Source organism: Lysinibacillus mangiferihumi, assembly GCF_003049665.1.
Lineage (GTDB): Bacteria > Bacillota > Bacilli > Bacillales_A > Planococcaceae > Lysinibacillus > Lysinibacillus mangiferihumi.
Genome location: NZ_PYWM01000034.1, coordinates 1 through 47,756, shown reverse-complemented (window position 1 = coordinate 47,756; position 47,756 = coordinate 1). Strand labels below are relative to the sequence as shown.

Below are 47,756 nucleotides of genomic sequence, written 5' to 3'. Positions count from 1 at the left end.
GCTACATCTGAAAATCCTGCTGCAGAAGCCACTGGTACGATAGCAGATGCTACTAATGTTGCCGTTGCTGCCGTCGCTACGAATTTTTTGTATTTCTTTGGTTGGTTAGCCATAGAAAAATTTCCTCACGTAAGATGGGCATTCCGCGGGCAAGCGAGGGTGCGACTTACTTGTGCTAGAGCGAAAAGCACCGCCATAGCGAACAACAACGACATAGTGAAAAGAGTTCAATTGATGGCATTTTTCCACTATGCAAAACAAACGAAACCTTAGCTATTTATTCTTTTGCAGTAAACAATAAATAGAAGCGTGTACTAGTTGTTGGTAGCAGAGGCGGTGACTCCTGCGGCAACGCAAACAGCGTAAGACGCGGGCATTCCGCGCGTTAGCGAGGGTTGCGGCTTATGTGTGTGCCCGCGGAAAGCACCGCCATAGCGGACAACAACGACATAGGAAAAAGTACTAATTGTTTAGAAAAAGTGAAGTTTCGGTTAACAATTACACTATAGTATTGTGTGCTTAGATTCTCTAAAAATTCTATAATTTAACAGTTACTATATAGTAATTCAATAGTGCATTAACAGTTATATGGTTTCATATATATATACTGGGGAAATGAGTTTTACTACTATTGATGGCACGCTTTATGCGTATGGTGTAGGTACAAACCGACAGCCGAGATAGAGAGCTAGTAGACCTTCTTCTGCTAAGAAGAAGGTTTTTATTCAGCAAATACTTAAAGAGGAGCTAACTGATGATGTCTAAAAAGAAATGGAACAAGTCATTTAATGCTTTTCTCGCAACGACATTAGTTGCGAGTGTATCGATGCCAGTAATGCCTAGTCAAGCTGTTGCGGCTGAATTAGCGGCTGATTTAATGATCTCTGAGTATATTGAAGGGTCGAGTAATAATAAGGCGATTGAGCTTTACAATGGAACGGGTTCAACGATTGATTTAAGCCAATACAAACTTGAACTTTATACAAATGGTAGTACAACACCAACGAACAAACAGACGTTAAGTGGCACTTTAGCACATAATGAGACAATCATTCTCTATAATTCTAGTGCAGTGGCAGCGATCAAAGAGAAAGGTGGACTTGCTTCAGCTGTTACCGCGTTTAATGGTAATGATGCGATTGTTTTAAAGAAAGGGGAAGAGGTAGTAGATTCTTTTGGTCAAATGGGGTTTGATCCAGGCAAGTCATGGAATGACAATGGGGTGTCTACTGTTGATACAACATTGGTTAGAAAGAGTTCCATTACGTCAGGCGATAAAAATCCAAGTGACACCTTTGATCCTTCATTAGAATGGCAGCCTTATCCAATCGATACATTTGAACATTTAGGCGGTCATGTAATGGATGGTGGTGAGGTTGGACCTATTATAAAGGCAGAAGCCGTAACAGCTTCTACACCTTCTGGAACGGTTGCGTCAGGCACTGCGATTACATTATCTTCTGCTACTGCTGGTGCAACGATTTATTATACAACGGATGGAACAGAGCCAACATTGCAAAGTGCTAGTTATACGCAACCGATTGTTATTGATAAAACAATGACGATCAAAGCGATAGCAGTTGCACAGGGACTGGAAAATAGTGATGTGCAAACTTTTAATTATACCGTCATTGGACAAGCAGATGTTCAGTCAATCGCTGATGCAAGAACACAAGCCAACGGTACAACAGTAACAATCAAAGGTATTGTGGCAGGAAAGCTGAAAAATACCATCTCTGTTCAGGATGGAACAGGTGGTATTGCTGTACGTCCGACTAGCCTAAATGTAGAAATTGGCGACGAAGTAACGCTAAAAGGGAAGCTTGCGGACTATAGAGGGTTACTGCAATTAGACGGAGCTCAAATTATCGACAAAGTGGCAGGCGTAGGTGCACCAACTGCAAAAGTAGTAACCGGTGCCGAGGTAGCAGAAGTAAATGAATCACAACTTGTTACGATAAAAAATGTTGCGCTGACGAATGTGCAAGCAGGAAGTGGCTGGGCAAACTACACAGCTAGTGATGGTAGCAATTTCTTAGTACGCGATGAAACGAATGCTCTAGGCTTAACGGTCGGCACAACGTATGAATCCATTACGGGCATTATCCAACAATTCGATCAGGATTACCAAGTGATACCACGTTCTATAAACGATATTGTCGTGGATAGCACAGCATTAAAACCAGCGATTGCGTCGCCAAGTAGTGGTACATTTATTAATCAAACAACGGTCACTTTATCAACATCTACAGCTAATGGGGAAATCTATTACACAGTAGATGGTACGAATCCTACTGTATCAGGTATTAAATACGAAAAACCAATCGATATTACGCAAAACACAACATTAAAAACGGTTGTCAAAGCAAGTGATGGCACGTTTAGTGAAGTGATGACCTATGACTATGTTATTACAGATGCGCTGCAAATTCATGATATTCAAGGGGAAGGCCATCGCTCTCCATTTGCTGGCAAAACCGTTGATGGCATTCAAGGGATTGTAACATATTCATTTTCTTTAAATGGTAGTTATTATTATACGATTCAAACACCTGATGAATTGGCGGATGATAATCCGAATACATCGGAAGGTATCTTACTTTATAGCGGAAAGAATGCTTGGCCGATTCAAGTAGGAAATTTAGTATCGGTAACAGGTAAAGTAGATGAATATGCGTATGATGGCTACAGTGATGCGAACCAAACAGATTTAAAAACGACGCAAATCAATGTACGAAATGATCAAGGTGGCAAAGTACAAGTACTTAATGGCAGTGTTGCATTACCAAAAGCCATTCAAATTGATAAATTAAAAATGTCATTTAGTCAAATAGATAGTGACAATCTGCAAGTTTTCAACCCGACAATTGATGCCATTGATTTTTGGGAAAGTATTGAAGCGATGCGAGTGGAAGTAGGCAATGTCAAAGCTGTTGCTCCACAGGAACATGGCGATTTAGTAACGGTTCTTGAAAGTGAGCCAACAAACACGCTGCATGGTGGGGTTTTGTATGAGGAAGGACAAACAAACCCAAATCGTATTCAATTTAGATTGGAACCGAACGGAATAGCTCGTGATTTCGAAGTTGCTACAGGCGATAAGTTTAATGGACCGATTACGGGTATCGTAGGCTATTCTTATCAAAACTTCAAAATTTACGTGCCACTAGATAACATGAAGCAAGCCCATGTAACAGGGACGGCAACACCTGAGACTACCAAAATAGTCAAAGCAGAGGATAAGCTAACAATTGCCTCGTATAATTTAGAAAACTTTTCTAATAACAAAACATCCACATCGGATGATAAGGCGCGAAAATTAGCACGCGCCATTGGTACTGATATGCAAACGCCAGACATTGTAGGGGTTACGGAAGTACAAGATAATAACGGCGAGTCGGCTGGTGATGCCAAAGCAGATCAAAGTTATCAACGCTTAATTGATGCCATTAAAGCTGAAAGTGGTATTGATTATAAGTATGTCAATATTGACCCTGTGAATAATGCAGATGGTGGTGCACCGAACGCGAATATTCGTGTTGGTTTCTTATACAATCCGGCAAGGGTGAACTTGAAAGAAGGAATCCAAGCAGGGGATGCGACTACGGCAGTGGGTTATCAAAACGGTCAATTAACGCTAAACCCAGGTCGAATTGACCCGATGAATGAAGCATTTAATAATAGCCGAAAACCGTTAGCTGCACAATTTGAGTTCCAAGGTGAAGATGTCATTGTGATTGCTAATCACTGGAATTCTAAATCGGGTGACACACCATTATTCGGAGCAACACAACCACCGCAATATAAAAGTGAAGTGCAACGCCAAAAAATCGCAAATATTGTGTATAACTTTGTTGCGGATGTTAAAATCAAAAATCCAGATGCAAACATTGTATCGTTAGGTGATTTTAACGATTACCAATTTGCCAAAGCGCTTAAAATTCATGAAGGTGAATGGATGACCAATATGATCAATAAAGCCGATTCTTCTGACCGTTATACGTATTTGTATCAAGGAAATTCGCAAGTATTAGATCATATTTTAGTTTCTAATAATCTTCAAGATAAAACGATAATTGATATTCTTCATATTAATGCAGACTTTACAGATATGGCAGGCCGCGCAAGTGACCATGACCCTGTCATGGTGCAACTGGATTTGAAAAAAGGTCCTACAGTAGAACCGATTCAACCTGAAATCACATATAACTATGAGAACTTTAAGAAAAATATCTTAGTTATTACAAAACCGAGTGTAGCATTACATTTAGATGCAGCGTCGTATATTACGAAGGGCGTGCACTTAAAAGGGAAGTATGTCGAGCTTCACGGTGAAGGCTTTAACAAGACAGATGTGATTATTACGCCAAATCATCCAGAGTCCATTGTAGACTTAAAGGGCAATACGTTTAAAAAGATTACAATTGAAGGCAAAAATGTAAGTGAAATTAGAGGCGCAGAAAATATTGACTTACAGTTGATTGAATTGAAGAAGGGTGCATCGTTAGAAAACATTAAATTTACAAATTCTAAGGGGCAACCGATTGTCTACCCTCCTGTCCCTGCTGAAAACAAGCAACCAATCATCAAAAAGCCTTTTACAAATCAGACAGTAGCTGTAGGAACGGACATTACCATCGATTTAACAGAGCATTTCGCTGATCCTGATAATGACGAATTGACATTTACAGCTACAAAAGGTTCGATAAAGGGCAAACGCTTAACGTTAACTTTAGAAGCGGGTAGTCATATTGTTGGTGTCACGGCATCTGATGGTACAAAAAGTGTCACGACCAATTTTAGTGTGACTGTCACGGCTAACGACTACTATACTGCTGCCTATAACAAAGAGGGGCAAGCACTCAAAAAGGCGCTGCACGATATTATTGCAAACCAAAAAGTCTTATCCTATGATGCTGCATGGGATGCTTTGAGATACACAGACGAAGATCCGAATAATACAAATCATGTCATGTTATTTTATTCTGGTAAATCTAGTCCAAAAACAAACAACGGCGGCAATGTAGGCAACTGGAACCGAGAGCATACGTGGGCAAAATCACATGGTAATTTCGGAACAAGTCAAGGACCGGGAACTGATATCCATCATTTACGCCCTACCGATGTTCAAGTAAATAGCGCAAGAGGAAATTTAGACTTTGACAATGGCGGTAGTCCAGTCGCTGGCTGTAACGGTTGCTTGAAAGACGCCGATTCCTTCGAACCACCGAATCGTGTCAAAGGGGACGTTGCACGCATTCTGTTTTATATGGCAACGCGTTATGAGCTAGGCGATAAAGTAGACCTTGAATTAAATGACAAAGTCAACAATGGAACAGCTCCGTATCACGGTAAACTTTCGGTTCTTTTACAATGGCATCTACAAGACCCAGTAGATGACTATGAAAAACGACGAAACGAAAGAATCTACGAAATCCAAGGGAACCGCAATCCATTTATCGACCATCCAGAATGGGTAGAAACGATTTATGGCAACAAACCAGCGGTGCAGATGGTGAATTAGCAAAATGCAAAAACCAGCCAGTTTTCAGCGGTGAATCGCTGAAAATTGGCTGGTTTTATTCAATTTTTTGGAATTGGCGTCAAGCAATTGATTAATAAAGTAGTTATTTTGTGGGAAAAGATTCCACTTGTGATAAAATTTATTTCATAACACGTTTTAAGAGTGAATAGAGGTGATAAAAAATAAATACACAAAAAAATGCTTTCATTATAGTAGCGTTTGCAAATATTGCAATTGCATGTCTAAGTCAATTTCTTGGTTCAATGTTAGACGGAAGGTTTGATACGTTAGCCCAATTTTTAGCTTTTCCTTTCGCTATAATTCTTCTGAATGTGGTTTTAGGATTTAAATTTAGAATGAAGTTTTATCAATATTCACTGTTCGCATATTTAGGATTATACGTATCTATCTTTGTCTGGGGCACGATAGTTTTGTTGGAAAGCACGAAAAAAGAGTTGCCTCCGGGCGAGGTTGTCTTAGGTGCAGATCTGATATTTATTATAGTTGTGACAATAGTACAGTCGGTTATTTTCCTTCTATTTAATCTAATTACCTTTATAGTTTATAAAATTCTTTTGTCAAAGAAGTTGTTTAATAGAAGTCTGTTTTGATTTTTAAGTGAATGAGTAGCGATACAAAGAAAAAATATTAGTCAGGTTGTGAAATTGGATGGTTAAAAACAAAGCAATAGCTGCTGTCATTACAATTATTATTGGCGTCTTTATTATTCCATTATCTATTACTTCTACATACAGTATTGCTCATGGAATTTATGGTACTGCATATACGGCACCTTCTATGCTTGTAGCTTTAGGTGTTTCCTTACTTATTGAGAAATATAGTAAAAATAAACATATATTATTGATGTATATTAAACATCTCCTTTGTGCCTTAATTTTTTCACTGTTGTTTACACTCCTTAATTTTGATATAAACACGTATAAAGATACTTTTTACATTAGTTCTTTATTTGGGAGTATTTATATTATAATATTTGTCACATTTGATTATTTGCTGAACAAGTATAGGATTGCTTAGAGTTTTAATTCTGTAACGGTCCTTTTTACGCACGCGTTCCCGTAGAAAAACACCTCCAATTGAAGTGTAGGTATCTGAACCTCATTTCAATCAAAGGTGCTTTTTTATTTGTCTATTCTGTTGGTGTCAGTTCCGTCATCACTATAAATGAAAGGTAACGGTCCTATTTATTGTGCTTCTATTAGTTTCTTTAAATAGCTTCGACGGATAATGAAGAAGCTTCCTATAAATAATAGTAAAAATATACTGATGCCAATTGCCGTCATTTCATAAAATGACGATGACATCATACTGCGCATGAAGAACATTACACAAGCTAATAGAATGCTAGCAAATGTGAAGGGTATAAAAACTAGCATAGCTAATTCCTTTGTCACTACAGAACGTACTTCTTTTACAGAAAGACCGATTTTTCGAATGCCTGTATATTTTGCTTTTTCACCTTCAACTGATGTTTGTAAGTAGAAGTAAAGAATGCTCATAGCCGCACTTAAAAAGATAAGACTAAGCATAAATCCGATAAAGAACATAAGACCAATAGTAACCATCAAAGGCTGGGAGATTTGGGAGATTGATGTCCATTAAAACAAGGTGCGGTTGAAATGCTTGAAAATGATCGAGCACTTTGTCAAAGTCTTGTGTAATAACGCTTTGATAGCCGTATTTATCTAGTTGATTTTTCAATGTTTGAGCAATATCCATATCATCTTCCACAATTAATATTTTATACCTCTCTTATAGCTAGAAGCTTTCTTCTATTTTTATCACTAAATGATTGCAATATACCCGAATGGAAGTCAATTAAAGCAAAAATACGATTTTTCACTTGTAGCCACTTTGTGTACTGAAGATTTTAGTCCATACTAAATATAGAAGTGACAGAAGGGGTGGCTGTAAGATGATTCGTAATCGTCAAATGGAGATATTGCTACATTTATTGAAGGTGAAAAAGACAACGCATGAGATGCTGGCACGTCAGTTTGAAGTAAGTGTAAAAACAGTTCAACGGGATATTGATAAGTTATCGATGATGGGTGTTCCAGTTACTTGTAAGCAGGGGCATAAGGGTGGCGTGTATATTGATGAGCATTATAAATTATCTAGTAGCTTCTTTAATGATGAAGATTTGCAAGTTTTAACAATTGCGTTATCTGTTTATGATAGTCTGTCAATGCAAGCTCATAAGGAGCGGATATTGAAGAAATTGGCACTAATTTCTCCAGAGTTAATTTATTTATACGAACAAGATGCCAAAGATTATTTTATCGTTGATCTTTTCGATGATAAGGTCGATATGACGGAAGCAGTCTACCAACATATAAACCATTGTTTGGATGAGGAATACTGTCTTCGTGTCGTTATTGATGGGAAGCAAATGGACGTAGCACCGATTAGTTATGTTTTAAGAGCGGATGGGTTATATTTATATGCTTTAGAAAAGGATTACGTATTAATAAAGATTGCTTCAATTACTCATTCACATATAACTGATATGGCGTTTGAACGAAATTTTACTCCGTACCAACAAAATCAAACAATTATTTTCAAATAAGACATTAGGTGTCTTATTTGACATGATATCGTTTGTGTTGGAGGGGATGCTAGATGAAATCCAATATATTCGACGACTATTCAATCAGTAAATTAATTGCAACGTTCTCGCTTCCTGCAATCTTGTCCTTAATTCTTGAAATGATGACTTCCGTAGTGGATACGTCTTTTGCAGGGCATATAGGTAGCCAAAGTGAAAGTGCCTTATCCGCGATGGGCTTATTATCTCCACTTCTTGCTACTTTTGTAGCACTGCAGACGCTTTTTGCGACGTCAACGGCAATCATGATTTCAAAGGATTTAGGTAGTGGCGATCAACTTCGATTAAATAAGTATTTTCAGAGTGGGTTTGTGATGACGTGTGTAGTTAGCGTTGTTACGTCTGGCACTACATGGATTTTGATGGAGCCACTTTTAACTATGTTGGGTGCTAAAGGTGAAGTATGGATGCTTGCTAAAGATTATTTAACTATTATTCTACTTAGTAATATTTTGAGTGCTATTGGTTATACATTGACAAGCGTTATTCGAGCATTTGGTTATCCAAAAGCAGAGGCCATTATTATTACCATTGCAGTGGCGATCAATATAGTGTGCAATGCCATTTTAACTTTCGGTTTTCAATTAGGCGTTGTTGGTATTGCTTTAGGCACTTTCATTAGTGAGTTGGTATGCGCTATTATTTCCATTGTTTATCTAGTGAAACATCGCATATGGTTTTCAACGAATAAGATTTCTTTGAAAGAACACGGATGGATGTCTTTTCAATTGTTTAAAATTGGTTTTGCTCAAACGGCTATACAATTATTAGCTGGTGTTTCTGCATTTATAGTGAACCATCAGCTCATATCGATAGGGGGCCATAGTCAAATAGCGATTTGGAATATTGCCAACAAGGTGTATATGCTTGTATTAATGCCGATTATTGGTATCACGCAGGCAGTTCAAACAATTCTTGCTTATTTTGAGGGCAAGGGAGAATTATTGAAAAAAAATATAACTGTAAAAAAAACAATGTTGTATTCTATTGTTTATGGTATTGGCATTACCATAGTTATGTATATGTTCGGTAATGTGATTTTGCATTTGTTTACTTCTGATAAGACGATGTTAATGTCAACACAGCATGTGGTAAAGGTCATTTTTCTAACATTTCCACTATTGGGTATTACGTATACAATTATGACCTTATTGCAGGTTACAGGTAGAGAAATTCATGCCGTACTACTTGGCCTAACAAGACAGGTTATCGTAATTGTGCCGCTCGTTCTGCTCTTGCCAATAATTTTTAGTACAGAAAATGTGTATAATATTAGCCCCGCTTTCTCGATATTTTTGTCTATTCCACTTGCTGATATTTTGACACTTAGCATCGCCATTTTCTTTTATAGAAAAACACTAGAAAAATAGCTGCCAAGTAGTGCCATTGCATTATTCGATAAACTATGACATGCTTAATAGAGAGAGTATAGTACTAGGAGAATGTTGTAGTGATTAAAGAGTGGGATTTCCTACGTGTAGTGGCATGCCTATCCATTTTACTATTACATACATCCTCGTGGGTAATTTTAGAGGTTGGTGTAGAACCCGAGCAACAGGTTTATATGTTTTTGCGGATTGCGCTTTGCTATGCAACGCCGACGTTTATTGTGTTATCGATTATTATATTGTCAAATCGTTATCGTGAACGGCTACCAATTTATTTTTGGTCGAGTCGTCTTCAATATATTTTAGTGCCTTTTTTAGTGTGGGCTTTTGTAGATGCATTATTGGTGGAGTCAATTTATCGTAAAGGTTTGTTATGGGACAAGTATTTCTATAATGTAGTCTATGGTGAGTTTGTTGGCTGGTTTGTTGTGGTTATTTTCCAGTTATATGTAGTATTTGCGTTGATGAAGCGTTTTAAATGGTCGATTACTTGGTTTTTACCGCTCAGTGTGCTGATTACGCTTGTACATCATGCGGTCATTGCCTTGCCTTATCCAATTTTTGATGAGCATGCGAACTTGATACGCTTGCTGTTTACAGGATGGCTTGGTTATTTTGCAGTTGCCTATGCGATGGGGGTATCTTATGAGAGACTAGCTGCATTGGCGAAGAAGTACCGAGGTGCAACGGTTGTTTTCGTTGTGCTTGCTGCACTGTTTTTGACGATTCGTGTGTTACTTGGCTATACAGAGGTGCATTCGAGGCGTCTTGATATAGTCCCACTTGTCTTTAGTGTTGTGCTTTGTGTTATTGCTTGGGGGCAGTCATTGCCAGCTACGAAGTTGATTCGTATTATTAGTCAATATGCGTTTATGATTTACCTTATCCATTGGGAAGTGCTACGTCTATCGACAAGCTGGTTTGTGGCACATTTTGATAGCACATTGATGCGTGTTTCCATGCTTATGTTGTGGACACTTGTTGTTTGCATCGGGCTGACGAAACTATTGTCATTCCTACCGTTCAGTCAATGGATTGTAGGGAAGTTGAAAAAACGTTAAAAAGCAGTGATTTCTAACTAGATAGAAATCACTGCTTTTGTAGTTTTGGAATTCGCGGGTAAATCGGAGCGAATCGCGGGTAAACCGGAGCGAATCGCGGGTAAATCAGAGTAAATCGCGGGTAAACCGTAACGAATCGCGGGTAACCCTAAGCTAACCGCGGATACCTCGTTATCACGTGATTGACCGATAGTTACTCGGGCATCAGTTTTAAATTGCGATCATTATAGGCAAGAATGACATAGTCCGGTTGTATGTTTTGTAAGTAATGAATAATATCTTTCTCTAAATAACGTAAGTCTAAAATGGTAACAGTTTTAAAGTGACTTGCTACATGAAATTGAATAGTGTTAAAGTATGAATCTTTAATGACGACGAGATGTTTGTCGCTGTCATAGTTTTGGTTGACGATTGTAAGTTCAGCAAAGTCGCGACTGTAGGCATCCGCATAGTTCACTATTGCGTCAGGACTCATCTGTTTCGCGCGACCGTACACTGCTTCGTACGGTGCAGTGACGCCACCTTCAATTGTACCGTCGTAGATTGTAAACTGTGTTGCGAACGATGCAGGTTCGTTATAGCAAATTTGTTCATTATTGTCGACGGTCATATAGAGTATTTTATTCCATGAGCCGGCGAACTTATTTGGTAAACAAAATGTATTGGCTTCATCAAAAGGAATGGTTGCTATTGTTTCGCCCAGTCGTTTGTTTAGTGTATGGATAAGCGCTTCGTAGCCTGAATAGGCACCGCGAATTGTCCAGTGATGATCTGTTTTAAAGAAGTTGCGCTCGGCAGAAAAGTTTTCTTGCATTTCATCATAAAGACGAATATTGTCTACGCCTGCAGCGGTAACAAGTTCGTGCAGTTTTACATTGTTTGCAATACCAGCATCTTCTGGCATATAGCTTGGGCTTGGCTCACGTGAATAAGTCGCCTTTGCTGGTAGGGAGTAAAATGTAAACGGTATATGCTTTTCGGCTAGACCTTCGCTTAAGCGTTGTAAATCAGAGGCAAAAGCAGCTAGCTCTTCTTCGGGTTTTACTGCGGCCGGCTTAGAAATAATCCAGCCAGTTTTATCATCAACAGCGTACTTATCATTTAAATACGTTTTGCCCACAACACGTTGAAAGTTTACATAATTGCGCATCCATGTATCACGTGCAGGAAACTGGTCAGAAATATACGACTCTACTTGCTTGGACCATGTCCCTGTTAAAATTTCCTTAGCGCTTGGCGTAATGTTGGCAGATTCTAATGGCCGGTTTTCCATTTCTGATTGCTGCCGATCCACCGTTAATATATGCACGACGAAGCCACCGAAAATAATGCAAAAAAATGTAATTGGTAATAGATACGTTTGAATTTTTCGCATGATGTCCCACCTAAAATCTAAAGTAAATGAATGGATTATGTGTTGCGTTTACTAAAAACATCGTAATAAATAACAAAAGTGCACCATAGTAAATGGATTGTGTAATGCGCAGACCCCAGTCAAATGATAGGGAAGCGGCTGCCTTTTGTTCACTCCATGTTTGGTAAAGCTTATAAATCGGCATGGCAAAAATAATAGCGATGACAAAGTAAAGCGCATAATCTTTTGTCAGTAAAATCGTTTCATAATTGTACAGTGCAGCATCGGAAAGCCCAAACATCGTTTTGATAAATGAAAATGCATATGTAAAATCATTCGCTCTAAAGAACACCCAGCCAATCATTACGATCATTAATATATACATATGTCGGACGATGCGTGGAATACGTGCCAACCATTTTAACAGCACCCATTTTTCCAGGCAAATTAAGATACCATAGTAAAAGCCCCATGCCATAAAGGTCCAACTTGCCCCGTGCCAAAAACCAGTAAGTGTCCACACAACAAGTAAGTTACGATATAGCTTCCATTCATGGCTAACACGACTACCACCAAGTGGGAAGTAGACATAATCTCTAAACCAACTGCTAAGTGAGATATGCCAGCGTCGCCAAAAGTCTGTAACAGATTGTGCTATATATGGATAGTTAAAGTTTTCTTCAAATTTAAAGCCGAAAATTCGTGCTAACCCAATTGCCATATCACTATAGCCTGAGAAGTCAAAATAAATTTGAAGGGAGTACGCTAAAATCCCAATCCAGGCAGTCCCCGTTGTTAAATCCCCACCTGATAAGCTAAAGACGTGATCGGCAACTTCGCCCATCGGATTGGCTATCAGTACTTTTTTCGCCAGCCCTTGTACAAAGCGACGCGTACCAATCATCCAATCTTCTGCTGTGGCAATACGTTTCTTTATTTGTTCAGCTACCGTTTGATAACGAACGATAGGACCTGCAACGAGTTGCGGAAATAATGTAATGAAAAGTGATAAATCTAAAAAATTGCGCTGTGCCTTTACGTCCTTACGATAGACATCGATTACATAACTAAGTGCTTGGAACGTGTAAAATGAAATACCGATTGGCAGGGGTACAGCCTGCCATTCAATAGGTTGCGTCAAATAATTATTGACAATCTCCACGAAAAAGCCAGCATATTTGTAATAGCCTAAGATAGCTAAGTTGCTAACAATGACTAACCAAAGTAATGTTTTGCGCTTAGACTGGGAAGCGGTGTTTTCAATAACGATACCGAGCACATAATTGAGTACGATGGACAGCATCATTAAAAGCACATATTTCGGCTCACCCCAAGCGTAAAAGAACAAGCTTGCCAACAGTAAAATCGTATTGCGTAGCATCTTCGGAGAGATGAAGTACACAACAATCACTAATGGCAAAAAGACATATAAAAAAATAAGACTACTAAATACCATTTCTGTCAAATCCCCATCTCTGTAAAAAATAAAACTTCGTGAATCGCTTGCTAGTAGTATGAAACGCCACAAAGCTTGAGCAAATCGCCACGAAATCCAAGTGAAACGCCACAAAACCCGAGCCAAACGCCACAAACTCCAAGTGAATCGCCACAAAACCCGAGCAAATCGCCACAAAACCTTGTTTTACCGCTATTGGAAGTCTAGTAATGCCCATTTATTTTAATAGCTATCGCTAGATTCTGGTTTCCATAAAATATTAATCCATTTTTCCAAGGGAATTAATGAATAAATTACCTATATTATTGTAACTTAAATTCACGATTTGTTCACTATTCCTTTAAGTGAGATATTTGGCTTAGTTAAAAATTATTGGAAGGGAAAAAGTCTCAATATCTATGGGTAAAATGGTATATTTTTCGAACAAAAGAAACGTTAGTATGCCAATATTCGGATGGAAAATACGAAGTAAATAAACTAATAAATGTATTTGTAACCAATGAAAATAAACTATTACCACATCTTTCATTCCAAATATTGCACATAGAAATGTATGTTCTACTTCTTTTATAATAGAAACGTAGTCACAAAAGTGGCTAATTTATCTAGGAGGTTTTTGCACATGAAACAAAAATATAGTAAATGGGTTGTCGGCGCAGCATCAGCAGCTCTAGTAGCATCAGCAATCGTACCAGTAGCTAGCGCAGCAAGCTTTTCTGATATTGAAAATAGTGATCACAAGGACGCAATCTTAGCATTAGCGGACGCTAAAATCGTAGGAGGTTACACTGACGGTACATTCAAACCAAACGCAGTCGTAACACGCGGTAACGTAACAAAATTCTTAGGTAAATGGTTAGTATCTGAAGGTTATGAAGTGCCAGCTGACTATGCAACAAAAGCTCGTTTCACTGACCTACCAACTACAGCTCCAGACCAAGAATTACTACAATATGCAGCACTTGTTAAAGATGCTGGCGTATTCAAAGGTTCTAACGACCAATTAATGTACACTAAAAACATGTCTCGTGAACAAATGGCAGTAGTATTAGTACGTGCTATCAACACTGTTTACGGTGTAGACTTAGTTGCAGATTACAAAGAATCTGACTTCAAATCTACAATCACTGACTTAGATAACGCTACAGCTAACGAAAACCGTGAAGCAATTATCGCGTTAGAATATGCTGGTCTTACAAACGTTAAAGCGTTCAACCCTAAAAACACTTTAACTCGTGGTCAATTCGCATCATTCTTAAACCGTACAATCACGAACATTGCAGAAGCTCCTTTAACTGTAAAAGAAGCTAAAGTTGTTGACGCAACTACATTAGAAGTAACTCTTTCTGATGATACAAAACATACTGTAAAATTAGAAACTCCACTTCCAGAAAACAAAGAAACTAAAGTAGACTTCGAAATCGAAGGCAAAGCTTATTCAGCTGTAGTTACATATGAAGTAGCTGAAGTTAAATTAGAATCTGTAAAAGCTGTTAATGCTAAAACAATCGAAGTAAAATTCAACAAAGCAGTAGAAGATACTTCTAAAGCTACAATTGAATTATTACGCGGTACATTCAAGCAAAACGTAACTCTTACTTGGGCTGCTGACAAAAAATCAGTTCAATTAGTAGGCGCTACAAACTTCCAAGCTGCAGATTACACTGTAAACATCTCTGGTTTAACTGAAAAAGTATTAACAAGCGACGTTAAAATCGAAGCTCAAAAAGTTACTTCTATCGAAATCTTAGACGAAGTAGCAGTAGTTGATACAGCTATCCAATCTAACGGTACTTTCGCTGCAGGTACAACTGCAACTGTTGGTTACGTAGTTAAAGACCAATACGGTACAGATATTACAAAAACAACTTCTTTAAAAACAAATGATACTGCTAACACAACTGTTGTAGCTGATGCTGCTAAAGGTGTAGTTAAATTATCAGGTGCTGTTGTAGAAGGTAAAAAAATCGGCGATTTAGTACCAGTTGTATTATTTGATACTGCTACAGGTACTTCAGTTTCTAAAACTGTGAAATTATCTGCTGAATCTACAGTTTCTTCTATTGAAGTAGCGGGTGTTTACAACGCTAAAGGTGAAGAAGTAGTTTTAAATGATAACTCTAAAGCTTCTGAAGCATTCATCGTATTAAACCTTAAAGACCAATACGGTAAAGAAATTACAGATGCTGCTAAAGCAAGTGGTTTAGTAATTACAAACACTAACACTACAAACTTAACAATCGATAACAAAGTGACAAAAGTAAAAATTGGCGAAAAAGATAAATTAGTAGTTGCTTTATCATCAATCTTAAAAGCTGGTGATACTGATGTATTATTAATTTCAACAACTAACGGCCAATCTGCTAAATACACTGTGAAAGTTGCAGAAACTACTACAACTAACGCAATCTCTGTTTCTCAACCAGAAATCGCAGTTGCTAACGAAGCTACATTAATTCCTTTAACAGTTACTGATAAAGAAGGCAATGTTATCACTAACAAAAAAATCTTAGCTGATGCTAACAAAGGTATTAAAGTTGGTGGCACACCAGTTACTGAATCTGCTCTTGAAGTAAAAGACGGTCAAGTATACTACAAAACAACATTTGGAGCAGCTGGAACACAAGCATTAGTATTCCAAACTTCAACATTCAAAGTTGCTACTATCACTGTAGATGTTAAAGCTGCAGCAGTACCAACTGTAGTTCGCGGACTTAAAAACCCATTAGTTATTTCAACTGCTCAAACACCAGTTACAATTACTGCAAAAGATCACTTAATCATTGAAGACCAATACGGTCGTGAAATGAAAAACTCTGCAGCTCCTGTAACAGTTACATTAGTTGGTACTTCAGATGTAGTATCAGTAAATGCTAACCAAGTTACACCACTTAAAAATGGTACTGCAACATTAAACGTTGCTCTAGTAACGCCAAATGGTACAATTGATTCTGCTGTAGAAGTAAAAGTACAAGTAACTGATGGTACAGAATACAAAGGTTACGAAATTGCTGAAATTGGTAAAACAAAAGTAGCAACTGATAAAAAAATCACTGTTAACGGTTTATTAAACGGCGGTAAAGTTGCACTTGAGCCAAACGAATATACAGCAACAGTAACTGGCGGTAAATTAACTGCACCACAAGCTGTAACTGCAGGTAAAGTAAATATCGCTGACACAGCTCTAAACACTGATACAACTCCAGCAGCAAACAAAATTGATACAGAATTCACTTTAAAAGTAACAATTAATGCAACTGGTGAAGTATTAGAACAAAAATTCGTTGTTTCAGCTGACGCTGAAAAAACACAAGATTTCTTCTTTACAGCATCAGTAGTATCAACAGATTTAGCTGATTACAACGTAGCTAAAGCTATTACTGAAGCTACATTAGCATCTGGTGCAACTGTAGCAAACTTAAAATCTACTGGAGATGCTCCATTAGTAGTAAACGTTGCAACTGTTGACCAATATGGTAACAAAGAAATCAAAGCACTTGCAGCAGAAACAGTTACAATCGTACCTGAAAAAGTTACTGATGTAACAATTGCTGGTAACGGTACTGCAGCTGCAACAGCTACATTAAAAGCAGGCGTTACAGAAGCTAAAGTAACTTTAAAAATTAAAGTTGGTAACGCAACAAAAGAATTAAAAGCAACAATTGTAACTCCTTAATAAAACGAAGTGTTACTTAAACTAGTTTACTAGTGTTATAACTAGCCTTGTGATTAGATGAAATCTTTTGATTCATCGTAATCGCAAGGCTTTTTTAATGGACAGAACAGCGGGTGTGAATACATTTAACTTGGCTGCAATGCTATAAATATACATAACTATAGAACAATATGAAACTTTTAGTATTATTCCCATGTATTATCATAGTATGATAGTGAAAAGACGTAGGGGGTCGAGTGAATGAAACGAAATAAATTATTTCAAGGAGCAATCGTTGCGGCTTTAGCAACAAGTGCCATAGTAGTAGTGCCGACAGCGCACGCAGCTGAAGGTTTTAGCGATGTGGATATGACGAAAGAATATGGAACTGCGGTGAAAGATTTAGCTACGCGTGGGATTATTAATGGTTATGCAGATGGTACATTTAAGCCGTTTGCAGATGTCACACGTGGACAAGTAGCCAAAATTTTAGCAAATTTATTGGCTTTAGATACGCAAAATGTAATGGACCCTCAATTTACCGATGTTAAGCAAAGTGACGAATACTACGGCGCAATTGCAGCATTAGCAAATGAGGGAATTGCGACAGGCTTTGCCAATGGTAGCTTTGGTGTCAATCAAGCCATCACACGTGAGCAATTAGCGAGCATGTTAACATCTGCCTTCCAATTAAGCAATAATACTGAAGATTGGACACTGCCGTTTACGGATATTGTAAAATATTCTGATGCGTATTATGCAGTAGGTCCATTGTTTGAACACAATATTACAAAGGGTATTACACCTACAACATTCGGTTTAAAAGAAACAGTCAAACGTTCACAACTTGCATTATTTATTCATCGTATAGAGGCGATGCAAGCAAATCGCGTTGTCCAAAATTTCGCTGCGCGTGATTTTGGAGCTACTCAATTAGAAGCCTATTCTTATGATAATATAGCGACTGATGGGGAGCATGAATTTTTCAAAGTTCATCAAACAACGAATGGGTTGACGGTAGAGGCATTGCGTGAAGGATCTGGCTACTTTATGTTAGTTAGCTACAATATTGATAAAGAAGAAAACTATGAGATTATCGACACGCAAAAATATAAAGTAGTCGTTACAGAAGTGGATGGCAAGCTTCAGCTTGATTGCCAACAAACAGATGAAATCACACCGGGTTCAGCATTACTTTTTGAAGAGGATTTAGGCTTTAATCCGTCTCATATTCAGCTAACAACTGCAAATGGTCATGAAGTAAGTGATAAAGTCTACGTCTATCAACCATTCAATTTTGATGGTTGGGAGCCAGAAAGCATTCCAAAAGGCGGCAATTACGAATTGAAGTTATTGCAGGCAGGTGACTACATTGCAACATTGTCGGATGATAAAGGACAATCTGTACGTGTAGGTATTCATGCTGAAACAGATGGTTATGAAATGTATACTTCAGCAGCAGTTGAAGTCAGCAGTGTTTTCATTCCGAAGAGTGAAATAGGCTTTACTGTGAAAGATGTTCACATAGAGCAATTTACAGGAGCATTGTATGATCACAAAATTGTTGATGTGGAAAATGCTGCTGATGGTGTAACAGTTAAAAAAGTTGGCAAAGGTCAAACAATTTTCGCCATTCGCCTAAACGGTACGAATGGTGAAAAGTTATTCGTCCAAGGAATGATGTATGAAGTAAGTGGAATAACGACGATGTATTACGAATTAGCAACACAACAGGATATCGAAAATTCTTGGTAATTCATCAATAAAACATCATGATACGAAAAAGTGAAATTGACAGCAGTCAATTTCACTTTTTTTCATTGGAAAGGTGTTCGTAAATTTTTGCTATTATGAACACCTTTCCCTTTTAATTTAGAAGATTATATATTTGACGTAGTCTTTCCAGCCAATTTCTTTAAAGTTTTGCCACTCAATTTTTTTAACGGGCATTGAGCAGAAAGTGCGTGCTAAAATGTTACGTTTTTCATTCGCTAAAATAGGCGTACCAACATCTATATAGCTTGTGAATATCGTTGAATCTTTCGTTGAAAAAGCAACTTCAATATCTTCAAGACGGATTTTTCCGTCCTCGTCAATAATATAGACGCTCTTAGCACCTTTTACTGATTTGACCCAAGAAGAATTCACTTTATAAGCATCAAAAGCTTCGTTAACGACGATGGAAGCCTGACCTACTGTTGAAAATGGAATATTTTCTAACATATCGTCTTGTTGTAGCATTACTTCATAATTAGTAGGCTTCGGTAGTTTCGCCGTTTTTGCTAATTCTTTTGCCCATATAGCGTCATGATTTGTAGCAATCATTGATTTTTCAAGTACGATACCTGATAGGTCATCTTTGAAATGCTGTAGTTCAAAATCGACCCTTTGCCCAGCCGTAACCTGTTGCCATTCTTCTTCAGATAAGTAGACAAGCATTGCTTTTTCTGTTGAATAAATTTCAAATGTTACTGTACCAGCTTCGTCTGTGACGTTGGCAATAACACCATTAACAGGGCTCACTACGCCTTGGCGTGCTTGAATTTGGGCAATTTGCGCATCCATTACGGCAATTTGACGTGTAGCTTCTGCAATATGGCGATTTAAAATAGCGACAGCTGTAGATGGAGTATTTTGTTGACCTAACTCCAATTTTACTGTGACATTTAATTTATCACTAATTTGATCTGTATTGATGGAACTTTTCGGATTATCGGTACTTCCGAAATCCGATTCTATTTGTGACAAGGCGGATTGCAAGTCACTTAATTCAGTTTCATAAGCATCCCGTTCAGCCTCAAGCTTCGTTAACTCATCGTCAACTTGCTCTGTTTTATAGGTAGCGAGTATATCGCTTGCTTGAATCTGCTGACCACGCTTTACATTTACTGCTGATAAACTTTTCGCATCTGCAGAAACTGTATACGTTTCGGCTGGTGCAACAATGGCATCTTTTTTCACCGTTTCTACACGGTCACCGACAGTAGCTCGTTGAAATTCATAAACAAAATAGGAACGCGCTACTTTACTATTATCCTTGAATACGTAGAAGGCATTTACGCCAACTAAAATCGCCATCACGATCATACTAAGGCATGTCCAAGGTCTGGATTTTATAAAACGCATCATCCTAGCCCCCTTGTAATCCATTCTTGAAGTGGTAATACGCTAATCATCCCAACAAAAACAGCCATTAATACTTGGAGTATAATAATTTTTGCTAACAGCGCTTTACGATCTGCTGCTTCCTCCCATTTAGAAAGGAAAGTAAAGTGCACAATAATCGTCAGCACAGTAGTAACTGTTAGCTGATTAATAATGAATAATACAACATCTTTATCTAGCACTTGCTGTACCACAGGGGCAAGTGATAAGAAGGAGAACGTTGTAGAGTAGCCTACTGCGTAAAACACTGCAAATAAAATAGTCTTTTCAATAAGTATAAATGCCAGTACAAACAGTTGTACTTTCTGAATCCATTTGTAAGGAATGTCCGTTAATAGATGTAATATATATGTAACGCCATAATAGTGGAAGCAAAAATAAATGATTCCCCAAACAATGGCTCCAACCATTGATAGCAAACGGGCTGTATAATATTCATCTTGCTGGTTCGTTGCAAATAATGTTGTTAAACTTTCAGTGCCTAATCCCCAAAACTCACGTATTGCAAAAAGGAGCATGAAAAGAAGGAAAATCGTAAAGGAACGCTTTTTATAGCCTCTTATTTCTCCTGTTTCCAAAGCCTGTGTAAAGTTAAGGGGGTGCGTTAAGCTATGCCAAAACTTGTAGTGATAAAACATATCTAGCTCCCTTTCAAATAAATTAAATATTAAAGATGTAGTATACACCTAGTTACTGGTAAATAACATAGTATAAATGCTAGTTTTTTTAAGGAATTTTCTCAATAAGGTGGGACTTTAACTAGGCTTAATTTTAAACGTCCGATGCGGGATAAATGCGTCTATCACAATTATATAGTATTCTAACAATAACTTCCTTTAAAAAGTCTATTCTATCTAAAAATAGCAATTATCTGTAAGTTAGTAAAGGTTGTATGTGAGTTTACAACAATAGCTTGAAATCAAGTTATTATCACCGATACTAAAGATAGTAGATTCGCAATATATGATACATATCGATTTTCCTATATAACGTAAAAAGAAAGGATGAGCAAGTTGAAGAAACCTTTAAAAGTGGGTGTCTTAACGAGCCTTTTATTAACACCAGCAGCACTTGCTAATGTACAAGAAGCACAAGCACAAACTGTAGCACAAGCTGAACAAGTAGCTTATGTCAACGCAGTAGCAACAACGGAAACTAGAAATAAAACGATTGAACAATTTGGTAAGCTTTCTGAAACATCAACAGCGAATGATATGGTCATTGCAGACGGCGATGTTAAAGTTTTAAGCACGACCGATTTTAATGATAATGAACGAGCTTTTATTAAAGCGAAATATGATTATGTAGTGGCACAACGAGGGTTCGTCAAAAAATTAAATGAACTAGGTAAAAGCATTAATGCAATTACCTATACAAGTAGAACATTTGTTGGCGATGTTGCCGCTGTGCAAGCAGAGTATACTACATTTTTAGGTTCAACTTCAGCAGCCAATTCCTATCTGGCTGTCCAAAATGATTTTAATGTAGCTGTCAATACAGCATTAGCCAGTGATGCCAAAGACATTGTCTCGTCTGTTCGCGGCACATCACTTCAATACGGCTATGACGACACGGAACGTAACAATTATTTTAAAAAGAACGGTGCCGATATCGCCAAGCTTACAAAAATGACTGGCGATGCAACTAAGGCGAAAGAAACAACTGACAAATTAGAAGCTTTTATTAGCGTACTAGGTAACACAACATCAAGCTCCAGTGATATTGCTACAGCAGCCGCTGAAGTAACAACAAGCTATAATGCTCTAACTGCTGACCAAAAGAAAATTGTTACAGCGTATAATCCAAACAGCACAACAGTTACGCCATTTAAAAAATATACAGATGTGCTAGCGAACTTATCTTCTGCAGATAAGATTGTTGCAAGTATTACGCAACTAACTACGAAAAAACCAGAAGACTTTACTACAGCTACAAGTTTTATCAGTACTGTAGCAGCAATTGAAGCATCTTATAACAACTTGGACGCAGAGACAAAACGTTTAGTTTCAAATTATGGCGATTTAAAACCTTATCAAGAGGCGGCCAACGTGTCCAAGCAAATTACAGCATTACGTATTTCCAATACGGACGCGTATCGTATAGCAGTAAAGGCGGCAAGAGCGGAATATGATAAGCTTTCTAATAAAGAATTTGTAAAAAATGCGGAAGATTTACAATTAGCTGAATCTAATATTGCGGCTGCAGAAGTCATTGAGTCATTGATTTCTGAAATTGCGGCTGCGCCAGATAAAATCTCGAAAATAGAAGAAGCGCGTAAAGCGTATAACACGCCTGAAGTACCTGCTGGACAAAAAATTGACGCAGCAAGTGTGAAAAAAATCGTGAAAAACTTGTCTGAGTTAACAACGTGGGAGAGCTCTCATAAAGCAGTTTTAAATGTTATTACGTTAGTAGAAAAACTAAATCCAACGGCGAAGGACTATACAAAAAAAGCGAAGGCTGCTAACACAGCTTACTTAAAGTTAGATCCGACCAAACGCGAGTATGTTAAAAGCTATAAAAACTTAAAAAATCAAGTGGACGCTATGAATCTTATCGATCCTATTATGGGGCTAAATACGTCACGTAAAGATTATAAAGACACGGTTGCTAATTTGCTTGCAGAATATAATAAACTGTCGCCAGAAGCGCAAGCATTAGTGACGAACTACACAGCGTTGTTAACAGCCAACAACTATATCACCACTGCTCAACAGTTTGATGATAAAGTCAATGCATTAGCCAATGAATCAGATGCCACATTTGTTGCAAAAGTAGTGGCATTATCGGCTGAATATAAAGCGATGGACAAAAATGCCAAAAGATTAGTAACACAATATAAAACATTAACAACGTATGAGAAAAATAATGCCAACGTTGTGAAGGTTATTAATTTAATTTCTGCCTTAAACCCAACGAATAAAGACTATACGAAAAAGGTAATAGCAGCACGTAAAGCTTACAATGCATTAGATGCAGCATCTCAAAAGCGCGTGACCAATTATGAACAGTTAACAGCTGTCGAAGATGTAGCATCATTAATCGGGTTAATTGAAACGTTAAAGCCTACAAGTAAGACGTTTTTAAACGATTTAAAAACTGCACGTGCCAATTATGATGCACTACCACCAGACAAACAACAGAAAATCATCAACTATGAAAAGCTGGTGACAGCGGAAACGGAGCTTACTTCCGCAAGTACAGTGATTGCATTAATAGATGCGGCAGTTCCAGAAGCAGAGGATTATTTAACTAAGCTAATGAATGCACGTGTTGCTTACGATAAACTACCAACTGGACAGAAAAAGCTTGTTTCAAATATCAAGACATTAACGGATCGTGAAAGACAAGTGAAGCCAATTTTAAATGTCATGGTGCAAATCGATACGTTAGACCCAAGTGCCAATAATTTTGTTAGCAAGGTCAATGCAGCACGTAAAGCGTATGATAAATTGACGAAAGACCAAAAGGCGTTTGTCAACAATATGGCAACATTACAAAGCTATGAACCATTAGCTAACGTAATCGAATTAATTAGTAAGTTAAAAGCATCGAGCAAGACATTCCAAGAAGATACTGTACATGCGCGTGCATTGTATGAAGCACTCAGCAAAGAAATGCAGCAGTATGTGACGAATTACAAGTTGTTGCAAGCTGCGGAAACAAGCATATTAGGTGCTGGCAATGTCCAACGCATGATTGATGAGTTGCCAAATATTGAACCACAACAATATGTCAAACGTATTGAGGAAATTCGTGCAGCTTATAATGCATTGCCGAAAGATCAGCAATTGGCAGTAGCGAATTACAGAACATTACAAGACCAAGAAAAGTTGATTAAGCCAGTTATTAGTGTTATCAATGAGATTGATAAATTGATGACATCCAAAAATATGGATAGTCAATATCAAAAGATTTTGAAAGCCTATGATAATTTAACGGCTACACAACGTAAATATGTCTATAATGAGCAAGTGCTTCTTTCATTAGATAATGTAATTAACGTCTACAAGAGTATTGCGGCTTTAAAACCGAGCGATAAAATGTACTTTGGGATGATTGAGTCTGTACGTAAAGACTACGATAGCCTTAATACAACAGATAAACAAAGAGTATCGAATTATTCGATTTTACTAGAAGCAGAGAAAAATATGAGTGAAGTAAAAAAAGTGGTGGAGATCATCGCTAGTCTTTCTCCAACATCAAGTACGTATATCCAAGATGTTGAAAATGCAGTAGCTGCGTATAAGGCGCTAGACTCTAAAGTAAGAGGACAAGTGATCAACTACGATAAGTTGAAAGGTGCAGAAAAAGATGTAGCAGCAGTGTTAAAAGTAGTCAATGCGATTGGGGAACTAGATCCCGATTCAAAAACATTTGAAAAGAAAGTGATTGCTGCACAAAAACTATATAGCTCACTATCGTTGGAGCAACAAGATTTAGTTTACAATTATCGCATTTTACAAGAGCATGCGAAGACATTAGGATTGGACTAAATAGATGAAGAGAGGGGTGGGTCCCTCTTTTCGTTATTTTAAATGGTTAAAATACATTTAAAGGGGCAAAGGTTTATGAAAATAAAGCATACTAAATATGCATGGGCATTTGCTACGGCTTTAGCTGTAGCGCCTTGTGTTGCCGTAATTCCTACGGAAGCGGCTTCCATGCCATTTGTAGATATTACAAACAATAATAGTGAAACTGAGCTCTATCATGCAGTAAGCGAGCTATACAATAAAGGCATTGTATTTGGTACAACACCTTCAACCTTTAGTCCCTATCAACAATTAACGCGTGGAGAAGCAGCTTATTTTTTAGCACAAGCACTTCAGTTGCAAACGAACAACGTGGACAATCCAGGTTTTAGCGATGTGCCAACTTCGCATCAGTATTATGGCTATATAGCAGCACTAGCAGCTAATGGTATTATCCAAAAAGGAAATCAATTTAATCCGGATGCTTCTATTAAGCGTAGTCAAATGGCAAAAATGCTGACACTGGGCTTTCATTTACAACAAGCGACATCGTTAACTGCACCTTTTACAGATTTTACAAAAGATGTTGAAACCAATCGATACATTCAAACGTTATTAGATTATGGGATTACGCAAGGTACTAGCGCTACGACATTTTCTCCGTATACAGATGTACGACGTGGTCAAATGGCTTTATTCCTTTATCGCATATTACAAAAAAATAATAATGACCTATACATTATTGGTGTTGAGTAAAAAGAAAAATCACTCTTGGGAAAGAATGTGCCTGTAGAGTGATTTTTTTAAAAATCTTTGTAGGAAAAAACAGGTAATAATGGTATGTTTATTATGTGGTAAATAGGGTAAAGACGATACACTAGCGGATATTCGTTGCTTATATGAAGCGATGAAATATCGGCATGAATGCAAAAATTTTCATACATATTTAAGGAGAAAGCTATGTTAAAAAAAGTACCTAGTATTGTCGGTTTGTCGCTTATTTTGCTGGCTACACCACATGCTGTGCCTCTTCCAAACCTAATAGATGTTGCCTTAGCGGCAGAACCAGTAAAGGATGTTCCATCTACTCATTGGGCGAATCGTTCCATTCAGCACATGTTGGATAAGCAATATATGACAACCTATCAGGATGGGACATTTAAGCCAGAGCAGACTATTACGAGAGCAGAGGCAGCGGCAGCAATTGCCCGTTCGATGCAACTAAAAATGACTGCTCCCTCTGCTCCTAATTTTCGAGATTTATCTCCAGCACATCCTTATTACAAGGAAGTTTGTGCATTGGTGGAATTAGGAATATTACAAGATGGCGATTGTTTTAATCCTGATGCCCCATTGAAGCGCATGCAAATTGCTAAAATGATAACACTTGCTTACAATATTGAGGTCGATTCACAAAATAATAGTAAGTTTAGTGATATTACTGAAGGGCATTGGGCAAAGGATTATATTGAATCACTTGCAGATGTGGGCATTATTAAAGGAATCAATGCAAAACAATTTGCACCGAATCAATTGGTAACACGTGCACAATTTGCCTCCATAGTTGAACGGAGTCTTGATTTTTCGACGACACTAACCAATTTCGAAGCAGCCTATGATTACTTATCGAAGTCTTATATTTCGACCAAAAATTACTCATCTGCCATGTCTAATGATGTGATTAGGTTAGTTAATAACGAAAGACAAAAAAGAAAATTACAGAGTCTTAACTATGATGAAGCATTAACACAAGTGGCTGTTATCAAGGCACAGGACATGATTAATCGTCATTATTTTGAGCACGAATCACCTTACTATGGAATGCCATGGGATTTAGCAACATTATTTGATTATTCATATACGAGCTTAGGTGAAAATATAGGAAGAAATATTCCGACTCCAGAGGCGGCTGTTAAAGCATGGATGGCATCACCAGCACACCGCGATAATATTTTACGTGAAAATTATACAAACACCGGTGTTGCCATCGCAGTGGATGGCAAAGGAAATTTCTATTGGGTACAATTATTTTCTAGTCAATAACTTGATGACAGTGGGGAAATAGGAAAAAGAGGACACTTGGTAGTGACCTCTTAAAGTTAGAGTTTTTATTATGCAGCTAATTGGCTGACTTGAGTTCGGTATTTTACTGGACTCATGCCAGCCAGTTTTGTTTAATACGTTCATTGTTATAGTAGTCGATATATTTGTTCGATTTTCTTCTGCAATTCTTCATACGACATTAATACTTCACCGTAATACATCTCTTGTTTGAATATGCCAAAGACGTTTTCCATCGCCGCATTGTCTGCACACATCGCTTTGCGAGACATACTTTGGGAAATTTTCTTTTGCCCTAATGTTTTCATCCATAAATTATATTGGTAATGCCAGCCTTGATGCGAATGAATCAGATAAAAATTATTGCAGCTCATTGTAGAACAGGTGGCGATCAGATTGTAGAGTTGTATCGTTTCATGTTAGTTTCACTAGCAAGTCAATGCGCTAATATTGACAACGTAGCTTAAACTAAAATAATGAGGTGTAAGATGAAAGTATTTGTAAATTTATTGATTGGATTGCTTTTTGCTTTTACACTAACAGGCTGTATTGGTGAGGACTATGATGTTGGAGTGCCAACTGCTCATTTAAATTTTGATCATTCCTCTGTGCAATTAACAGAAGCAAATATCAGTTGGAAGACAGCAAGTGAAGATGTACAGAAGTCCATCGAAGATATTAAAAAATACGCATCGTCATTGGATGAAATAAAGGTCTTACCAGGTCAAAAAACATCTTTGGATTTTGAGGAGAACGAAAAAAACGGTGGAGATATTTGGACTGACGCACAAGTGTCTGCTTTCTTGTTAAAAGATGACGCGCGAATCGAACTGGAATTTGATGATTTTAGAGAATTTCAATTCCCAACCGACAAAGGAAGCTATGTTCTGGAAGTTAAATTTAGCAGTACGGCAGGCAGTGTACAATATGTAGGGAATGTTCGTATTGAATAAGTCGGTTAGAAGGCTTAAAGAAAAAAGTGTTAGATTGAGCGCTCAATCTAACACTTTTTTGATATGAATATATTGACCACTTTCTGAGGGTTTACGGGTGATTCATGGACTTTTATCGGCAATTTCTCTTGTTTTACGAGCAATTCATGGGTTTTTATCGGCAATTTTCGTCATTGTCTATTGTAACAAAGCGTGGCTTATATTACAGGAATGTTACAAAAAGCCGGAATACCCATTAATTAATACCCATATTTTAACGTTGATAAACCATGAAACGTTGGTATATCAACGTTTTTTTTACTTTCAAAACCGTTACACAATTGAAAAATTAAAACACCATCATTTGTGATAGTCTATGTATAGGCAAAAAAGTTCTTTGAGAGGGGCATAACAAACTTATGAAGAAAAAATGGTTATTACCGATTTTTGCATCTTTTATGTTATTTTCAACAATTCAAATAGATAACGCTGAAGCGGCGACTGCAGATGAAGTCACTGAAACAGCTTCGAAATATTTAGGTATTCCTTACGCTTATGGTGGTACAACTACTAGCGGATTAGATTGCTCAGGCTTTACTTCTAAAGTCTTCAGTGATTTAGGCATTAAATTAAATCGTACTTCAAGCTCACAATATCAACAAGGCACTGAAGTAGCAAAGAGTGATCTTCAAGTTGGCGATTTACTTTTCTTTAACACGAGTGGTAGTGGTATTTCACATGTCGCAATATACATAGGTGACGGTAAAATGATTCACTCTCAAACAGGTAAAGGTGTAAGCTATTCGGATGTAAACGATCCATATTACTGGAGCTCTCGTTATATTGGTGCAAAACGTGTAGCACAATTTGACACTGAACAACAAGCTGAAGTAACGAAAGTAGCAGCAGCTGAAGTGAAAGAAGCTGCAATTGATTTTACAGTATATGCTTCACGTGCTGAAGTTGCTGTTCAAATTGCAAAAGCTCTTAACTTAGATACTTCTGATAAAAATACGTCATTTGCAGACGTAAAACCTACTTATGCACATGCTGGGGCAATTGCTGCTGTAGCGAAATTAGGCATTTTTTCTGGTGATGACAACGGCAAATTTAATCCATCTTCTCCAATGACTCGTGCACAAATTGCAAAAGTTTTAGTAGTTGCTTTTGGTCTTGAGCATCAAGGTGATGTGATGACATTTGCAGATGTTCCTGAAAACTATTGGGCAACAGAATATATTTCAATTATCGCATCAAACGGTATTACAGCAGGTAAAGATAATGGCAACTTCGGTTATGATGAAATGTTAAAAATTTCTCAATTAGAGACATTTATTGAGCGTGCTAAGCAAGTGAATAAATAATCAATTTCTACTTTGCTTCGGACAAGGGCTACGTTTGGAGTAAAGCATTGCATGGAAGTTCTTTTAAATAACGTATAAATGGAGGAGAGTTTGCACATGCAGGCTCTCTTCTTTTTATGAATCTTTGTGAAATGAGGTGATAACAAAAAAATGTCGAATAGTTACAATCTATGATAGTTTTGCAAGTGGATTTTTGTTAAAATGAACAGAGAACACGAAACATGAAGGGAGGAAATAAGACATTGTACTTTAAAAAAATCAGTCTTATATTATGCGTCTTATTCATTTCAGCTTCTATGTTTACGATACATAGTGCAAATGCAAGTGGTGGTTTTGAAGATATTCCCTCAAACCCAAAGCATGAAGCTTATGAAGAGATCAATTATTTAGTTAGTTTAGGTGTCATAAAAGGATATACAGAAAAAGGTAAAACGTATTATAAACCGAATAATACGGTAACACGTGGACAAGTTGCCAAAATGGCAGTTGTGGCTTCAGGTAATAAACCATTAACGGTAAGCAAGTCCAATTTTTCAGATGTAACGGTTGGTACAGAGCTTTCAGGTTATGTTGAACGTGCTATCCAATTAGGATACTTTAAAACAAACACAACTGGTAAGTTTTTACCGAACAAGCCTTTAACTCGTGATGAAATGAGTTATGTATTAACAAAAGCATTTAAATTGGATGCAAGTGAATACGAAAATATGGATTCTCCTTTTGTGGATGTAGCGATTACAAATCCTTACGTTCAATATGTCAATGCGATTTACTATAATGGTATTACAAAAGGAAGCGGCCAAAACTATAATCCAAATAGCTCGGTAACACGTGCACAATTCGCATTATTTGTTGCGCGTGCAAAAAGTGAAAAATATCGTTTAGAGCTACCAGTAAAAGGTGTAGCTGTTCCTGATACATCACAAGTTATTGGTTTAGTTCAAGTGACAACAGATGGCTTGAATATTCGTAAATCAAAAGATTCAACTTCGAGTACAAACATTGTAGGCACAGTTAATAAAGGCGGAAAACTATCAGTCTATGCAATTGAAGGAGACTGGTTAAAAGTAACATATAAAGGTGCCTTTGCTTATATTTATAAAACATACGCTCAGTTTTTAGATGCGGATGGTAATGCATTAGGCAAAATTCAAAAAGAAGTAAAAACAACACAAGGTATTAATCTTTATGTGAAGCCAACTTCCTCTTCTAAAATCATTTCAACAGTTAATAGTAATGTTAAACTACCTGTCTACAAAACGGTTAATGGCTACCATTTAACAATCGTAAATGGCTTGCCAGGTTATGTTGTAGCAAATAGCACAGAGGATGTAGAAGTAGAACAGCCTTCAAAACCAGATCCAACGCCTCCACCTGTAACAGGAGGAGATTTACTAGGTCGTACAACTGTTGATAGTTTAAATGTTCGTAAAGAAGCGAACTCTACGTCAACGGTATTAGGTAAATTAAGCAAGGGCGATTATGTGCATGTCAACAGTATTAATGGCTATTGGGCTGAAATTACTTTTGATGGCCAAAAAGGTTATGTGCATAAATCGTATTTAAAACTATTAAACCAAAATGGCAATCCACTTAAAAATCGTATTATCATTCTTGACCCTGGTCACGGTGGTAAAGATCCAGGCGCTGTCGTAGGCTCCAATTCGGAAAAAGCGATTACATTAAAAGTTGGGACACTTGTACGACAAAAGCTGGAAGCAGCGGGAGCGAAAGTGTCAATGACACGCACAGGTGATACGTATCCATCACTGCAAGATCGCGTTGACTTTACGGATGCAAACTATGGCGAAATCTTTGTTAGTATTCATGTAAACTCAGCATCTAGCACCTCTGCACAAGGTACTGAAACATATTATGCTGTGACAACAGGAGATATGTTTCAAGAAGATATTGATTTAGCTACTTTTGTAAATAACCAAATTGTGAATAACTTAAACATGAAAAATCGCGGCGTGAAAGAACAACAATATTATGTTATTCGTAACATGTTAATTCCATCGATTCTAGTGGAACTAGGCTTCCTAACGAATAGTGAAGACCGAGGCAAAATGACAGATGATCAATATGTTGAGTTATTTGCTGAAGCGATTTATAAAGGAATTTATCAATATTACGCAAAACAATAATAAAAAGAGCTACATTGTTCAAAATATGAACTGTGTAGCTCTTTTTTATTTGGATTTAACTAGCAATAGTAGATTTTGACAATAGTCAAAATCTATTTCGCATTTGCGTGTAATGTACGATTAACAAATTGAGCAAAGTTTTGACGGGATACCGTATTGTTTGGCTTAAATGTTTGATCTGCATAGCCTGTTGTTATATTTAACGCATAGAGCGCTTGAATATCTTTAAAATAGGTATGAGATGTAGGAACGTCAGAAAATGATTTACTAGAATAGCCTTGTAACTTAAAACCTTTAACAAGTGCATGTGCCATAGCAGCACGTGTCATTGGCTGGTGCGCGTTGATTTTACCATCTTCTAAAGTAATAATCCCGTAACGAACGCCTGTAGCTAGTACTGCATAGCCATAATCACCTGCTTTGATATCACTGGCATGCAATGTGGCTGAACTTAAAGGTGAAATTCCTAGTGCACGTAACACCATTTCGGTAGCTTGCAAGCGTGTTAATGTGCCTTGGGGATTAAATTTGCCATTACTGCCTTTTACCACACCAAGTGCATGTAAGTTTTTAATATCATAGTAAGCACCACTTGATTTTGGTACATCTTGGAAGAATGGAGCATTGCCAATAGAGGCCTTATTGGAACCTTTTGTGCGTGTGAGCGTTTTAATTTCTGCAATAGTTGCAAATTTTTCGTCTGCATTTTTACGATCATTACGACCTTCAATGAAGGAAGTGCGTATCGTATACGTTCCAGCGGCTAAATTTCCAGGCATCAAGATTTGATATTTTTCCGAGTGGGTACTAATATCTTTCCGGTCTGCGTTCGATGTTGTCGCGTCTGCGGCTAGACCTGGTATGTAACGATCGTGCCCCTTTCCGACAATACGGTCGTTCGCATCAACAATTTCTACTGTTAACGTACCACGAGCAGGCACATTACCGTTGTTTTTTACTGTTACTGTAGAGTAAAAGACAAATTGACCAGATGGCGCTACATAACTTTGCACACCGTCAGAGTATAGAGAAAGATGATAGCGGCGTGGCACATATCCATCGTGATCTTCGGCAACCCAATGTAAAGCGTGCTTCATAAATATTTGAGCATCTGTGTCGCCCCGTGTGGTCGAGTAAGCAGCACCGTTTTCATTGTCTTGCCAGTCTGCTTTCACATTAATCGTCATATAATCGAAAATTTTGAAGCCGATTTGTACAACTCTTCCTTTGCCATATTCAATAGCATGAGCAGCACCAAATTCATTTTTCTTCATCGTTTGTGGCTTATCGGTATAGTTGTAATTCGAGAAATATAAAATCGGTGAAGCGGAGCCACCTTGCCAAGGTTTTATAATTTCAACCCACTCTTTATCCGATTTTGACAGACTAAGCGTGCTTTTACCGAGCTCTTTTGTGGCGTTTTGTATAATTGGGTGAACTGAATTTGCATTGCTAATGGTCGCGTTACCTAGCACAATATCGTCGATAAAGCGTGCATTGAAAACTTCTGATAAGTTATCCCATTCCATGACCCAAGAGTCGACGTCATAGATTAATGGAGAAAGATCCATTTGACCAGCTTTCGGAAATTTTGCTGATTCATTACGTGCTGTTTGGAATGCAAAAATAGCACCGCCACCATTTCGAACGTATATTTTGAGATTTTCTCGTTGTTGATGATTCATCATGACCGTATATGGAAAGACGATTGCATCATATTGACTTAAGTTTTCTAGGTTATTTAAGTCCTTTTCGAAAATTTTCTCTACATGGAAGCCTTGTTGCTGATATAAAAGGTATGCTTTAAGTTCTTTGTTATACGTTGAGCTATAGTCGACCTTTGGAGATACTGTTTGTCCCTCATATGTACCACCAGGGTGTGTAGTGTTGGCATATTTCTCACTACTTTCAGAGAAAACAATGCCGATTTTTTGTGTTGTAGCCTGGGCTTGCGTCGGTGATAGCAATGCAACAAGCATACAAGCACAGACAGCGATGAAGGAAATAACATATTTCTTCAATAAATCCACATCCTTGCTTTTTATTTTTCTCAAAATAGTATTACTAAATTTCATCATACACCTAAATATTGACTGATTCGTAGAGAATTAGGTAAAAATGAAATTTTTTAGCTTTTTTATGTAAAATCAATTCAATCCTTTCTATAAGTCTAACCGTATTTATGATATAATAACCTTTGTTTTTGTAGGGAAAACTAAAGAATAATAGTGATAACAACTATTGATTCATGATAGAGGAGGGCAATAACATCTTTTTAGATGTATTACATGTATGAATAAACTGAAGCAAGTTTTCACAAAGGTCAATAAGATTGATACGTTTTCACCGTATTTCTTTTTACCTTTTATATTAGTACTATATTTCTTTACAAGTCTATTTGATTTTCATCGATTTGAATTATTTAATGTTCGTGTGTCAATTTTGCCAGCTGTATTACTAGCGCTTGTTTGCTATTACATCGGTGTTTATATAATTGATCGATTACAATGGACAATCCCAACATTCGGGCTATCGTTCTTAGGAAAATATGTGATTCACTTTGTTGTGTTATTAACATTAATCGGATTAGCGTCTTATTTAATGATGATCTTTGGCGGTGGTTTAGGAATTTCCGATGAATCCAATCGTCGTAATCTTGATCCAAAACTAAACTTTTTTAGTCAGTTATTATGGTACGGAATTTTACTATTATTATCTTACAAAATGATTTTAGAAAAGAATATGACGTGGAAGAAGGCAATAGTATACGGCTCAATCTTTGCTGTTGTGATGTTCCTATTCCTATTAATGGGCTATCGTACGCCTTTAATTATTATGCTATTTACTGGAATTATTATTTTCCACTATGTTGTGAAACGTGTAAAATTAACTTGGTTCCTAACAGCATTATTTGTTATAGGTGTAGCATTCTCGATGTTCGGTTTCTTACGTGTGGTGACAGAAGATACAACGAAAGAATTTAATAATCGCGATCAACCAGATGTAGAACTGACAGAGACAGAAAAAGAAAAACTGTTAACAGTTGAGCAAAAAGTAAACTTAACGCCAAAATGGATGCGTTCATTAAATGGTGAAAGTGTAACAGGTCATATCGTTTTAAGTAAAATTATCGAGTACACACAAGAAGAGGGCTATTTAAACGGTCAAATTCATAAAGGTATCTTTAATACAATTCTTCCGGGTGAGCAAATTTCACCACGTATGAAGGTAACAGAGGTTGTTAACTCTTTAAGCGTGGAAGAAGGTAAATATATTACACGACCTACAAGAACGACAACACCGACCTTTATTGGACAGCTATTCCTAGATGGTGGCTATGCGCTTGTGGCAATTGGCTTCTTATTGTACGGTGTGTTAATTTCATTAATCTATAATAAAGTGAAACAAGGTGGCATTCGTAGTTTCCACTCAGTAGCGTACGCATTTGTCATTACATTGTTTACCGTGTCTATGCACACTGGATTACTTGATTTAATCTTTATTTTAATGTTAGGTTTCGTCGTCATTGCATCGGCAATTATTAAAACCGAGCAAAGAAAACTTAAATATTAATAATGAAGGGCTATCCTCTTGTGGGCAGCCCTTTTGTTTATTGTAAACGCGGGTAAATGTGTGTGATTCGCGGGTAAACCACATAAAATCGCGGGTAAACAGGTGCATTTCGCGGGTAAATGACAAAAAATCGCGGGTAAACAGGTGCATTTCGCGGGTAAACCACAAAAAATCGCGGGTAAATCACCCACACCGATGTAACCATAAAAAAGCGCCATCCAATTTAGCTATTGGATTGGCGCTATTTCTTATTTCACTGTATCTATAAGCTTAATATAATCTTTACTAATGTAAGCTGTGCCTGTATGAAGCTTATCAGGTAGCACTTCATGCCAGCCATTGATGTCCGTGTTAACGATGATAACTGGCATACCACTGCGCGCATATGTGAAGAGTGGACTATTGCTAGTTGAAGTCTCTAAACGAACATTTAGGCCTGCAGTAGTTGTTAAGCCAATTTTATATGGATTATTTGCATCTTTGAAGCCTAATGCTTTTTCAGCACGGTAGTAGTGGCCAGCAATTTTAGCACCCCAAAATGGATCTGATGCATATTTGACGTTAAAGCCAAGTGCCTTTGAACCAACTACAGCACCATTCGCATAGTTTCTACCTGGAGAGCCACCTGGTGTTATATAGTTTGGTTGTAAAAACTTCTCAACAAGTTCGTTAATGTTAGCAGCGACACTATCGAATTTTTTGTTAAGTGGGTTTGTGTCATAAACATATAAACCAAATAGGTTGTTTAAATTTTGAGCATGATCACTCATACCATAAGCACTTTCATGTTGCGCAAGTGCCAATATTAGCATGGCATTAATTTTTGAGCTTGCCTCAACTTCTTTTAATGTCTTCCCTAAACCGATTAGCTTACTTTTTGTTGTAGCATCTTTATAAAGCGTAATACCTGTACTTTCAACCTCGGCAAGCTTATTTAGAATGTAAGCATCAATTTCTTCTGCTGTATATTGCGTTGTTGCACGTGCGGGTAAAAATTGATAATAGTTATAAGCTTCACCTTTCGAAGAACTATTTCCATTTGTGAAATAAATGCCATTCCAGCTATAGTATTTTTCACCTTGTTTCATGAAGGCAGGTGCTTTTCCGTAAACATAGCTTGAAGAATATTTATTTGTTTTATAATCGTATAGCGTATGTTTAATTTCACCATTTTCGTTGGAGTAGTAAGAGCGTCCTTTACTTAGGGAAAACGGAATTAACGTGACATCTGCTTGTTTTAAATAGCCAACCTGACCTGCTAATCTCACTTTTACTTGCGTGGCATCACTGCTGATATATTCCATCTCTGTATTACCTGCAACAGCGATTTGATCTTTAATCGTTTCAGAATAAAGTGCAACATAATTATTCGTGACAACATAGCCGGAGGACATTTTCACAATTTTATCTTTTTGGACAATCACTTGGGTATTTTTTGTGATTGCTTTTTCAGCAGCGTCAAAACTTGCAAAGCCTTGATTGCCGACCAGTGTACCATTTGAAATTTCCTTAATCGCATACGTTGAGACGTCGGCAGCTCCATCACCAGCTAGTAACATCAAACGTTCAATGAACGTTGCAGCTTGTCCAATTGTTGCATTTTTTTCGGGCATAAAGTAGCCATTAGAACCAATGATGATGCCTAACTGTGCACCGATTGCTACAGCAGAACGGTAGTCTTTAATAATAGAAGCATTATCCTTAAATGTAATGGATGACGTACCTTTAGGAATTTTTAAATAATCAATAGCTCTCTCCAACATAATGGCCATATGTTGTCTTGAAATGGCGGCGTCAGGCTTAAATGACCCGTCTATGTAGCCAGTTATAATGCCGGCTGTAGCAGCAAGCTGAATATCTGTTGCATACACATATGTATCAGGTACATCGGTAAATACCATACCGTTATTCGCTTCAAGCTTCATGACCTTTGCTAAATACGAAGCAAATTCTCCGCGTGTAACATTGTCATTGGGGCGGTAACTGCCATTATCATCCATTACTATAGCGTTTTTGGATATCAAATAACGAAGACCCTTTTCGTGGGCATGCCCTGATAGTTCATCAGCAGATGCTAATTGGGGTTGCCAAAAGAGCAAGCTAATTATTGTCATAAGCATTGCAATGATTGATAGTTTTTTCATATTTTTACCCTCCTAAACTTTAACATCATTTTACCAAAGTTAGAGAGTTGACATAAGGTTAAATATGCGTATTATCATAAAATGCGTCAATATAAATAGTTTTTTTACCAATTATATGAAACTGGAAAATAGCTTAAATGTTCCATAGCTATTTTGGCATATTTTTGATAATCTTATAGAAGAAAAACATAGAAGGGAAGGTGAGGGCTCTACATTTCATGAGGAGCGCGAAAAATGAAAAGAATAGCAAAAATTTTACTGATTTTAGTTGTAATGATGTCGATTGTTGTTAGTCCGCTAAATGCCTATGCATTTCAAACAGAAAAGAAGAATTATCCACTTTCAAAAGGTGTGCAGTATAAACAATATACATACAGCAATACCTATACAAATTCTATTAATCACTTAACGATTAATGTTGATGATGCAACGACAGAAGTACAATTAGGAATGCCCGCAGCAGTCAATGGAAAAGAATCGACAGTAGCAAATGCAAATCGTCATTCTCGTGAGGGAAATCGAGTAGTTGGTGCTATTAATGCAAGTTTTTATAATATGTCTGAAGGTTATCCATTATTTTTACTAGCTAAAAATAATGTTATTTTAAATGGTGGTGCGGTTTCAAAAGGTTCCGACCAATATATGAACGTTCCAACAGCTTTTGGTATGAATTCGGATGGTCGTGGTGTCATTGATTATTTTGATTTTGATGTCACACTAGCCCATAATGGCACGAAATATGAAATGTCAGGGTTAAATCGTATTCGCAATATAAATGAAGCGATTATTTATACACCACAGTTTTATAGTAAAACAACAGATACAAATGAATTCGGGTTTGAAATGGTAGTAGACACAGGTTCGCCGATAACAGAAAATACATTTGGTCAAACGTTAACTGGAAAAGTCACACAAATTAAGCCCTATGGATCAAAAGATAAATTAACGATTCCATCTACTGGCTTCGTTGTATCTTTACAGGGTGGCGATTGGCACAAAAAGTTAAGCCATGTAGCGGTTGGCGATGAGATGAGTGTAAACTTTTCAATTGACCAACTTTGGCAAAATGCACAATTTATGTTGGCAAGTGGTCCTTATCTAGTAAAGGATGGTAAACCTTATATTATGATGAGCACAACAAGTTCACGTGCAAAAGAAGTTGCTCCACGTACAGTAGTGGCTACAAGTAACGATGGAAAAACTGTACATTTCATCACAGTAGATGGACGTCAAAGCCATAGTAAGGGCATGAATATGGTGCAACTTGCTAATTATTTAGTGGCACTTGGGGTGGATAGAGCCATTAATTTAGATGGCGGTGGTTCGACAACAATGGGAATTCGAAACTACGGCAGTAATAATGTTGTTTTAGCGAATTTACCTTCCAATTCAGGTAATACTCAGCGTCTCGTATCTGCCACACTACAAGCGGTAAGTACCGCGCCAAATGGCAAGGCGACACATATTAAATTTACGAATAGTACAAACTATGCAACATTGCTAGTAGGTGCTTCATCGAGTGTCGCAATACAATACGTTTTAGATGATAACTTTACGACACTACCACTAGATGGTCATGTAACGTTAGCTTCTCAAAACCAAACATTACAGATTAATGGTTTAAACTATACAGCAACGCAGGCTGGTGATGAACGCATTTACATCGGCTATGATGGCGCTGCGGTGCGATCATTCCAAGTCAAAGTAGTAGATGCTCCTACAACAATGAATGTTACGCCAAGCTCTAAAACAGTTGGAGCAGGAGAATCTGTGAAATTTACAATCGATGCAAAAGATGATGCAGGCAAGCCGATTGTTTATAATCCATCTCAAGTGAAATGGTCTGTAGAAGGAAATATCGGTACTATAACGAGCGATGGTAAGTTTACCGCACAAAATCCTGGTACAACAGGTAAGGTCATTGCAACTTTAGGCACGAAGAGTCAAATTGCTACAGTTACTGTAGCGAAGCCAGCGCTGTTTAAAGATATTCCAAATAATTACGTATACTTTAAAGAGATTGGATATTTAACGTCTCAAAATATTATTACCGGACAGGCTGATGGAACATTTAGACCGAATGACAAACTGACACGTGCACATGCAGCTGTCATTATTAGCCGTGCACTAGGTTTAAATACAAAAAATGTGAAAAATCCAAACTTCAAAGATATACCGGCAAATCACATTTACTTTAAAGAAATTGCAGCCGTTGTGGAAGCGGGCATTATGAGTGGCCGCGAAAACAATACTTTTGACCCGAATGCAACATTAACACGAGCACAGATGGCGAAAATTGTTGCAATCGCATATCAATTAAATGGAACAAGTGGTATTGCCTTTAAGGATGTTCCAAAAGATCATTGGGCGTATACATTTGTACAACAACTAGCAGCTAACAAGATTACAACAGGCTATGATGGTAACATTTTTAAACCAAATGAAGCAATTAGCCGAGCGCATTTCGGTCTGTTCCTTTATAGAGCAATTCATAAATAAAAGTTAGCAATAGATTACTAGCTGAAGCAAAATAAAGTAGTACTATTTTGCTGTTTTATCTGATTTAGTATTGTCATAAGGTGCTAGAAAAGGGGGGATCTCGTTGAAATTCGGGGCTCCCCTTTTTTTTACTATTTTTAAAAAGAACGAATAAGTGCAATTGTGGTATAATCTCTGTATTAAAAAGTAAAAGGATGTTTTTTAATGAAAATAGGCATTGTGGGGAATTACGGCAATGATAATAATGGTGATGAATCAATATTATACGGCATTCTTCAACAAGTAAAACAAACATTTTCGGTAACGAGTGACGACATTACCGTTTTCAGCAATAACACACAACAAACATCCGCGCGTTATGGGGTACATAGCTATCCATTGTATTATAAAAAGGGCAATTTATATAAAACGTTTATCCATACTTATAGAAATAACAAACAATATGTTTCGAATTTTGACCTCCTCATCATCGGTGGTGGTGGTATTTTAATGGACTTTTATAAACGTGAGGCCCATCTTTATGGAACATACGCAATGATGGCAAAACAAAGTAATATTCCCTACATTATATACGGATGCGGCGCAGGACCACTCGATACATTCTCAGGTAAAATTAGTATCCGCGTCATGTGTCGTTATGCAGCAAATATCTCTGTGCGTGATCCTCAGTCTAAAAAACTTTTACAAAGTATCGGGGTCAAAAAACCGATTGAAGTAATTGGTGATCCTGCATTTACGTTAAAAGGTGATCGCAAAGACTATGCTGATAAGCCAACGAAAATTGGTGTTTCAGCCGTTCCATATTATAATGCAAACTATTGGCCAGAAGGTAATGTTGCAAAATACGATGCATATGTAACAGGTATGGCGAAAAATTTAGATCAAGTCATTTCTGAGCAAAACGTTCACATTACATTTTTTGCAACAAAGTTTCCGCAAGATGTAACCGTGACAAAAGATATTCAGAAAAAAATGCAACATCGTGCTCATACAGAAATAATTGAGGAAAATCTTGTGCCTGAACGTTTACTTGAAGTAACAGGTGAGCAAGATATTATAATTGGTACGCGTTTACACTCGCTAATATTGGCGACCAATTCAGAGACTCCCATTATAGCTGTATCCTATCATACAAAGGTGCAAGATTTTATGTCCTTTGTCGGCGCATCAGATCGGTGCTTACAGATGCAGGATATAGAAGATGATGAGAAAGCTCTTTCTAAATTAGTTGGCAAACTAAGTAGCAATTGGGAACAGTCAATTGCAGAGACGAAACAAATTGCTACACATATTCATAAAGAGGCCATGTATGGTCAGGAATTAATGAAAAAGGCAGTGACACGTCTATGAAAAAAATACTCGTCATTAGTAATATGTATCCTTCATCTGATCATTTATCATTCGGTATTTTTGTGAAAAACCAAGTGACAGCGCTTGAAAAAGCTGGACTAGACGTTGAAATAGCAGTGAATACAAACCCAGCTACAGGCAAGAAAAACACGATTGTCAAATATGCTAAATGGGGATTTTCTACATTAATGAAGGGTTTGAAATATCGAAAATCAATCGATGTAACACATGCACACTACGTGTTTCCTTCAGGGATGTTATCGTTACTTTTAAAGAAAATGTTTGGTATACCATACATTGTTACTGCTCATGGTGGAGACATCGAACGTATGGCAAAGAAAAATGCGAGAATTCGCAATTGGACAGCGAGCATTTTACGTGAAAGTGACCATGTTATCGCCGTAGGTCCTGTGTTAGCACAACAAATTGAGCAAGACTTTGACATAGCGCCCGACAAAATCTCTGTTGTTAGCATGGGTGTCAATCGTCATGTATTTTCAAAGGGGAGACAAGCTGAAGTACGTCAACAATTGCAAGTGGCGAAAGAGGCTTTCGTTTTTCTATTTGTAGGAAATGTCATTAAGCAAAAAGGTGTAGAAGAGTTATTACAGGCATTCCAAATGTTAAAAACAAAAGTGGAGCGACCTATCGAGCTAAAAATTATAGGATCTAGAAGAGATGATAATTTTTACCAATCTTTGCAACCATTCTTTAGTGAAGACGTCAAATTTATAGACCCACTACAACAACAGGAACTTGTAAAGTGGTTCCAGGCAAGTGATGTCTTTGTGTTACCATCACATTTAGAAGGTTTTGGTCTTGTAGCATTAGAGGCACTAGCAACAGATACGCCTGTCATCGCTTCTAAAGTAGGTGGGCTTGTATCGCTACTTGGTGAGGGTGCGGGGCATTTAGTGGAGCCTGGGAACGCTATGGCTTTATCTGAGGAGATGCTGCGTGCAGTGAACACGCCGAAAGATCAATATATGAATCGTGAAGCGGTTAATGAAATATTAGCTATTCACGATGAAAAAAATATTACAGCTAGATGTATAGACATTTATAAGTCGGCCATTAAAGGTAGGGATGACTTATGAATAAATTTATTAAAATTGTAGGGGCAGTAGCGATTATTAATATCGTTGCTCGTGTTTTCGGCTTTTTACGTGAGGTCATTATCGGTATCCAATATGGGGTATCCCATACTGCGGATAGTATTTTCACAGCTTACACCATCCCAAATTTTTTATATTTAGTAGTAGGTGGCGCTTTTACGACAGCCGTAATCTCGATTTATAATCGGGAAACAACAGACCGAGCATTATTTGTAAAACAGTCCTTTACGGTTGTATTGTTGACTGTGTCTATTATGACGATTATTTTATTAGCATTTACCAATCCAATTATGGATATGTTTAACCAAGGCAAAAATAAGGAAGATTATAGTCAAAGTGATTTAGACTTATTGAAAAACTTGTACTTTTGGATGATGCCTTCATCTATCTTACTTGTTTTATCTTCTTGGTATAGTGGTTTACTGAATGTCAATGAAAAATTCCACTTATCGAGCTTTGCCATTTTAATTTACAATGCGATTTTCTTAGTCATTGCCGTTGGGTTATCTCAACTTGAAAGTATTAAAGCACTTGGATACGGTATAAGTGCTTTAGCTAGTGCGGCGATTATGTTGTATTTCTTAATAATTGGTTATCGCAAATTAGATTCCCATAAAGTCGGGTTTTCATTTGAACATAATATCTCCTCCAAGCAGCTTTGGATTATGGTCTTACCCATTATGCTCGGAGGAGCGACAATTCAATTATATGCTTTGTTACAGCGTGTTTTTGCTGGCATGCTTTCTGAAGGGGCTGTAGCAGCTGTGAACTATTCTTCCAAGCTAATGCAATTCCCGCAAGCGATTTTAATTACAGCTGTGACAACAGTAATTTATCCGATTCTGAGTCAAAAAGAAGCGAATAATGATTCTGCATCTATTAAAAGCCTATATTCTAAAGGATTGCACTATTTATTATTGCTTTTGATACCCGTAACAATATATTCTTATTTTTACTCAGAAAACTTGATACAGGTGGTCTTCCAGTATGGTAATTTCAATGCAAAATCGACAGTGCTTACTGCAGCTGTTTTAGCAATATTCGTGTTGTCCATGTATTTTTTAGCGGCAAATACGTATATTACGCGTTTCTATTATGCAAAGGGCGACTCCATGGCGCCAGTTATTTTTAGTTTAATCAATGTATTTGGTGTCAATATAGCCGTAATTATGTTGATGGTAGAAAATTACGGCGCCGAAGCAATCGCTTGGGGTACATTAATTAGTGCCATTACAAACTTTATTATGTTAGTTGGCTATGCAATAGTGAAGTACGACTTGAAAATGGGCATCTTTAGCAAAGAGTTACAATTTTTTAGAGCGGTGCCACCAATGATTGTCATTGCGGTAGTTATGTATTACTCCAGCCACTATTTAGTATTTGAATATAAGTGGTTAACGTTTATTGTAGGTCTAGCTATCTTTATTGCTGTCTTTGTAGGTTCCTACTTAGTATTTGGCATCAAAGAAGTAAAAGAATTTACGGATAAACTGAAAAAGAAGTTATTAAAACAATAAGCATTATAGTTAAAATAAAATGCGCAAAAAGCATGTTGGAAGTAGTACTTCCAGCATGCTTTTTGTATTTCTTATCACGCATAAATCAATTTTGTTTAAGATAATGCTTTTAGCTTATTACATTGCTTTTCAATAGATTAGAAAAGTACCAAACACCATATTTTGTTGAATATACATAGTGTAATTTTTGGAATTATATTATAATTAACATTATTCAGATAGTGGAAAGTGAAATAATGGATCTTGTGATGGTATTTACTATTTAAAATTACATTTTTAAACATGGTAATAATTTTTAACAGAGTAAGGTGACAATGATGGCAAGAGGTAGGAAAATCAACTCAAATGGTGAAAAAAGTAAACAATTATTACTGGAAAAGGCTGTGGAGCTTTTCGCTGAAAGGGGATACCATGCTACGAAAATAAGTGATATTGTAAAAGCAGCAGATGTAACACAGCCCACATTTTATTTATATTTTAAAAGTAAAGAATCGCTTTATGAGGACTTAAACATACAATTTCAGCTTGGATTTTATGCGATTATGGACAATCATTCCGAACAGGCTGAAAAAGGGCTGGAAGGCTTTATTCATATGCTAGAACATAAATTATCTTTGATGTTTCTCTATATTATTGAAAATCCAAAGTTAACGAAAATCGGCTTTTTTGAATCGAAACAATCATCAAGCGTTAAATCGCAGCTTACACAGCAATTTATTGAGCTAGTTTATCGACATGATTGTGATAGTTTGTTTAAATTACAAAATATCGATATAAAAATAGTTGCAGAGAGTTTTGTTGGCTCTTTTGAACGTTTAATATTAACGAATTTACTAGAACAAAAATGCAAGCCATGTGAACTTGCGCGAAATTTAGTTCATATCTTTTTTATATTAAAAGAAACTCCACGTGTGTGATTGTTAGAAATTTTAGTGAGTGAAAAATCCTTCTCAATATTGAGAGGGATTTTTATTGTAAGGCAATGGTGAATTCCGTTCCAGGCGCTCCCTTTCCGCAGGCACGGCTCCAACTAATTTTTGTGGCTGGGCGCGCCACAAAAATGGATTTTCCGCTCGTGCTGTCCTGCAGGAGTGTCGCGCCTTCCACCCCAAACAAGTAAGGCTTTCTAATCATAATCATATTAAAAATAGCCAGACTCTTTTTAACAGTCAATGCTCTATGGAATGGGGAGGCAACGGAGATTTTTGTTCCGCTTCTAGCTGATTTTAGCTTGGAATCGCCATTATGATGGGGAACAGCAATTCTATAAGAAAAGCGTTTGATTTCCGCTTTGGAGCGACAATCAAACGCTTTTGTTTAATGAGATGGCTCGTTGTTAGTTAGTTAGTTAGTTACTGCAATATGAAGATAAATACCTTTTTGCAGTTTGTCACCTGTAGGTTTCTGAATAGTTGGATGAACGAGCAACATATACTCTTGGCCTTTTCCTAAAGGATTTTTAGGTGTAACGAGTAAGGAATTGTCTTTTCCTACTTTTGTAGTAATTGGAATTTCGTCTCCGCCTAAAGCAACAAGCTGTACACTGCCTTCAGGAATTGGTGAAGAGAAGGCTTGCGAAAATTTAACTACAAATGTTTTTGTAGTTGGTACATTTTTTAGGCTTACTAGTTCCTGATACTCTTTGTATTGTGCTTTAATGGCATCGTAATGAGCTTGGAAGAGTGGTGCAGTCTTCGTTTGAATAGTTGGTTTCACGCCTACTTCGTTAATCGTTTGACCAGCAGGACCTGTAAATTTACCTACAGTAAGCTTTAAATAACTACCGTCATGTAATTCAAAGAAACCTTGCATTGCCCCTTTACCATAAGTAGTTTCACCATATAGAATCGCAGATTGTTGATCTTGTAACGAAGCTGCCAGCATTTCTGAAGCACTTGCACTATAGCGATTTACTAAAATACGTGTATCTGTTGGGAATTTAATGTTTTGTTGTGCAGCACGCACTTCATAAGAGGCATGGGCTTCCTGTAATAAATAGGCGATTTTTGCTTTTGGGAATAATCCAGTCAGCTGTTCTGCCGTTGCAACATAGCCACCGCCATTATTTTGTAAATCTAAAATAAAAGAAGTAGCACCACGTTGCTTAAGCTGAGTCAGTGCGTCTTTCACTAGTTGTGCGCCATCTTCAGAGAAAGAAGACATTGCTATGTAGCCAACATCACCAAACAATAAAGCAGATTCTACGTTTGGTAGGGTGAATTTTTTACGTGTAATAGTTTTAGTAGAAGTAGTACCATTCTCATGTAATAGCTTAACTTGCACATCGGTGCCTTCATTACCGATTAGCAGGGAAGAGGCTTCCTGAGTTGAGCTACCTACAATGGATTGACCATTAATGCCGATGATAATATCTCCTGCCACGACACCAGCTTCAGCTGCTCCACTTTCTTCGATTACTTGTAGAATATGAATGCCGTCATCATGCTCTTCAATGACAACACCAATACCGATTGTCGACATATTAATGCTATTCATAAATTCTTCAAATTCTTGCTTAGTAAAATATGTTGAGTAAGGGTCTAACATATTAATGATTTCCGAAATAGTTTTCGCATTTTGTAAGTTACCGTTTACTTTACCAACATAATTTTCTGTAATGATTTCCTTGATTTCCTCAACGAGTTGCTGTTCGTTAGTTGCAGCAGAAGCGTTTGATACAGGAAATAGGATAACACTCAGTATAAAAATGAAGGACCATAATACTTTTTTCATAAGACACCTCTTTTCTAATGACTTATGTTTATTATACATGAATTACCAAATTACAGCGAATGAAAACAGACACGTCTATAAAAGGAAGACGTGTCTGTTTGTTTGAAGTTTAGTTTTTCTTAAAAAGCTTATGAATAATAAAACCTATAATTGTACCAATCATTGCAGGAACAAGCCAACCAAGGCTTTGCTCATACAGTGGCAAAATATTTAAAATATTCTCATAAGAAGTAAACGTGATTTTCATCTGTTTTAAGCCATCGTAAAGACTGACAAAGAATGTCGGAATTAACGCTAGCACATAAACAATTCGTCCACCTTTAAAGAAATGATCGACAAGTGATAACACCATCAGTACGATTGCAAGCGGATAGATAATCAATAATACTGGAAGTGAAGTATTAATAATTGTCGATAACCCAACATTTGTAATCGCTACACTAAATAACGTAAAGACGATTAAAAATGTTTTATATGAGATTTGTGGAAATAGCTTATTGAAAAACTGTGCATTGGCTGTCAACAAGCCAACAGCAGTAGAAATACAAGCTAATAAAATCGTAATCGATAAAATAATACTTCCAAAGTCGCCAAAAAGGTATTCTGCTGATTTTGCAATGATGACGCCACCATTATCAGATGTACCAATTGCGCCAATGCTTGTATTGCCGATATAGCCAAGTGAAATATAAACAAAGGCCAAGCCAATGGCAGCGACAATCCCTGCAAAAATGGTTGTTTTGACTTGCTTTCTAGTATCGTTTATTCCCATACCACGTAATGCCTGTAAAATAACAATACCAAATACGAGAGCACCAAGAACATCCATCGTTAAATAACCTTTTACAAAACCTTCGTAAAATGGCGAATCTGTGTAATTCCCAACCGCTGTGCCTGATTCACCCATTGGAGTAATAAAGCTCTTAACAGCTAGTAGTAAAATAACAATTAAGAGCGCAGGGGTTAAAATTTTCCCTACACGATCTACAAGTTTCGATGGATTGAATGCTAAATAAAGTATTAAAGCAAAAAATACTATCGATGTAATGAATAGCGGAGCCCAATGTTCTTGAGCTGCCTCTGAAAGAAATGGCACAATGCCGATTTCATATGACACAGAGCCTGTACGTGGAACAGCGAAGAACGGCCCAATTGCTAAATAGACAATTGAAGTGAATATGATACCGAAAATTGGGTGAACACGACTGGCAAGTAGTTGTAAATCGCCGCCTGCTTTTGCAACTGCAACGATTGCCAGTAAAGGCAAGCCTACGCCTGTTATTAAAAAGCCCATCATGGCTGTTGTAATATGTTCACCAGCTTGTTGCCCGAGCAACGGTGGAAAGATAATATTACCTGCCCCTAAGAACAAGGCAAAAAGTAATAAGCCTACAGCTAAATTCTCTTTGATGAAAACCAAGATGTTTCTCATAAATAATAAAAACTCCTTTATAATTGAAAAGATAAAACTTTCTAAAAATTTTAAATGAATCAATTTCATAAATCGATTTTTTCAAGAGCTTAGACTGCTCCCGTGGTCGGTTTTTGGTTTTTTGAAAAATTATGCTGCTTTGTTTTGTAACTGTAAAAGTAAGTTGATACGATCGACTGCTA

At 37.2% G+C, this 47,756-nt stretch carries 30 protein-coding genes; 19 read left to right on the top strand and 11 right to left on the bottom strand.

The annotated features are described in order from the left end of the window. Positions 1-754 precede the first annotated feature (754 nt). Together C9J37_RS22830 and C9J37_RS22820 are read left to right on the top strand one after the other, a co-directional pair. Entirely contained in the window at positions 755-5,524 is a 4,770-nt protein-coding gene (locus C9J37_RS22830; protein WP_107897231.1) for an endonuclease, read from the top strand. Between the two features lie 669 nt (positions 5,525-6,193). Then, complete coding sequence (locus C9J37_RS22820; protein ID WP_107897229.1) at positions 6,194-6,562, top strand: hypothetical protein; 369 nt, start codon at positions 6,194-6,196, stop codon at positions 6,560-6,562. Positions 6,563-6,729: 167 nt separating this feature from the next. On the opposite strand, the gene C9J37_RS22815 is transcribed toward C9J37_RS22820, so the two are convergent. Both C9J37_RS22815 and C9J37_RS22810 read right to left on the bottom strand, forming a co-directional pair. Further along, positions 6,730-7,044: a hypothetical protein gene (locus tag C9J37_RS22815; protein ID WP_235617211.1), complete on the bottom strand. Its 315-nt coding sequence runs from the start codon at positions 7,042-7,044 to the stop codon at positions 6,730-6,732. Between the two features lie 22 nt (positions 7,045-7,066). Continuing rightward, positions 7,067-7,276 carry a response regulator gene (locus tag C9J37_RS22810; RefSeq protein ID WP_407656267.1) on the bottom strand — a complete coding sequence of 70 codons (210 nt, stop codon included), beginning with the start codon at positions 7,274-7,276 and terminating at the stop codon, positions 7,067-7,069. A gap of 184 nt (positions 7,277-7,460) precedes the next feature. On the opposite strand from C9J37_RS22810, the gene C9J37_RS22805 reads away from it, so the two are divergent. The 3 genes from C9J37_RS22805 (at position 7,461) to C9J37_RS22795 (ending at position 10,602) form a co-directional block, all read left to right on the top strand. Further along, entirely contained in the window at positions 7,461-8,114 is a 654-nt protein-coding gene (locus C9J37_RS22805; protein ID WP_107897228.1) for a helix-turn-helix transcriptional regulator, read from the top strand. A 53-nt stretch (positions 8,115-8,167) separates the two neighbouring features. Beyond that, a complete protein-coding gene (locus C9J37_RS22800; protein WP_107897227.1) occupies positions 8,168-9,523 on the top strand; it encodes an MATE family efflux transporter in 1,356 nt (451 codons plus the stop codon). Between the two features lie 80 nt (positions 9,524-9,603). Further along, positions 9,604-10,602, top strand: coding sequence for an acyltransferase family protein (locus C9J37_RS22795; protein ID WP_107897226.1), 999 nt, complete (start codon positions 9,604-9,606; stop codon positions 10,600-10,602). A 193-nt stretch (positions 10,603-10,795) separates the two neighbouring features. On the opposite strand, the gene C9J37_RS22790 is transcribed toward C9J37_RS22795, so the two are convergent. Beyond that, positions 10,796-11,977: an alginate O-acetyltransferase AlgX-related protein gene (locus C9J37_RS22790; protein WP_107897225.1), complete on the bottom strand. Its 1,182-nt coding sequence runs from the start codon at positions 11,975-11,977 to the stop codon at positions 10,796-10,798. A gap of 10 nt (positions 11,978-11,987) precedes the next feature. After that, positions 11,988-13,412, bottom strand: coding sequence for an MBOAT family O-acyltransferase (locus tag C9J37_RS22785; RefSeq protein ID WP_107897224.1), 1,425 nt, complete (start codon positions 13,410-13,412; stop codon positions 11,988-11,990). 622 nt (positions 13,413-14,034) lie between these two features. Between C9J37_RS22785 and C9J37_RS22780 the strand changes: the two genes are divergently transcribed. Continuing rightward, positions 14,035-17,088 carry an S-layer homology domain-containing protein gene (locus C9J37_RS22780; RefSeq protein WP_167397408.1) on the top strand — a complete coding sequence of 1,018 codons (3,054 nt, stop codon included), beginning with the start codon at positions 14,035-14,037 and terminating at the stop codon, positions 17,086-17,088. Between the two features lie 240 nt (positions 17,089-17,328). Continuing rightward, on the top strand, positions 17,329-18,822 hold the full coding sequence (locus C9J37_RS22775; RefSeq protein WP_107897222.1) for an S-layer homology domain-containing protein: 1,494 nt from the start codon (positions 17,329-17,331) through the stop codon (positions 18,820-18,822). 117 nt (positions 18,823-18,939) lie between these two features. On the opposite strand, the gene C9J37_RS22770 is transcribed toward C9J37_RS22775, so the two are convergent. Together C9J37_RS22770 and C9J37_RS22765 are read right to left on the bottom strand one after the other, a co-directional pair. Further along, complete coding sequence (locus tag C9J37_RS22770; RefSeq protein ID WP_201262206.1) at positions 18,940-20,196, bottom strand: efflux RND transporter periplasmic adaptor subunit; 1,257 nt, start codon at positions 20,194-20,196, stop codon at positions 18,940-18,942. Next, on the bottom strand, positions 20,193-20,870 hold the full coding sequence (locus C9J37_RS22765; protein WP_107897220.1) for a hypothetical protein: 678 nt from the start codon (positions 20,868-20,870) through the stop codon (positions 20,193-20,195). The genes C9J37_RS22770 and C9J37_RS22765 overlap by 4 nt, the downstream gene beginning before the upstream one ends. A 375-nt stretch (positions 20,871-21,245) precedes the next feature. Here C9J37_RS22765 and C9J37_RS22760 point away from each other — a divergent pair, with 375 nt between their 5' ends. The 3 genes from C9J37_RS22760 (at position 21,246) to C9J37_RS22750 (ending at position 26,750) form a co-directional block, all read left to right on the top strand. After that, positions 21,246-24,728 carry a cell wall-binding protein gene (locus tag C9J37_RS22760; RefSeq protein ID WP_407656266.1) on the top strand — a complete coding sequence of 1,161 codons (3,483 nt, stop codon included), beginning with the start codon at positions 21,246-21,248 and terminating at the stop codon, positions 24,726-24,728. 75 nt (positions 24,729-24,803) lie between these two features. Then, positions 24,804-25,463, top strand: coding sequence for an S-layer homology domain-containing protein (locus tag C9J37_RS22755; protein ID WP_167397407.1), 660 nt, complete (start codon positions 24,804-24,806; stop codon positions 25,461-25,463). Positions 25,464-25,667: 204 nt separating this feature from the next. Next, positions 25,668-26,750 carry a CAP and S-layer homology domain-containing protein gene (locus tag C9J37_RS22750; RefSeq protein ID WP_107897217.1) on the top strand — a complete coding sequence of 361 codons (1,083 nt, stop codon included), beginning with the start codon at positions 25,668-25,670 and terminating at the stop codon, positions 26,748-26,750. 146 nt (positions 26,751-26,896) lie between these two features. Here C9J37_RS22750 and C9J37_RS22745 read toward each other — a convergent pair whose 3' ends face one another. Further along, a complete protein-coding gene (locus C9J37_RS22745; RefSeq protein WP_107897216.1) occupies positions 26,897-27,142 on the bottom strand; it encodes an IS3 family transposase in 246 nt (81 codons plus the stop codon). 114 nt (positions 27,143-27,256) lie between these two features. On the opposite strand from C9J37_RS22745, the gene C9J37_RS22740 reads away from it, so the two are divergent. From C9J37_RS22740 to C9J37_RS22725, 3 genes are all read left to right on the top strand, one after another. After that, a complete protein-coding gene (locus C9J37_RS22740; protein WP_107897215.1) occupies positions 27,257-27,721 on the top strand; it encodes a hypothetical protein in 465 nt (154 codons plus the stop codon). Positions 27,722-28,119: 398 nt separating this feature from the next. Continuing rightward, the gene (locus tag C9J37_RS22730; protein WP_107897213.1) at positions 28,120-29,064 is read left to right on the top strand and encodes a C40 family peptidase; all 945 of its coding nucleotides are present in this window, start codon (positions 28,120-28,122) and stop codon (positions 29,062-29,064) included. A gap of 242 nt (positions 29,065-29,306) precedes the next feature. Then, positions 29,307-31,211 (top strand): N-acetylmuramoyl-L-alanine amidase, encoded by a 1,905-nt coding sequence (locus tag C9J37_RS22725; RefSeq protein ID WP_235617210.1) that lies wholly within the window; start codon positions 29,307-29,309, stop codon positions 31,209-31,211. Positions 31,212-31,303: 92 nt separating this feature from the next. On the opposite strand, the gene C9J37_RS22720 is transcribed toward C9J37_RS22725, so the two are convergent. Then, positions 31,304-33,232: an S-layer homology domain-containing protein gene (locus tag C9J37_RS22720; protein ID WP_167397406.1), complete on the bottom strand. Its 1,929-nt coding sequence runs from the start codon at positions 33,230-33,232 to the stop codon at positions 31,304-31,306. 271 nt (positions 33,233-33,503) lie between these two features. Between C9J37_RS22720 and C9J37_RS22715 the strand changes: the two genes are divergently transcribed. Continuing rightward, positions 33,504-34,784, top strand: coding sequence for an oligosaccharide repeat unit polymerase (locus tag C9J37_RS22715; RefSeq protein WP_107897211.1), 1,281 nt, complete (start codon positions 33,504-33,506; stop codon positions 34,782-34,784). A gap of 248 nt (positions 34,785-35,032) precedes the next feature. Here the strand turns inward: C9J37_RS22715 and C9J37_RS22710 are convergent, their stop codons facing one another. Continuing rightward, a complete protein-coding gene (locus C9J37_RS22710; protein WP_107897210.1) occupies positions 35,033-36,928 on the bottom strand; it encodes an S-layer homology domain-containing protein in 1,896 nt (631 codons plus the stop codon). Between the two features lie 234 nt (positions 36,929-37,162). Here C9J37_RS22710 and C9J37_RS22705 point away from each other — a divergent pair, with 234 nt between their 5' ends. From C9J37_RS22705 to C9J37_RS22685, 5 genes are all read left to right on the top strand, one after another. Then, positions 37,163-39,427 (top strand): S-layer homology domain-containing protein, encoded by a 2,265-nt coding sequence (locus tag C9J37_RS22705; RefSeq protein ID WP_107897209.1) that lies wholly within the window; start codon positions 37,163-37,165, stop codon positions 39,425-39,427. 204 nt (positions 39,428-39,631) lie between these two features. Further along, entirely contained in the window at positions 39,632-40,777 is a 1,146-nt protein-coding gene (locus C9J37_RS22700) for a polysaccharide pyruvyl transferase family protein (protein WP_107897208.1), read from the top strand. Further along, the gene (locus C9J37_RS22695) at positions 40,774-41,874 is read left to right on the top strand and encodes a glycosyltransferase (RefSeq protein ID WP_107897207.1); all 1,101 of its coding nucleotides are present in this window, start codon (positions 40,774-40,776) and stop codon (positions 41,872-41,874) included. Before C9J37_RS22700 ends, C9J37_RS22695 begins: the two co-directional genes overlap by 4 nt. Next, entirely contained in the window at positions 41,871-43,409 is a 1,539-nt protein-coding gene (murJ, locus tag C9J37_RS22690) for a murein biosynthesis integral membrane protein MurJ (protein WP_107897206.1), read from the top strand. The genes C9J37_RS22695 and murJ overlap by 4 nt, the downstream gene beginning before the upstream one ends. A 317-nt stretch (positions 43,410-43,726) precedes the next feature. After that, on the top strand, positions 43,727-44,326 hold the full coding sequence (locus C9J37_RS22685; RefSeq protein ID WP_107897205.1) for a TetR/AcrR family transcriptional regulator: 600 nt from the start codon (positions 43,727-43,729) through the stop codon (positions 44,324-44,326). A gap of 427 nt (positions 44,327-44,753) precedes the next feature. Here C9J37_RS22685 and C9J37_RS22680 read toward each other — a convergent pair whose 3' ends face one another. Together C9J37_RS22680 and brnQ are read right to left on the bottom strand one after the other, a co-directional pair. After that, positions 44,754-46,142, bottom strand: a complete 1,389-nt coding sequence (locus tag C9J37_RS22680) for a S41 family peptidase (RefSeq protein WP_107897204.1) — start codon at positions 46,140-46,142, stop codon at positions 44,754-44,756. A 109-nt stretch (positions 46,143-46,251) separates the two neighbouring features. Beyond that, on the bottom strand, positions 46,252-47,574 hold the full coding sequence (brnQ, locus tag C9J37_RS22675; protein WP_107897203.1) for a branched-chain amino acid transport system II carrier protein: 1,323 nt from the start codon (positions 47,572-47,574) through the stop codon (positions 46,252-46,254). Between the last annotated feature and the right edge of the window lie 182 nt (positions 47,575-47,756).

Coding starts and splice junctions, on each gene's coding strand:
- C9J37_RS22830 (WP_107897231.1), top strand. CDS start 755: ATGATGTCTAAAAAGAAATGGAACAAGTCATTTAATGCTTTTCTCGCA.
- C9J37_RS22820 (WP_107897229.1), top strand. CDS start 6,194: ATGGTTAAAAACAAAGCAATAGCTGCTGTCATTACAATTATTATTGGC.
- C9J37_RS22815 (WP_235617211.1), bottom strand. CDS start 7,044: ATGAGCATTCTTTACTTCTACTTACAAACATCAGTTGAAGGTGAAAAA.
- C9J37_RS22805 (WP_107897228.1), top strand. CDS start 7,461: ATGATTCGTAATCGTCAAATGGAGATATTGCTACATTTATTGAAGGTG.
- C9J37_RS22800 (WP_107897227.1), top strand. CDS start 8,168: ATGAAATCCAATATATTCGACGACTATTCAATCAGTAAATTAATTGCA.
- C9J37_RS22790 (WP_107897225.1), bottom strand. CDS start 11,977: ATGCGAAAAATTCAAACGTATCTATTACCAATTACATTTTTTTGCATT.
- C9J37_RS22785 (WP_107897224.1), bottom strand. CDS start 13,412: ATGGTATTTAGTAGTCTTATTTTTTTATATGTCTTTTTGCCATTAGTG.
- C9J37_RS22780 (WP_167397408.1), top strand. CDS start 14,035: ATGAAACAAAAATATAGTAAATGGGTTGTCGGCGCAGCATCAGCAGCT.
- C9J37_RS22775 (WP_107897222.1), top strand. CDS start 17,329: ATGAAACGAAATAAATTATTTCAAGGAGCAATCGTTGCGGCTTTAGCA.
- C9J37_RS22770 (WP_201262206.1), bottom strand. CDS start 20,196: ATGATGCGTTTTATAAAATCCAGACCTTGGACATGCCTTAGTATGATC.
- C9J37_RS22765 (WP_107897220.1), bottom strand. CDS start 20,870: ATGTTTTATCACTACAAGTTTTGGCATAGCTTAACGCACCCCCTTAAC.
- C9J37_RS22755 (WP_167397407.1), top strand. CDS start 24,804: ATGAAAATAAAGCATACTAAATATGCATGGGCATTTGCTACGGCTTTA.
- C9J37_RS22750 (WP_107897217.1), top strand. CDS start 25,668: ATGTTAAAAAAAGTACCTAGTATTGTCGGTTTGTCGCTTATTTTGCTG.
- C9J37_RS22745 (WP_107897216.1), bottom strand. CDS start 27,142: ATGAGCTGCAATAATTTTTATCTGATTCATTCGCATCAAGGCTGGCAT.
- C9J37_RS22740 (WP_107897215.1), top strand. CDS start 27,257: ATGAAAGTATTTGTAAATTTATTGATTGGATTGCTTTTTGCTTTTACA.
- C9J37_RS22730 (WP_107897213.1), top strand. CDS start 28,120: ATGAAGAAAAAATGGTTATTACCGATTTTTGCATCTTTTATGTTATTT.
- C9J37_RS22715 (WP_107897211.1), top strand. CDS start 33,504: ATGAATAAACTGAAGCAAGTTTTCACAAAGGTCAATAAGATTGATACG.
- C9J37_RS22710 (WP_107897210.1), bottom strand. CDS start 36,928: ATGAAAAAACTATCAATCATTGCAATGCTTATGACAATAATTAGCTTG.
- C9J37_RS22705 (WP_107897209.1), top strand. CDS start 37,163: ATGAAAAGAATAGCAAAAATTTTACTGATTTTAGTTGTAATGATGTCG.
- C9J37_RS22700 (WP_107897208.1), top strand. CDS start 39,632: ATGAAAATAGGCATTGTGGGGAATTACGGCAATGATAATAATGGTGAT.
- C9J37_RS22695 (WP_107897207.1), top strand. CDS start 40,774: ATGAAAAAAATACTCGTCATTAGTAATATGTATCCTTCATCTGATCAT.
- murJ (WP_107897206.1), top strand. CDS start 41,871: ATGAATAAATTTATTAAAATTGTAGGGGCAGTAGCGATTATTAATATC.
- C9J37_RS22685 (WP_107897205.1), top strand. CDS start 43,727: ATGGCAAGAGGTAGGAAAATCAACTCAAATGGTGAAAAAAGTAAACAA.
- C9J37_RS22680 (WP_107897204.1), bottom strand. CDS start 46,142: ATGAAAAAAGTATTATGGTCCTTCATTTTTATACTGAGTGTTATCCTA.
- brnQ (WP_107897203.1), bottom strand. CDS start 47,574: ATGAGAAACATCTTGGTTTTCATCAAAGAGAATTTAGCTGTAGGCTTA.